A 48786-nucleotide genomic window follows, 5' to 3' on the forward strand; every position below is an offset into this window, starting at 1 on the left:
AGACTTGAAGAGAAGAAACAAAAACAATCTGCATAAGAAATGCGGCCAACAATGTGGTCGCATCATCTTAGATTTTTTAATTATTTTGCCTGTCTACTTGACAGGGGTCAGTTCACTTTGGGCTTCCCTTAATTTACATTTTATGAATATTATAAACTAATAATCTAAAATTTCACCTTTCAAATAACATTCCTTTAGATATCCTAAAACACTATAATATAATGATGAATTAAAGTTTGTTATATCATCTACTAACCATGAACTTAGTACTTCTATTGTTTTATTCATTAAATCTACTTCATCTTCTAATAAGGATAATATTAATCTACTATATAATTTCCCTATTGATAGTGCTCTTGGTGGTTTCTCTTTGCAATATATTTCAATATCATAATTACCATCTTCGATATTGCATTTTTCTATAAATTCGAAACAAACTGAGTCTATTGATTCACAATGCATAACCTCTGCATTTTTATATATGAACTCAATATTGCCTCTTCCTAACACATCAACAATTGTTTTTCTTCTATTTTTAGTATTTCTACCTAAAGTTTCAATAACATAGCATAAATAATATAAATCATCTTTTTCCTTATTACTTATTTGCATTATCATCAACCCCTATAATAAATTCATGACCAGCGTATTTTAAGCATTGAAGTGCTCTTGGAGTATGAAAACTTATTTGATGAGTTGGGTGTCTAAATTTAACCAATTCCCAAAAAGCCGTTCTACTTACTGTTCCATCTAAAACTTCCTTTTCATGAATTTATGTAATTGATATTATTATACATCAACTACATACAAACATCAAAGAAATCCATAAAGCTATCTCACAATATCTTTATCTTTAGAATCAACACAGTAGTACGAGCATACCTTTTTAAATGTTCGAATCTATAATAGCAGCCCCTATTTTTAACTATAGGAGATAGCGCTTATAAAAAAATAAGAATACCAATCTCTGGTACCCTTATTTTTGAGATTTTCCTATAACGGTGGATATAACTGCTGTTAAATCCGTGATAGATTTATTGAGATCTTCAATTTTCTTCTCAAATCTAACCAGCAAATATATACTCACACCTATAGGGAAGCCAACTGTATTAACCAGCTTAACAAATGCATCAAACATGACGCATCACCTCCCTCACCGCTATGTATAATATATATGCTTATTCCAATTGTTTTCTATAAGTTTTTAAATATGTTTTTCAAGCTTTTTTAAAGCCTTATCTTTACTCTTTCTATGGTGAGAATAACTATTATCACCATAACAGGCTATTTCACCAAGACTTATGGATTATCAGTGCAATCCACTTTAACGTAAACATTTATCTTTTGTTGGATAAAAAATCTTCTGCCATGTCAGCAATTACTTCCGACTGTGTCCATTGTAAATAGTGCTCCCCATTCAAATAAACTATCTTTTGAATATCAGGATTTGAAATTACTTCTTCATGTAATCCATCCCAGGTTGCTACAAACCCTTTTTTTGCTACCTGCTCCTTGTATACCTTACACGAATTATTACTTAACATGAACAATATAGGTATATTATTAGGATATTTAACATCATAAAGCATTTCGCTGTTCTCTCTAAAAAGCTTATTTTCACTAAGCTGCGCTTTCGAAATGGATTTTCTATTAAATAAAGCAGAGCTATTTTTCATATCTTCTTTAGAATAGCTACCACTCGCTTCCATATCCTCTAGGTACTCATTTCCTGAAAGATATGATAGTCTTGTAAGGCCTGTTACATCCATAAATCTTGCTAAATAATACAATCCGTTTGAAATTGAAAAGTCATCTTCATACTTTGCTTGATTTGGTACAGACGAATCTAAACCAATCATGGCTTCAACTTCTTTTGGATAAGTCTTCATATATTGCATGCAGTATATCCCAGAAATTGAATGAGGAATTAAAATGTAAGGAGGTTCAATTTTCAATTGATGTAATGTACCTCTTATTTCCTCTACAATAGTTTCATTCGATCGTTTTTTAGTTGAATCTTTACTTAATCCATATCCTGCATATTCCAACGTTACCACTTTATACTGCTTACTTAATTTTTTAGCAAGTGGATTAAAATCAATAATTGGACTGGCTGTTCCCATTCCGCTAAGCAATACAATAGTTTTATTCCCTGTCCCAGTAACTGACACCCTAATATTTGTGCCATTAACATTCACATTTGTGCCCACATGGCTTAATGCTTTATCCTCTTGTATGCAAACAACCTTATTCCAAATTGTAGTACCAAGCAAAAATATTAACATAAGTCCTAGTAAAACTAACAATACTTTCTTTAATATTCTAAATATTTTTTTAAATTTATCTTTCATCTTATTTTCGGAAAAGTAATCAGTAATTTATTTGTTATTCTTTATTTAGGGGAATCTGAATGATTATCTTGGCTCCACCGATCAATTCATCATTTGCAAGCCGCATTGTTCCATTATGTTGTTTTATAATTGAATCTGCAATGTATAATCCTAAACCATGATGATTCTTTCTGCCTCTGCTAGTATCATCCATGTAGAATTGTTCCCTTCCATGCTTTAATGCCTTTAGGCTGAAACCGCAACCAGAATCTGTAATACAAATAACTGCTTTACTGCCTTCAGTAGTAGTAATAATCTTTATATTACCTTTTAGTGGCGTAAAATCCAGTGCATTCGATATCAGGTTATTAAATACTCGTTCTAATAAATTTAAGTCTGCTGAAATAAAAATTTCCTCTTTTGCCTTTTCAGTGAAAATAGTAATTTCTTTTTCATCCGCTAATCGTATTAGCACTGAAACCGTTTTATCAAGCATTTCATTAAGATTAATTTTCTGCTTATTTACCACATAACCTCTATCAGCATTGGTCATCTCCACAAGCTGAGTCAGATACAGCTCTATCTGTTTCAGACTAACCTTGGCATCTTCAACATACTCTTTACTAGCATTGTCTATATTACTAACCTGTAGTAAATCAATGTTGCCTTTCAAGACTGTAATTGGTGTCTTAATATCATGTGCAAGAGCCGAAATCTGATCTTTACGATTTTGTTCTAATCGCCACTGCGTTTTCAATGCATCCTTCAAAGCCAATCGCATTTCATCTATGCTATCTAGCACCTGATCAATTTCTTTAACACCACTTAAGTTGATATCAAACTCTAAATCATGAGCCTTTATTTTTTCTGTTGCCTCTAATATTGATTGACCTCTTTGTCTTAATTTCTTAGATGTCAAAAATGCAATTAAAAATATGAGAGCTATTACAATGCAGATGAATCCAATCACAATTACTAACTCAATAATAACAAATACATCACTTGCAAAAGGCTGTCTATGCGCAACTACAGACAGAAATATAATTATGCCTAGTGTTAGTGCCAAAATACCAAATCCAATACTATACACTGCTTTCATTACAATAGCCATAAACGTTGTCTGTTGTCTCTTTCTTCTCTTTACAATTCCCATTTATATCCAATTCCCCAAACTGTCAGAATTGGCGAAACTCCTGCATCATCTAACTTACTTCTAATATTCATGACATGAGTTGCAATTGTATTGTCATTACTCTCTCCATCATATCCGAATACAGCTTCATAGATCTGCTCTCTCGAAAACACCTGTCCTCTGTATCTTGCAAGAAATTCGCATATCTGGTATTCACCCTTCGTCAGATTTATACTGCCATTTCTGACCATTAGAGTCATCCCCTGTAAATCAAACTGAATATCTCCTAATTGCAGCACTACACGATGCTCACGACTTTCTCTTCTTAAATGGGCGTTTACCCTTGCTTTGAGTTCTTCCATACCAAACGGCTTTTTGATATAGTCATCTGCACCTAGCCCAAATCCATATACTGTGTCTTCTTCCTCTGTCTTGGCAGTAATAAACAGAATTGGACAATCCACCTTATCACGAATTCTCCTACAAGCCTCAAAGCCATCTATTCCAGGCATCATTACATCCAGCAAAATCATACTAAACAACGGAAGTTCATCCTCTTCAAGCTCATCAAACCTCAAATATGACGTAACCGAATGACCATCTTGAATCAGGATGTTTCTTATTAATTTTAGAATTCTTTCTTCATCATCGACAACAAGTATCTTGGCCATACATTCTTGATCCCCCCTATGTTACTTTTCCTTCGCTCCTTTCAAAGAGCATCTTATAATAGCTTTTTAAAGATTCTATAAAGATTTCATATTGCTATGAGTAATCTGCACTTACTTAACCCACCTATAAATACAAATGTTATACCCGTAGTAGCAATAGCTATAACAATCTTTGTTTTTAATGAACCTTTTCTAAATTCTGTTAAGGTTTAAATATTTTTCAATGTTAATCTTCTTTTAATCATATATTACCCACACCATTCTACCTTATTTTAGTATAAAAATAGTACTTATTCTAAATTTAACATTTTATACATTTTTGATTAGTAAATATAATAAAAAAAATAAGAATACCTATATCATGTACCCCTATTTTTGAGATTTTCCTATAACGGTGGATATAACTTGGGTTAAACCCGCCATAGATTTATTAAGATTTTCAATTAAAATTGATTTCAAATATATTTTTTAAGCTTTTTTAAAGCCTTATCTTTAATCATTCTATAGTGAGAATAACTATTATCACCATCACAGGCTATTTCTGAAAGGCTATCTGAAAGAAGGTAGAATCTCTCCACAACGTCCCTTTCAACTGGATCTAATTTCTCTAAGGCAGCATAGAGCCTCTTAACTTCATCATAAGCTATCACTTCATCCTCTAATGTAAAACTATATTCTGTAGCTGTATTTATGCTTATAGGCTCCGCATTCGGAACCTCCCTATAGTGTTTTACCTTTCCCTTTAAAAGAGCTTTGAAATTAGTTTTAATAGAATTTATGCAGTATCCACTAAAACTGTTGCTACCTAGCTTGTACATACTAATGGCTTTTATAACAGAAAGATACCCTTGCTGCACTAGGTCCTCAAACTCATAGCTTGGTATGTGGTATTTTGAAGCTTCTTTTAAAATCAAATATTTATACTTATTTATAACCTCACCTACAGCTTCTTCATCTCCAGTTTTAGCTTTTCTAACTAACTCTTCCATAATATACACCACCCTTTCTATACTGTAAATTTACTTTTTATAATAATAATAATAATAATAATAATAATAATAATTAAATTAGTTAATCACCTTCCTGCTCCGGTAGGCTCCACCCGAGTAGCTTCTTCTCAAGCTCATCAAAGTCATATTGCCTTTGGTCATAATCACAGAAAGTACCCTTTTTTATATTTCTATTTGAAGATGAGTTCTTTTTATTATCCCATTCCCTTTGGTAATTGCGTACACCATCCGCAGTTTTAATGCCTCTGCTTATCCAACTATCCAATATCTTAGTTATATACTTAATAGTTCTAGCGTTATAATTTACGGCCTCTTCAATTGCCATTATAATAACTTCGCAGTTTACATCACGTGTAAAGTCCATTAACTTTTTATGTTCTAGGGGTGTCATTGGATGAATATTTTTTTCAAAAACCACAATTACACTTTTAATGTCTGGCGTACAATTATTTTTAGTACTTACTACTTCTTCTTTATTATTTATTTCTTTTTGCTTATTACTTATTATTTCTTCTTTATTACTTATTACTCTATTACTTGGTAGTCCCTTATAAGCCCCTTCATAGCACCTTTCCTCACTACTCTGCATCGGTTGAAATGATTGATTTTCCTCATGTTTCTGATTATCACATGATATTTCATCACATACTGATTTAACATTTAGAGTATCCGTAGTAGCCCCTTGCACGCCCCTATAAAGTCCCTCAAATATTTTCTCCACCTCTAACTCATGCACTATGCACTGCTGATAAAGTATCTCTATGAACTTAGATTTTTTTACTTTACTTAATTCTTTATTTACACATTTAATTGCATTGATGTTGTTTGGCTCATTAAATTTTATCCAGTTTAAAATTATGATTTCTTTTGTTTCATCACAATAAATTATCTTACCGTACTCAGAGAACCTAGTAAGAAGCTTGTCTATAGTTTCTCTATTATATCCAGTTTCAGTAACTATGATTTGTTTTGGAAGTTCATAAATGCCACACTGGCTGGTTTTCGAATTAGTCATTAAATAAAGATAGAAAAACTTTTCTTCAGGCGTCAAATCCATTACAAACCCATCACTCCAGAACTCAGTATATAGCTGTCTATATTTAGCCATTGTTTAACCCTGGTTTCCTAAATCTAAACAAATCTGAACAAGTCAGAATATTCTAGATTTAGACACCTTCTCCTTTCATTAAAATAAATTTAATTTTTGAAGATAGATGCGAGCTTTTTACAGGTTTTTGCTCAGCTCCTAAATTTCCGAAGAAACTTAAGCAATTCCAGCGTGCCTTTAACTTTGATAAAATTAAAGTTCAGCAAAATTGGGGCAGTAAGCCCAGCTTAGTAACTTGCACAAGCCTTTCTCTACGTGTACTTGTGCAAGGTTCTAGTTTAAACATAAAATTGTATCAAGCTAGAATCATATCTTTTATATTCTTACGATTCTCTATAAAGAATCTTGGATAACAATCCTTTTGCAAAATCATTTTCATTCTTTTTGAAACATTAGACCAATTACTCCATTCATTAGAATAATTAATATTTTCGTAAATCAGCTCTTCTTTTTTAATAATTGGTATTGGTTTAAATAGGTTTCTATATAATTTAGGCACTTTTTCTTTAAATCCATAACTTCTTCTCGCTATAACCATAGCAGCACCATTGTGAACATCCATACCAAATTGATGACAATACTTATACAAACCTATCTTACTTGTATACTGTGGTTCAACTTTAATAAATTCAACTCCATTTTTGTAACAAGCAGATTCTAATGTGCTGAGCAAAACTCTGTAACAAAATTGTGCTGTTTTTCTAGCTATTTTAGAATGAACATCTCTATCTTTAATAAATTTTAAATCCTCTACAGCTATTGCGCAGCAATATGTTTGTGCTGTTAAAATTGCCTCTTTAACTAACTCACCACATAAATTAGTTCTTCTATTACCACTTGCTGTCAAAAGTTCTGAGTTTTTCAAATAATGATGCCATTTATAATTGCCCTTATTATCTATCATAGTTAACGCCAACCCATCTGGATTAGTATCAATTCCTATAGTAAAGCTATGCCCAGTACAAATTAAATCGGTTTTAGCTAAATTAAAAGTAACATGTGCGTATATTTTACCTTCTTTAAGTAGCAATTCAACTTGATAAGGTTCTTCCTTAGCTACTTGAGTTAATAGTGCAGACTTATAATCAAATCCATTTATTTTACCAGTTTTCACAGATAATTTTTGTGGTATATATATGGGAGTTAAAATCTTTTTATAAATTGGTTTTAACTTTGTATACGTTCCATCAGTTTTTAATCTAGGTTCTTTAACAGTACATTCTAGCGTTGTTATTTCAAGAAAAGATTCTCCATTTTTAATAACAATTCTAAGATTAGGATTACCTTTTTTTGTTTTGTCCCCACGAGAAACAAAGTGATTATTTCGTCTAAGCTGATATTCTTCTTTAGATATTTTACCTTTGCAACGGCTATAAAAATTATCCTTGCTTCCAAATATAACTTTTGGTAATGTGTTATTTCTTTTATAATTCAAGTAAGTACAAAGCTTTCTTAGTCGTTTATCTAGTTTAGAGATGAGCCCTTGTCTTTTATCTGCTTTAACGCCTTTATCAAATTTTTTGAGAATAGCTTCTACCTTACCTTCATATTCTGTGATGTTCAATTCTAATAATTTTTCTTGTGAAATCAGAGTTTGCCTAGCTTGTTCTATAGCATCTTTAGATTGTCTTGAATTTAATTTATATTTTTTAGATATAATGTTATCTAAATTATGAATCTTAAATTCTGCATTAAACCTATTTTCTTCAAGACGTTTATATGCATAATGTTTTGCTGGGCAAAAATGTTCCATCATATTAACAATTATTTGAAAATGTTCAATACTTGGATTATAAAGTAAGCATGCATTCCTTGACCTAATGCTCTTACTTTCAGATTATTAAGTCTTGTTTTAAGCTTGCATTTAGCCCTTTCCTCCAGTGCATTGTATATATCATCTTTAGGAGTTCTATAATTATTCAGCCCTCTGCATATCTTAGATATTATTAAGTTAGTTTTCTTCCTCCACTCTGCCCCTGGGTTAATTTCAATTGCTTCTCTATAATATGTTTCTTCTAGCATCTCATAAACTTCCCATGCCTTATCTGTATCAAGTATTTTCGCATGTCTTAATGCTCCTCTTTCTGTCCAAAGATACAGTGACGGAGCACGCTTACCAACTACACCGATATTATCGGTATAGTTCTTAAAGCATCTAAGTTTATCTCCCTGCAACAAAAAATAGTGTTTGCCTTCAATGAATCTGTCCTTATGATTATTAAAATTATCATTAATATTTCTTTCGCTAGCACCATATCCTAAAGCTAATTGTTCCGTAGTCAGTACCCTTTGATTTTTGTGTTCGACTTTTAATAAATTCACTTAATATTCCCCCCTATCACTAGAATTATTGAATCAAAATATCACTTAATGGCTATGTTTTTCAATTTTAGTTGAACTGCCATCTATTCACCTCAGTTTCTATAATCCTTAAGTTACCAGTATCTTTATATTTTTTATCCACAAAATAATAAGATATAATAGTTAGTCACTAACTCACCATCTTACGAAAACATATTTTTCCAATTGGTAACTTAATTATATTATCCATATGGTAACAAGTCAATAGATTATTCAATAATTTTTGTGTCATTGGTAACTTTTATTTTAAAATCTTATATTTCTTGTATAATATTTCCTCATAATTAACTAATTTATATTAAATATTGTATTTTTTTATTTTTTCAATTTTAATTTAATTCTTGAAAATTTTACTATATCCGTTTATAATTAGTTAGAACATACGTTCTTTTTATGGCAATTATTATATAGTTTGGGGGAGATGAAAATGTATAAACTAGAAGGAATAATTAAGGTAGAGATCAACAATAAGGTTATATACTGCAATAATTTGAACTATAATCATATCGGTGTACTAAGCAAAAATGAAATTACTAGCCCAAAATCTATTGATAATGATATATCCTATACTTATATACAGCCACAGGAAGACGATGCTCATAGCAAGTAGTTATATAAGAAAAAGAAATAAGAAATATAGTGCAATTCTAGAAGTAGGACGAGATGTAAATGATAGAAGCTGTACTTATTACCGATAACCTAAGTATTTGTTCTATGCTTTGAAATGGATTCTAAATACTATGGATTTTTAAATCAAGAAGACGCAGATAGATTTACAATATTTGATAATAAAAATAATTATGTTAAGGCAAAAACTCCAATTCAGCGAATGGAAGATATTAAAAGCTGTTGGATCTTAATCTAACAAAAGACAATGCATCCGAATACTACTATACTAAAGATAAATATCCTGGATATTTTATAATCGTCACAAGTAAAAACGCCACAAACTTTTATTGTTTGTGACGTCTAATATGAATGTTATGACTATATAGTGTTATCTTTAAAACTTATTATCAATCCTATGCCACCTAGCATGGTAATGACACCTCCTAATATTTGAAACTTACTAATATTTTTGTCCTTAACCAACATTACTACATCTGTATCAAGAGACACGCTTGTTCCAACCGGTAAGTCCTTTGACATTTCTTGTACCTTCATAGAGAGCTTTTGTTCTCTTTTTTCACCAAAATAAATACCTAGATTAATGCTGTTTAATATTAATAATATGCCGCCTATAACAAGCAAAAGAAAAGCAAGTTTTTTAAAGTGAATTCTCATTAAATTCATAACTCCCCCATATTACTCTTTTTACAAGACAAATTTTTCCTAATTATACCACAAGGCAACTCAGTTTTGTTAATTTAAATTACGACATATTTTTTAGCAACATATACAGTTGGTTTCACTTATGTAAGGGTTCAGACCCTTTACATAAACTGGAACAGTTTTTGTTACTTTTTAAAACATAATAAAGTTAATGGCATTCCTTTTTAAATGTTATAATCTCTAATGACAGCCCCTATTTTTAACTATATGAGATAGCGCTTACAAAAAGAGTAAACGGCCTTAGTCCTACGAAATTTAGGACTTTAGCCGCTTAAGTAATTTTTATTATTACCCCTGTCTACTTGACTGGGGTCAGTTCAGATTTATGTTTGCTACCAATTTTTGTTGAATTTATAATCGCAGATATCTCATTTTAATTCCGGGAAATAGCCTTTATTTACTTCTATATAATCATCCAGTATTTTCTTTGCAATATGAACTGAAGGTACAATTGGGTTTAATGTTAATGCCTTCAATGCTTTTTGGTATGAACCCTCTATAGCCGCATCCACTGTGAGTTTTTCATATGCATTTACAACTTCCATTAACCCCTTCTGGAAGATTGGAATTTCTCCAATTGAAATGGGCTCATAGCCTGTAGCATTTACTATTGCAGTACATTCCACTATTGAATCACTGGAAAAATTAGAAATAACCCCGTGATTTGGAACATTAATTATAAATTTTTCATTTGTATTATTAGCTATTGCTGTAGCAATATTAATAATAAAATCTCCATGAATTGTGTCGCAAAGATCATTTCCTTTGGCAGTGCCTTTTTTTACCCCATCTCTACATAAATCAAAGGTTTCTTTTTCTCTGTGATCTATACAATAATCTGCCCTCGTATAACTTGCATCTTCTTCTGCAAACATTTCATCTGCATAATAGTAATATTGTAAGTAGCTAGTAGGCAATGCATCATCAAAGTGTCCAACAAATTGCTTTAACCTCTCAGCTGTCTTCTTCCAATAAGGATCAGTATATTCAGCTGCTTTTAATCCTGTTTCTTTTATCATATTGATAAGTTCAGGCAATCTATCCCTTCCATGTTTATCATACATATGAGTAAACCATCCCAAGTGATTTAATCCAAAATAAGTGAATTGAAACTCCTCTGGCTTGCCACCTAACATATGTGCCATGTCCTTTTGCTGCCATGGTGGTACATCACAGATGCAAATATTTTTCACCTCTGGAACCTCTTTCCTTAGTGCACCCGCAACAATAGCCGTAGGATTGCTATAGTTTATTATCCATGCATTTGGAGCATATTTTACCACATCCTTTGCTATTGAAACCATTTCTGGTATTTCTCGCATAGCAAATGCAAATCCTCCAGGGCCACAGGTTTCTTGTCCCACAATGCCATATTTCATAGGAATTTTTTCATCAATGCTTCTCATTTTTAAACATCCTGAACGAATTTGTGCTAGCAGAAAGTCCATGCCTTGAAAGGCTGTCCTTCTGTCTGTTGTTAATACTACTTCTACTTCTGGTGCTCGTTCTTTTACTAAAATCTCCATAAAGTCTCCTACAATGTGAAGTCTTTCTAAATCATTGTCTATAAGTGTTATTCTATTCAAGGGTAACTTGTCTCTTTTTTCCAACAAACTATTTACAACACCAGGAGTATATCCACTTCCAGCTCCAATGATGGTAACGTTATACTTTTTCATAATTTGCCTCCTTTATAACTCTTTTCTTTTATCTATTACTTCAAATATATCTATTAACTCACTACCTAGAGAATGAGCAAAGGATGCATTGGAAAAATGATCCTCAGCATGTACCAATAGAAAAGATACTGATAGGTCTTCATTTTTCATAAATGAAGATAAAATTTTAATATGCATTTCTGATGCATTTCGAATTTTACCTGAGGCTTCTTTAAGTAATTCTCTAGCAGAATCATAATTACCCCTTTTTACTTTTTTTAATGCATACATTACATCACTTTTTGCATCCCCTGCTTGTGATATTATTTCAAATACTTGTTCTTCCAATTTTTTATTAGTCATATCCTTTTCTCCTCCTAATCACCTTTGAATTTTAAAAATCGAAACTCTCATCGTTTAATTGTTCAATATTTTCATTTTCTTTTTTTATCTCTTCTCTCTCCATTGTCTTAAAGAATGGATAGTAAATTAAAGTCATGAAAACTATACTGCCTAAACATAATACAACAGCTTTCCAATCTAAAGTAAGCAAAAATGCTCCTACTCCTGGTGGCATAAATCCTGGTGGTTCTAACATAGGCTTATGTATTAATCCAGAAGCAAATATCTGAAAATCAATTGCCCCTACCAATACTGGTCCAAATACGAAAGGTATAAACATATATGGATTCATGACTAGTGGTGTTCCAAAAATAACAGGTTCATTTATTCCAAATAGTGATGGCACAATTGAAACCTTACCCATACTTTTCAAACTCTTAGATTTACTAAACATCATAAGTATAACTAAACCTAAGGTTATGCCTGAACCTGATACTTGTAAAAAGCTGTAATAAAAACCAATGGTGAAAATGTGTGTTGGTAATTGACCAGCCGCTATACTACTTGAGTTTTCTGCAATGTACTTTGCGGCTATTGGCATCCATATACTTGAAGTTATTGCTGGTCCATGTAATCCAAAGAACCATAATAATTGAGTAACTAATATAATTATTATTACAGCTGCAACACTATCTAAACTGTTTATTGCAGGTGCAAGAATAGTCATTATTAATTTAGGAACTGGTTGTCCCATTGTATTATTAACTAACACTGATAATCCAGTAAATAGTATTATACAAACTATCATAGGCATTAGATTATTAAAACTTTTGATTACAATATTGGGTACTTCCTTTGGCAATTTAAATACTAACCCTTTTTTATTCATGAATCTTGTAATTTCTACTACTAATAATGCTACAAATATACTTACAAACAATCCCTGTGCATCTAGATATCCTGTTTTAATACCTCCATCAACCACTTCAGCACATAATATAAATTGTACAATTACCGCTGTCATAGCAACCTCAATGGAATTCAAATCGTATTTTCTTGCTAAAGACTGAGCTATAAAAAAGGCTGAATATAATGAAATTATTCCCATAGTAAAGTTAAAAGGTAACATAAATGAACTTAAATTGTTACCTATAAAATCTTTTGCAGCTCCACTCGGTAACATGTTTTTTAGTGCTATTGATAAAAGACATAAAGATCCAACAATTATTATTGGAACTATGCTCATCATTCCTTCCTTAACAGCTTGAAGATGAACTTGTTTATCTATCTTTTCCGCTATTGGCACCAAATATTTTTTTAGAGTTTCCTGGAATCTAATATTCTTATTATCCATACTGCCTTTCCCCCTCATTATTTACTTTTAAATAACTCTATTGCCATTTTTAAAACAGCGGGTGCATTCATTCTTCCATAATCTTGTGTATTTATTACTGCGACTTTTATAGAATATGGCATGCAGGTATCTGCTATTTCTTCTTCTTTAAACCTAATTTGTGGTCCTATAAGTGCCACATCTACATCATTATGTTTAAGATATTTTTGTAAGTTTTCGCAGGAGGTTGCTTGTATATTTATTTCTTTTGTCTTTAGTTTTTCATGTCCCTTTATAAAATCCTTCATTTTTTCTACTAATACTCCTGTGGATGCACCATTTGCACATAATAAAAGTATATTCATATCAGTTACTCCCTCCGTATTATAAAGATTAATATAGTATATGAATTATTCTTAGCCTTAATATTGCCATGGATCATACTTAAAAGCGGAATCCACAATTTTGTCCTTATCGTATTTATTTAAAATGATTTCATAACGTTCTTTATAGTCGTTATCAACCTTTTTCTGTGGAACTACAATACTTGCTTCATTTAAAAAATGTAGGGAACCACGTCCCATAGCTGCTCCTCTCACAGTATGCTTATCTAAAGCAATGTCTGGAATTTCAGGAACATATCCCATGGCAAAACCCTTAATTACAATATTTTTCAATAAATCGCTGGAACGATCTTTTTCACCTTGACATAGATAACGTATAGCATGAATAAAATATATTGGACGGTCTCCATCTGTATAAGAAAATTCTTTACGCATTTGATTTAAGCTATTTAGTAAAATTGCTGCATTAGGGTTTCCCATTCCTATATCTTCTACAGAAATAGTAATAAGTCTTCTCCATAACTTTTCTTCCATCTGTGGAGACGTTATATAAAGCTCATAGGCAAACTCACATGCCTGTTCAACTAAACCACGTCTAATTGATTTTTGCAAAGCCGAAATTGCTTCATCTGCATTTAATCCATTTCGTGTTTTAATTCTTGCCCATGGATCTTGTATAAATTTATTTTCCATAATCTTAACACCCCTTTATGATATTTTAAATTTAAAAGCTAAAATCATATTTTCATTAGCTGCACTTTCTAATAATATACATAGCAATTGTTATGCCAAAATAGTATCAGCATTTAAAACTACCATCTAGAGCCAATAGTCAAACAACTATAAGGTGAATTTAAACACAAATATATGTGTTTAATATAATCCACTATCTGTTTAAACACATTTTACTAAGTATATAAAATTAAAAACCTCCTAAGTTTGAATTAAAAATCATAACTTAGGAGGTTTTATTCAGAGAAATAAGCCTATATCTTCTATTACTTATAAATCATCGTATAAAATACAAAGTAGCCCATAGCATTCATTATCATCAATGATTATGTTATATTTTCTTTCTAACATAATCATCTCTTTTTTTATCAACTGGAGTTTATCTTTATGTTTTCCTAGCTTTTCATCATCAAATTTTTCACTTTTCCTAGTCTTGCCTACTAATGTATCCGTCATAAAAGCAAGATGCATTGCGAGACCTATGATTGTGTCGTACTCTTTATTTCTCCTTAGTACTACTAATATAGAATCTATAGTTGTTTTTATATCCTCAAAGATGTTTAAATAATTTGTATACTTTAATGAACTTTTTAAACCCTCAATTATATCATAGTATGATTGGTTAATTTTAATTAGGTTTTTTAATCTAACAATGGTTTCTTCACTTCCCAATGTGTTTTTTTCAATATATTCAATTCCTTTTATTTCAAGTGAAAAATCATTTATCAGTGCAATAATATTATTACCATGTATAAGTTTATTAAAAGTATCACCAAAGTCTTGCTCATCTTCATATGGAAGAAGCAATATCTCAATATTTTTAATATACCCACTTAAATTTCTTTTAATATTTTTTTTACTTTCTTTGTCTACTCCATCATTTATGCAATAACCAATAATTATTATACTGTCCCTTTTATTGTTAGTAGCATCAATCTTACTGTTAAAATTATAATTTATCATATCATTTACTGAGTTATAAACTTCTATAAGAGAAAATCCTATATTTATTTTTTGCAGTGCCTCCAGAACCATTAGTGTTGTAACCATAGGTATAGTTTTCACCTGTACACATAGATTTTTTTTAATTATGCTTTCAAAAGAATTCAGTGAACCCATATCAGTAAATAATAATATGCTATCCTTAACATTGATGGTTTTTATTGTTTCACTAAATTCATCAACAACTTCATTATAGCTTTTATCTAATTTCATATCAAAATAGTAAATATTGCCTTGTCCTAAGATATCCTTCACTGCTTTAACCATACTGGATGCTGTACTATCACCATGCATTGCTACAATAACAGCAACATTATTCGTAAAACACTTTTCTTCTTCTTCCTCCTGCTTCTTCGCAATAAACAATGTAATATCTGCCGCATCTTCTATGGGTAAAAATACACTATATTCACTTTCAATTACATTAATAATCTTTAGTGCTACCTTAAACTCTTCTTTATTCTTTTGCCTTACTTCATTTATATCTGGTTTATTTCTTTTGTTTTTATAAGAATTATTGTCTATAACTGAATAAATATATATTGCCATTGAATAGAATTTACCTTCACTTAATACCCTAGCTAACTCACTTTCTATTATCTGCTTTATATTTTCACAAAGTTTGAAAAACTTTGTGTCCATGAAAAGATTTTCAATAAGCAAGTTATTTCTTATGCCCTCCCGTATCAGTGATAATTCACTCCTTCCTTCATCATTACATTCATTCTTTACTTCCTTGAAAGTAAAATTTTCTTCTTTCCCAGAAGGATAAAAAACATAGTAATCCATATCTTTGGGCACCAAAATTTCTACTTCATAGGTTTTCCCTCTAGAACTATTTTTTCTTTCGTTTAAAGATTGATTAAAATGACTTAAATGGACGTCCAACATTTCACCATCATTTCTAATGAAATTCAGATATGAATTTGCCACAGAAAGTTTAATATCACTCTGTAACTGCCCTACATTATTTTTACATTCGTAAAGTAATAAGGATTTCATTATTTGTGTATGTATTTTTATAGGTTTATTAATCTTTTTAGCTTCAGATTTAAAGAAATGTTTAACCAACTCTATCCTTTCAACAAGGCTTCTATCCCTAAGTGGTGGAATTTCAATAGTCATTGGAATTCTTCTGTTAAATGTATCCAAAAGAGTAGATTCCGGATTTTTAGTAGTTGCTCCTATTATTAATACTTCTGATTTTATTTCAATAGTAGATTGTCCCATTCTTTTAAATGTACCCTTATCTATAAAGGTAAATAGCATTTCTTGTCCTTCTGGAGGCAATCTATGTATTTCATCTAAAAATAAAATGCCACCATCTGCACCTTCTAATATTCCTATCTTAGAACTTTGTGCTCCTGTATATGCTCCTTTTTCAGCGCCAAAAATATGACCCATTAAAAGCTGAGGATTATTTGCATAATCAGCACAATTAAATGTAATAAAAGGAGAACCTTTTTTTCGTGTACCAGCTTCTATTGAAAACTCATACATATATTTTGCCAACATACTTTTACCTACACCAGTTTCACCATAAACTATGGAATGTAGACCATAGGGTGGATATAATATTGATGCTTTAGCCTTCTCAACAACATTTTTCAAGCTATGATTCTTACCAATTAGTGTTGAAAAACTTGTTTCTTTAAAAGTGCTGTCACCTTTAATAAAATTATTTTTATCTATTGGAATAAAATATACAGGTCTTGATTTATTTTTTACTACCAATCCATCCTTACACAATTGATTTAAATAACTACTTATATTAGACCTGTTAATTTTAAATTTATTAGCAATATCTTCTGCAGTTATTCCTTTCTTATTATCCACATATAATTGTTTTAAAATATTGAACACTTTTTCTTTATTATTCATTAGAATCACACCTTTATGAAGATATTTAGTATTTATTAATAACGCATTGAAATTATTTATATTAATTTTATCAAATTAAGTGAATTATACACTAAATACTAAGGAAAATCGAGTAGATGGTAGATAATGGTTACATAATAACCTCAACTGGTTCTTGATTTGCAGCATGTAGAAAATGACTATGAAAATTAGTTGTCTTAGAAACTTCAAGGAGTAAATCTGGTATACCTTTACGTAGGTTTATTTGTTTTAATTTAAAACTATTACATATCTGAGTTGTCGGATTTGTTGACTGCACCCCATACGGACAAATATCTAATAGTAAAAGGTTAAATTAATACAAAGTTAGTATATTAGTACATCTAAGGAAAATTTAATTGACTTTGTAAAATATAGTTAGTATACTGTATATGTATTAATTTATATTTCTGATTATGAAAGGAGAGGTTTTTATGAAAAAAATACTCGTTGCATGTACAAGAGGTGCTCGCTTATAACTGAATATAGGACAAACGGTTAACTGTTGAAAACAAACATCATTTTTGTTTGTCTGTTTGCTGACGCCTTTTGTTAGATTAATGTATTAACCCCAAACTTTTGATTAATATTGTCATAGAAAGTACACGGTTAGGTTACGTGTTTTTTTTATGCTCAAAATCAGATCCCATAGGAGGTTATTCTTCTATGGGATTTTTCTATACTTTTTTAAAAAAGGAGATTATATGAATTTAAATAAATTAGGATTTGATGACTTTTTTATCGCACATTTTAATAACTACAAAAATAAGGGATATAGCCCTGCCAGGGTAATATCCCAACAGAAAAACAACTATCTTATTTGCTATGAAAATGGAATTGTAAATGCAAAAATTTCTGGTAAATTTCTCTATACAGCAAGTGTAAAAAAGAACTTCCCTACTGTTGGAGATTGGGTTGCAATAAAACTATCTGGAAATGATACTCAAGTGATAATACATGCTGTGTTGCCAAGAAAAACCGCCTTTGTCCGTAAGCTGGCAATTTCCGGTGGCAGGAAAATGAAAAATGGTATTATTGTAGGTGGCTCCACTGAGGAACAGGTTATAGCATCAAATGTAGATATTGTTTTCATTGTAAGTGGTCTTGATGAGAACTTTAACCTGCAAAGAATAGAAAGATATATCACACTGACCTATAATAGCGGCGCAATTCCTGTTATTATCCTAAATAAAATGGATTGTTGTAACTGCGTTGATGAATATATAAGTAAAGTGCGTGATATTGCATTCGGAATAGAAATCCATGCGGTAAGTGTTTTAAAAAATATTGGCATGGATGTATTTAACCAGTATTTATTGCCGGGGAAAACAGTAGTATTTCTTGGTTCTTCAGGTGTTGGTAAATCAACTATAATTAACTACCTAATTGGTGAAGAAAGGCAAAAAACCAATGAAGTAAGTGAATTTAATAACAAAGGAAGACACACAACTAGTAGCTCACAGCTTATAATGCATACCACCGGTGGCATGCTAATTGATACACCCGGTTTAAGAGAGCTACAGCTCTGGGGAGAGCAAACTGCCCTTAACCAAAATTTTGATGATATTATCAGCATAATAGCTCAGTGCAAATATAGGGACTGCAAGCATGATAAAGAACCTGGATGTGCCATTAAATCTGCATTTGAGGAAGGGCGAATAAGCTATGATAGATTTTATAGCTATATAAAACAAGCTGAGGAGCTGGAAAGATTAAGTGGCCGAATTAAAGAAACTGAAATATATCTAAGTGGAAAAGCAAAGCTTAAGGCTAGAATACTTTCAGATAACCGAAGAGGTAATTTTCAATATTAAAAAAATTTTAGATTAGAGGGAGAGATAAATTATGGTACAAAATGAAATATTAAAAGGTATTGATTCTGAAATGCTTAAATCAATTGTGGTTAAAGTTGTAGAGGATGACTCTATTGAAATTATTAATTGGAGCTCAGAGATTTTAAGTGGAGGAACAATAGGTGATGTTTTTTTAATAAAGGGAACCTGCATAAAGAATACTATGAGTGAATTAAATTCAGAGACATCCAGTTGTATTGAGTGGTCTGTAATTCTTAAAATATTGAAAGAGCGTACTAGATTTGGAGATCCGGAGAGTTGGAGTAGAGAAGTTAAAATGTATCAATCTGATATTTTTAATAATTTATCATCTAATATTAGAGTTCCTAAGTGTCTAAGCATTTCTAAGAATGAGAATAATGAAATCTGGTTATGGATGGAGCATGTTAATGGGAAAACAGGAAATGAATTGTCTTTGGAGGATTATGGTTTAGTATCACGTCATCTTGGAGAACTTCAAGGAAGGTACATGCAGGGAGATAAGCTTCCTAAACAATCTTGGTTAAGCACAGAGTTTTTAGCAACTTCACAGGTAGTGATGTGGGGAACACCTGCAATTTCCTGGTTATTGAGCAATGAATTCAATCCGGAAGAATGCGGACTTAATAGTGAAATTTTACAAAAGGTAATAAAACTATGGAGTGAACGAGATATATTTATTAATGTGTTAAATAAATTACCTAAAACTTTATGCCACAGAGATTTTAATCCCGGAAATATCGTAGTAGAAAAAGGCATCAACGATATAGAAAAAGTAGTACTATTTGATTGGGATTGTACTGGAATTGGAGTAATAGGTGAAGATGTAGCAGACTTATTTATGGAAACCTTAGTATTCTATGATTATGATATAGATAAAGCCTACGAGCTGCGAGAAACAATTCTTAAAAGCTATTTATCAGGACTAGAGAGTGTAGGGTGGGAAGGTAATAGAGAAGTAATAAGAATTGCATTTGATTTAGTTATAGCTCTTCATTGGACTTTTAGAATAATTTGCCGAACTGAAGATACTGACGATTCAAATGCAATAAATAGGTACTCTAAAATATTGAGTTTTATACTGGAGAGAATTGAGGAAGTAGGAGAATTGATAGGTTAAGGGTGGGATTAATATTATGAATTTTGACTCGATTTTATTTTTCATTCTTACCTAATTTGTGTAATGCCAGGGTTGCGGGAGCTACCCTGGCATTACACATAAACAAAGATATATTGAAATCATAAAAAGCAGACACGGTTATAGCTACCAACTAGATTCACGAGGGATGATTTTCATAAGACATATATCATCACCCATTTTTATACTTTTTAATAATTCTACAACAACTTCACAGCCAAATGCTTTTTCGAAAAGAATTTTACTATACCCTGCAGTGCATTGACACCATGTATCCGTATCTAATTTATCCACATCGGCAAGCATCGGACAAGGGCAAAACGGAAATTGTAGATAGAGTTCCCCATTTGTATAAGATAGTCCAGCTGCCTTTGCTTTATCTTGGTTTGCAAATTCTTCTAAATTAGAGGATGATGCAATCAGTTCTTGCACTAACGCTAATTTTCCATCCATCCCATATCCACATTGACAGTTCATTCTAATCTTCTTAACGGTAGCCCTATCAAAATTGCTTTCTAGTCTTTTCAAAGTGGATTTTACCCATGTCGCATTATCTTCTGATGAAGATAGCTTGTGTTCTCCACATACAATTTTTGATGCCATTTTATCGTCACTCGCATTTTTCACTGCATCAAAAATTACTTGCTCTTGGATTTTTCTAATATCAAACATGATAAACCCTCCCTTTAATATATCAACCTCTTAAATATTATACTAATTTGCATTTATGTTTTCTACCTTATTTTCTATTCATAAATGAACATGAGCCTGAATCAAATTATTTGATTCAGGCTCATGTTATATGATTTTTCTATTTAATTATAAAGGATAAAACCCCTAAAATTATGACTAAAATTCAACTTAATAATTGTCTAAAGTTATAATTCACAAATCTTTGTTTCAATATTTTCAGAAAATTTATTATCATGTTCTACAAATAGAATAGTTGGTGAATATTCAAGAAGCAATTCTTCTATTTGCATACGAGAGATAACATCTATAAAATTAAGTGGTTCATCCCAGATATGCAAGTGCGCTTTCTGGCAAAGGCTTTTTGCAATTAACACTTTTTTCTTTTGACCACCACTAAAAGTTGACATATCTTTTTCAAATTGAACTCTGGAAAAATCAAGCTTTCTTAAAATAGATTTAAAAAGGCTTTCATCAATCTCGTTATTTGTAGCGTATTCAGTTAAATTCCCCTTAAGCTGCGATGTGTCCTGTGAAACATAGGATATCTTAAGCTGACTTTCTTTCCTGAAAGTGCCAGTATAGCCTATATTCTCACCACAAATAAGTTTGATAATGCTTGATTTCCCAGAGCCATTTTTACCTATAAGCGCAATTCGATCACCTTGCTCAATAGTAAAGCCGACATCTTTGCAAACCATCTTGTCACCGTAAAAAATTGATATGTTTTCAAGTTCTACAAGTCGGCTTTTATGATAAGCTAGTTGAGAAATCTTCAGATTATCGGAGTTTTCAATGTTTTTGAGTAGTTTAGACTTTTCATCAATAGCAGCATACTGTCTGTTTTCGATTACTTTAGAACGTTTCATCATTTTGGCGGCCATATGTCCAACATGACCTTTATCTAGCTTGGAACCTGAGTTTGTTGTTCCATTCTTTGTTTTTTCCACTTTGTGTGACCAACTGCTGGATTGTTTGGCAGATTCCGATAAGCGATTAATGTCTTTTTTAAGCTTTTCGTTTTCTGCAAGTTCAAAGCTATCCTGCCTTTTTTTATTTTCCCACCAACAGGAAAAATTCCCCTTTTGAATTTCTACATTGGTCTTATTGATTGAAAGAATATGGTCAACACAGTTATCAAGAAATGATCTGTCGTGAGATACCAAAATAAACCCACTTTTGGTATCGAGATATTTACTGACAAGTTTTCTTGCATTCATATCAAGGTGATTGGTTGGCTCATCAATCAATAGAAAACTATTTTCTTTAAGAAACAAAGTAGCAAGCAACACTTTAGTTTGCTCTCCATTTGATAATGAATCAAAAGGACGATATAAAATATCCTCAGAAACTTCTAAAAATGAAAGTTCACGCATCAATTTCCAGTGGAGATAGTCTGGGAAAATATCATTGATTACATCAAGGGTATTACTTTCCTTGTTTACTACATTAAAAGGAAAATATTCAAAGTTAACATTTGCAGAAATATTACCCTTGTATTCATATTTGCCAAGTAACAAATTGAAAAATGTTGTTTTACCTCTACCATTTCTTCCCGTAAATCCTAATTTCCAATCAGTATCTATTTGAAAACTTACATTTTCAAATATGTCGTCGTAACTACCGTCATATCCAAATGTAAGGTTTGTAACGTTTATTAAAGACATAAATTTATCCTCCTGTATAAAAATTATGAGCTGCAAGAAAGTTAATTCTTACAGCTCATAAATACAGAAAAGCCAAACCCTTTTTAGGCATGACAAAATATATTGTTTGAGGTAAAATAATTAATAACTTTCTTGCATAGGCACAATAAAAAAAGCGACATTTTTCGCTTCTATAAAATTATTATGCTTTAAAAAAACTAGCAAGAAAAATTATTCATCTTTTTACCTCCAATCGTTTTATTTAATAGTAGTATATCATACTGATTTTAAAAATTCAACAAAGAACCTCTTTAAAAAAATTGAAATTAAATCATTCGGTACTCTGTTAGAAGCATTAAGTTTCCAGATAATAAATCCTTCTTACTAACATATACGGTAGTATTTATCATCAAATTGCCTCACCAACTTGTAAAAGCATATCTTGAAAGCATTATATCTTCTATTTCTACAATTCTGCATTATTATCAACTTTATTTATAAATATTAAAAAGCAATTGAAAAATCTCTATACTTCATATGGATACATTCACCTTTACGTATTTATTAATAAGGAATGCTTTTAAAGCATAATGTTAATATTTACATAAAACACAAATTATGTTATTGTTTAATGATAAATACAGCATTTTGTAATTATAAGGTGAACTTAAAATGAAAATAATTAAATCAGCTAACAATCTTGCTAAAAAAGATGGTGCTGGACAATTAATATGCCAATTTGCCCACACTTAGAGCAAATTTATAATTGAGACGGCCCCCCAAATATCCCGGAAAATGTGTTATGAATGCTAATAAAGTAATAGATATTTGTGATGAGTTTATAAATATTACTATATAATTCATATAAATGAATATTAAAAAGGAGATTTACTATGAAAAAAAAATTTAGGGTGTTAATTATAATATTAAGTTTATTGATGATAGCTTCAGGCTGTACCAAAAAAAAAGTTTCTAGACAAACCTTGCAACCCAATAATAGAATAAAAAATTCTTCTAGTTATTTAGACAAGAATGTTATAGCAATAAATTTGGAAGATAATAATAATTATTCTACATTTAAATTGTTGGAACAAGATACTTTAGACAATGAAATCTTTTTAATAGGTGAAAACCACAATATAAAAGATAACTATAAAGTAAAAATTAAATTTCTCAAGTATTTTAAAGAAAAAGCAAATTTTAAATACCTATTAATGGAAGAGTCTTATATTAGCTCAATTTTATATAACAAATATTTAGAAACAGGTAATGAAGAATTTTTAAATAAGAATTTTATTCCTAATAAAGATGATTATGAATTTTGGAAAAACTTATATGCATATAATCTTAAATTAAATACTAAGGATAAGATCAAAATTATTGGTATAGATATTAGTAACAATAAACAGTGTCTAGAATATATACTCGAAATGTTAGCTAATAAGGCTTTAGAGAGCTATATGAAACAAGATGTTGTATTATTGCAAAATTATCTTAAGTTAATATCAAATTTTGGTAATAATATGAATAATTTTAGTAAGCAAGAATTAAAAAACAAGACAAAAGAACTTGAGGAAACTATTGATGTTATGTATAACAAAATATATAGTAAAGAAAATGCTTATAAGAAACTTTTAGGATCAGAGTATATTGATTTTTGTATAATTCTAGATAGCTTAAAAAGTTTATCAGAGTTAAGTTATCCTGCTTCAACTAATGATTATAAGTCTGTACAGAAGATTAGAGATTTAGCTATGTATAAAAATTTCAAAAAATTGTATGATTATTTACCAAAAGAAAAATATTTCGGACAGTTTGGGTTAGATCATGCTTTCCAAAAGAGTATAGAACATTCTTATTTTGCATCATACGCAAATAATGAAGAACCCTTAAAGGGTAAAATAACTACTATAGCTATATTTTATGATCAATGTATGATACCTAGAGATGATAATTTACAAGATATACTAACAACTTATAATTCAAAATCAGATATTGAGAAATACATTAAATCTAAACATACTCTAATTAAGTTAAATAATGAAAAATCTCCTTTTAACCAGGAACTAAAATGGGATTTTGCAAAAAATATAATAACAAGTCCCAAAGAGGGAGTAACAACTAATTATTTTCAATATATCATTGTAATAAAAGATTCTTATGCTGCAATACTAAATTAGCTATATACGGGTAGCCACATAACTGTCCACCTTCATCACTGATTATGATTCTATCTGTAGTATTACAGATTTTACATAGTCTGAGACCACGGAGTCTACTGAAAAATTTTCATCAATATATTTTATAATGTTTTCACACATAGGTTTAGTTAAAATATCTTTATTAATTGAACGAAAATAAATTAATTTAATAAGATCATCGTTAGGATTTATTTTAAATGCTTTTTTTAACATTTCCATTCCGTTCTTTAACGATTCCGTGTAATTGTAAGAACGATTGTTAGGGTAATCACAAGAAAAATATTCAGGAAAAACAGATACCATATATCCAAATGCCAATAAAAATTTATCATTTTCGCTAAAATTTTCAATTCCGAAGTCATAAACTTCATTGATTATATCTATAAGTTCATCTGAATCAATATTAAGGTATTTAGTTCTTTCCCATTCAACGCTAAGATACCAGCTTAAAAAACCAGTCCTTATTAAAATTTTTAAATCATAGGGATTTTCATGCCATTTTTTTACAAGGCTATCTTTAGCCTCAACAAATTTTTCTACCTTTTCATAATTATCAATCTCGCTATTAATCAAGATTATCGCCTCCTTTGTATTTATGTTACACTTTAAGGAGTATAAAGAACATAACTGTGCCTTACTGAAAACTCAATCCCTTATATTAGTGAATTTTCACTTAGTTTCAGCTACAGAACCAATACGGATACTGAAGATTCTAATGATAAAATTTTTATACTGATTTTGTCTTTTCTCTAACATATTTTTTTAAAGCATTAATATGCATAGGGTAAAATATGCTTTCATCTTTTTCTAATAGCATTTTTAAATTTTGCACTGAAATCCATCTAATATTCACTGATTCATTAGACTGTTTTAACAATTCACCTTTTGCTTTACAAATAAACGTCTGCAACATAATAGAATAAACACCACTTAAATTTTGTGAAGAATAAAATGGATTAAAGCTTACAACCTTATACCCATTACATTCACATGTTACAGTTTCTTTTTCTCCTTGTATTTCAATTAACTCTAATCCTGTTTCTTCCCATACTTCTCTACGCAAGCCATCAAAAATATTTTCATATTCTCTTATTTTCCCCGCAGGAATTTCAATAAAACCATCTTCTTCTCCATCGCTTGGCTTACATCTTTCTTGAACTAAAATATAATTAACATCATTTTCCACTTTCTCTATTATTGCACCAACTGCTGGTTTAGCAAATATTTCTACCATACTGTCATCATCCTTTCTGTTTTTATCATTTACTAACTACGTCCTAGACCTATATGTAATATTATCATAATTTACTATACTTTGGAACATTATTCCCATTAATGGAGACCCTACATTGTTTATATATATATAACATAAACTTAATTTATCAGTACCAAAATTTTTTTTTAGCATAATATATTGTAATACTATATTTTTTGGAGGGTTTATATGTATATCAGGTATCCTTATTTTTATAACATGCTGAAATTAAATAAATATATGCAGATTAACAATGATATGATGTTTGCCGATATGATAGGATCTTGTGATAAAAACATATCTGGGAGAGAAATAAAAAATGGAATAAACCCGGCTTCTGAAGTACCATTAAATAACAACAATGCAAATCTTGTTTCAGATTCTCAAAATTACAATGACATGCCAAAACATTTTCGTAAATCTTCTGATTTAATAAATACACAAAGCTATAAAGAATTAAATCTTAGCGGATTAAACACATTAAACATTTCTGGTAGTCAACAATTTTCCCAGTTAAATTTACCTCTTATAATAGATAGTATAGGAGCTTCCTTACCTATAGCAGTTATTGACTTAAGACAAGAATCACACGGATTTATTAATGGCACCCCCGTTAGTTGGGCTAATGCAAGAAATGATGCTAACATAGGTTTAACAATGGGTCAAGTTTTATTAAATGAATGTATTAAACTGAGTAGTATTAAATTAGGCGTGCCTATTACTTATTATAATCACCCCAATATAACTATAGTTCCAACAAAAGTTGAAGATGAAGATTATCTTGTTAATTCTAAATCACTATCATATATTCGCATCCCCGTTACTGACGGGAAGGTGCCATCAGATGACATGGTGGATTACTTTGTAGAACTTGTAAAACTACAACCTAAAAATACCTGGCTTCATTTTCACTGCAAACAAGGAATAGGAAGGACTACTACCTTCATGATTATGTATGATATGCTTAAAAACTCCCACCAGGTTACAGCTGATGATATTATAAATAGACAACTACTATTAGCGAATTTTGATGAGAGTCATATTAACTCTTTTAAGAATAATGAAAGAATTAATTTTTTGCAAAACTTTTATAAATACTGCAGGAAGAATAGTGATGATTAATATTACATGGAGTGACTTTAAAAAAACTCTGGGTACTAATCATTATATAAAAAATCCTACACTTCCCACTTATTTATATGTTATTTCTCAAAACTCAATGACACCTAGTGAAAAAACAATGATAGCTACTCTTCAAGGGCTAGTTAATAGTCATTCCTCGTCTCAAATATATACACTTAATTCCTCACAACCAGATTATCAAATATGGCTAGATGATTTAAAAAGCAGATATGGAATTTCATATGAAAATGTCTCAGAGCCATGGAGATTATTAGATATATTTAAAGATTATATAGATGGATATGTACTTTATAATAATAAATCTCTGAAAGACCCTTCAATAAATAATGCTTGTTCACTTGCCTCATTAAATAATTGCATTGCAGTTGATGAAGTTATTCAAGATAAGGTAAGACTCTATGGTATCACAAAGATTAGAGGGGACTGTAGGAACACGGATGAAAACTGGGCGTGCGATAATTTATGGAATTCTGGACTCAACCATTCCATAGTAATTCAACTATCTCCAGGTAAATCTTCCGCATTAAGAGATTATGGCATAATGACCAAATCACTAGTATTTTATGAGGATAAAATTAGCGATACATCTCTTCGCGATAAAATATTTTCATCCATGGAAAATGACTCCATTTGCCTCGGTTGGGGACCAGATGAATTTATTAATGTCAGTACAACCTCAAAATATGGTATTAGTATGGTTGCTGCAGATTGGTCTTATAATTTAACTGTTTTAAGTTCATTTCCTTCATTACCAATGACTCAAAAAAAGTTAATGAACACTCTAAGTAAAGAAAATGTTCATAACGTAACATTTATTATGTCTGATGGGGATAATCAACAGTGGAACCTTGGAACTAATTATGGTTCTCACAAATGGTATGGTTCCCCAGATAAAGGTAAATTCAATTTGGGTTGGTCCTTAAGTCCATCTTTATATTACCTAGCACCTACTGTATTTAACTTATATTATGAGAGTGCAGCTCATGGATCTACTAATGATTATTTTATAGTCCCACCATCTGGAAATGGCTATATGTACCCAAGTAAATTTGATAAGAATACGCTTGGAATATATATTAATAGATTAAACGATTATATGGAAAAGGTAGATGAGAACTATATAGCAATTATTGATGACTCCTCTTTTCACAATAATGAGCTTTGGAGTAAATTTACTGTTAAGCCTAATATTCGCGGACTGTTTTATCTTGATTATCATAGGCATGACAACTATCATGGAGAAATTATTTGGTCAAATAATAAACCTATAGTGTCCTGTAGAGATTTACTTTGGGATAGTCTGGAAAGCGAAAATGAGTTAGTTAAAAATATTAGTAATCGAATTGACTCTGGGCAGATAGATATTAATAATGCTAATAGTTATACCTTTGTTTATGTTCATGCTTGGAAGCAAAAGCCTTAGTAATATTGAAAGGGTTGTAAATAAGCTAAAGGAAAATTCTAAAGTGAGAGTAGTCACACCTGAAACATTTATGGAACTTATAAAGAAGAATGTTAAGCCATAGTATATGAAAATAATATATACAAACTCATAGAATCTTCTTCTGAAACTGTTATGATAGATCAAATATCAATAAATGCTTTGGAGTGACTCTCCAAAGCATTCTTTATTCTTCATAACAAATAATTGGAGTCCCCTCTTCTATATTATCAAAAATTGTTTTAGCTAAATATATTGGAGCATTTATGCATTTCTATAGAAAATACGTATTTTCAATAAATACATTTTCCATGGTAATTCACCATATATAGTACCTAGCTTTGGACTCATACTATTAGTTGTGCGCAAAGAGGCTTTGACGTACCTTATATAAATGTTTTCTAGAAGATTCTTTAGCTAAGGCATCTTCAATTTCTATATCCGACATAGGTTTATAGTAATAATATCCTTGAACCTCATCACATTTTATACTCCTTAAATACTCCAATTGCTCAATTGTTTCAATTCCTTCAGCAATTACTTTAACCTTCAAATCATGAGATAGTTTGATAATGGAATTTATAATTGCAGCATCTTTGTTGTTTTTACATATTCCCTGCACAAATTCCATTGCTATTTTTATTTTGTCAACTGATATCATCTTAATATTCATAAATGAAGAATATTCAGTTCCAAAATCATCTATAGAAATTTTGATCCCCATATCTTTTAGTTCTTCTATAACCCTTATATTTTCTTCGATTCCTTTTAGCATAATTCTTTCTGTAATCTCAAATTCTAAAAAAGAGGGTTCTAATTCAACCTCCTTTAAAATATTCGCAACTGTATTTGTAAAATTCTTTGCACTCAACTGATTACAAGAAAGATTTATTGCCATACTTAAATTATCGAACCCGCTATTATGCCATTTTTTTAATTTTTGACATGCTGTTTTGATAACCCAATATCCTATTCGTACTATTAACCCCGTCTCTTCAGCTAAAGGAATAAATTCAGCAGGTGAAACAAAAGAACCCTTATTAGGTTTCCATCTCAACAAAGCTTCAAATCCTACAATTTTATTTAAATTAAGATCTACCTGTGGCTGATAATAAATAAATAATTCTTTTTTCTCAAGAGCCCTATATAAATTATTTCTAAGTTTTGCTCGTTCAATTACTTTGACTTTCATTTCTGGTGTACAAATTTGAATATTATTTTTCCCCATTTGTTTGGCTTCATATAAAGCAATATCTGCATTTCTAATAAGTGTTTCCGTATCTCGTCCATCATTAGGATAAAACACTACTCCCATACTAACTGACATAAAATTTTCTTTATCACTAATTAAAAATGGTTCTTTAAAAACGCTCATGACTTTATTAGATAGTAGTTCTATTTTTTCTAAGTCTATTGATTTATCAAGATCCTCTATTAGGAGCAAAAAATCATCTCCACTTACTCTTGCAAACATACTATCTTCATGTATAACATTTTTTATTCGCAAGCAAAATTCCTGTAGTAACGCATCCCCCTTTTGATGTCCATATGTATAATTAATTAACTTAAAATTATCAAGATTTAAAAACATAATAGCAAAGTATTTATTTTTACCATTAACAGCATTAATGTGCCTTGTTATAAAATCATTAAAATATCGACGATTTGGCAATCCTGTTAATTCATCATTATAAATCAATTTTACAGTTTTTTCTTCTGCTGTTTTTCTTTCAACTATCTCTTTTTCAAGCAAATAATTGATTTTTAGTAAGTTATTTAAATTCATCAGTTTCTCTCACTCTCTTATTAATTTATTAGTTTTGTACATATATACAAATTCAAAATGCCCTTAAACCTAGAGTATATTGTACCAAAACTTTATTTAATGTACTCTCCATATAATAAAACCCCATGATTAAATAATCATCTTCCATGCTGAAATACTAACGACTTCAACATGAGATAAAATATGATTTTTATGGTTCTGTTTTTAAACTCATTACTACTTGTTCTGTTAAATTTTTAGAAGTAACTTCAAAAATAACTATATCTAATTCTTCACTTACATTTAAAATTTCACTATAGCTTGCTTTTTCATCAATTAGCAAGTGTAATTTTTCTCGTAACCTGTCTATTTTTTCTTCAAACACAATACCACTCCTTATTACATCCATATATTAAAATCATTATATTAATTAACATTATTTTAAAATCTCTTTAAAATGTTAGGAATATAATACTAACTTGTTGCATATCCCCAAAATCTTTCCCATTGATTCTTCATTCGTAATGGATCAATTTCCTTATAGTAAAAAAAATGATGCATAATGTTAGTATTAATAAATGCATTATATTCACTTATAAATTCATTCAAGTTATCTTTAGTTATCAATTTTCCTTCTACTATTTCAATAAAAACAAAACTATAACATTTATTAATTGTATTACCCATTTCTAAATAACAATTTAATATTTTCTCCTCAAATTCTTCTGGATAAAAAACCATATATCTATAAAGGAGCTTATATTCTTTCTTATAATTTTGATAAAAATTCATTCTACGCATATATATCAAAAATAATTTTTTTCCTGGTTCCATTTTAGTATCTACAATACTTTTGAAAAAATCGGAATCAGTATTGTAGTTTATAAACATTTCAATTGTTTCATTAAGAATACTAAAAAACAACTTTTCTTTTGATTCAAAATAATAATATAATGTAGGCATTTTAATTCCAGCTTTATTACATATATCTCTTATATTAGTACCTTCATAGCCTTTGTTAGCGAAGCTTTCAAAAGCAATTTGTTTTATTTTCATTTCACTTGGGTTTATTTTCATATTTAAACATCCTTTTTAAAAATATACTTTATATAACTAACGTTATATAAAGTATATAACATTAATTATATTAAGTATATACTTTTGCACCAAAGCACAAACCCTTAATTATTTCTATATTGAGTCAGAAAGAGCATAAAATCGATAACGGCACTAATATTACAAGCTTTATTCTTCATAACAAATAATTGGAGTCCCCTCTTCTATATTATCAAAAATTGTTTTAGCTAAATATATTGGAACATTTATGCATCCATGACTTCCTCTTGTCTTATATATCTCTCCTCCAAAAGAATATTGCCAACTTGCATCATGTATTCCCATATTCCCGAAAAAAGGCATCCAATAAGTTACTGGAGCTTCATAACCAGGTCCAGTTAATGTTGCCCCCTTTTGTTTATAATTAAGCATATAAGTTCCAAGGACAGTAGAACGTCCTCTATTGGGATTCCCTGTGACGATAGAACCTTGTGTTATAAGCTTTCCATTTTTATAAAACCATAACCGCTGCCTTGTTATATTAACTTCTACATAAGTATTGCCTATTTCATTTTCCACCCTATATAAAGCCTTCTGAGCATATATAGGTTCTTTTTCTAATACATTACCAAGTTTTATATCTTCTAATAATGCTTTTGTTTCAGCCTCACGATTAATTTTCCATCCATAAAGCCCACCGCTAACTTCTACTATTTTCCCCATAGAGGTTTTAAAATTTCTTGCTATTCCAACGGTATCATATTTTCTACTCAATTGCTTAACATATTTCATAACTGCTATTTCGCTTATGACCGTTTCTAAATTTTTATCAACACTAAGCCATTCACTTATTATATTTCCATCTAATATTTCCTTTTCACTCCCAAATTTATAAGTTATTTTTGCTTTCACATACTCATTTAATAAATTCTTAGTAACAAGCGCTTTATCAGAACTTAAAGTGTACCCTGGATTTTCATAACAGTGGTTTTCATTTAAATCCAATTTTCTTACTCCTTTTAATATGCTCATTTCTATATCTTCATATAATTCATCTTTAATTATCTTATTTCCGTATACTTCTTCAATGACTTTATAGGAACCAAATGCATACTTAAAACTTACATTTTGAGGTTCTATAATATCTGTATTTAAACATTCTAATCCATTTATCTTATTTTCTAAATTATCTTTATTGTAAACAAATAAATCCGGAGCATAATATTTTTGCTCCTTTAATAAGGAAATTATCCATTTAAAAGAATTTTTCCTAGGATAAACTTTATCAATACTATTTTTTCCATTGTACTCCATTCCTATATCTCGTCCTATTATTTCTTCTATTTCACCATTTCTTTCTACTAACTGCAGCTTATAATCTTTAACATAATCCCTAATTATATCCTCCACATTTTCATGTGCTTTTAATGACACATCTACCCCATTTATTACTGTATTAAAAAAGGAATGCTTAGAAAAGTATAAGGAAATGAGTAAATATATTAGTAAAATTGAAGCTATGAAAATAATGACATTTCCTGTACCCTTACTTTTAAAAAGCTTTTTTATATCAACATTCTTCATACCATTTATACCTCTCGTCAAAAATTTAAACATATTAACTAGTTTATAATATGTTTGTATTTTTGATTTTAAAACTAAATATATAGATAGCAAGCCTGAAATTTCTTAAATATAAAGTGCATTGAACTTATAACTAGATTATACAATGAGATAAGTATTATCCAGTAATATGGGCAAAATAAAACTGGATGATAAGCATGCCCTAGGAAATTTCATATGTGGATACAAGAAGCTCTTCAATTTGATAATGAAGCGTCTAATTAAAAGATATTAAACCTTGGAGGGGATAAAATGAGTTTTAAAATTATTGCAGACTATCACACGCATACTAATATTGCAAAGGGACACATTCCCTTATTTAATACTATTTTTGGGGAACATGCAAAAGGAAGTATTGAATCAAATGTTAAAGCTGGAATAAAAAGAGGATTAAAAGAAATTGCCATAACAGACCATGGTTATAAACATATTACCTTCGGGATGAAACTAAATCAATATGAAAAATTACGCAAATTAATTGATGACCTTAATAAGAGTTCATTATTGAAGGAGAATGACTTTAAGATTCTTCTTGGCGTAGAATGTAATATTGTTACTAAAAAAGGGGATATAGATATTAAAGATGAAATAATTGATTACCTAGACATAATTTGTGTTGGTTATCATCCTGGAGCAGTACAAAATCCATTTTTGTTGAGAAATTATACAGAAGCTGCAATTAATGCTATTAAAAAATATGAAATCACAATATTAAATCATCCTTTAGAGCATGTTAATCCAGATATTATCGAAATCGGAAAGGTTGCGGCTGAAAGAAATACTGCTTTGGAAATTAACAGAAGTCATAGGAATTTAGATATTGAAACAATAAAAAAGTTAAAGAATATGGGTGTTAAATTTTCATTGGGAAGCGATGCACACAAATCGGAGGATGTAGGGGATTTCGGTAAAGCTTATAATATTGCAGTTGAGGCCGGCCTTACAGATGATGATATTGTTAATGCTGATGGAAGTGCACATAGATCAATGAAATTATTAAAGCAAAACCCAAAAATAAGAAATCAGGTGATTTAAATGATATACATATATAATTGTTATGGAGGAACCCACTCGTCTATTTTAGCAACTTCCTATCACTTAAAAATGCTGGATGAAACCCGAGAACCCACTAAGAATGAAATATTGGAATTACCTAACTTTAATAAATTAGTATATGGAAATTGTGGAGAACTTTTTTATTATGGAAGTGATGAAGATGGAAACAAAGTCTATGCAGTAGGTAGGGGACGTTCAAAGGTTTTAATTCCAGGATTATACAATTTAGCTTCTATGCTTCATAAACAAAATCTATTAAATGAGAAAATTATATTTTCCAATACGTCGCCAACTGTTCCATTACCAATGACCTTTGGTGGATTTTTTTCTAGATGGCTAAAAATTGATTTTATAGGAGTTCCCTTACTTGTAAAGGGTGCAAAACAATCATACAAGGACGTTATAGAACTTGTAAGTAACACAAAGAAGGTCGCAAAGGAAGATAAGTCTGGGGTTATTATTTTAGATAATAAGGAATTTAAGAAAAAATGATTATCAACTATAGGTTTTGATTTTTCCAACAGATTTTCTTCTTTGTGAGTTTGCTTTTATGAATAGTATTTGGTATCATATGGTTTGTAACAACATTATAAAAAGCTATTAAAAAAGGTGGAGAAACAATGGATAATCAAGAGCCAAAACATGAGCGACGTGTTCGATATAAAGGCACTAACCCTAGATCTTTTAAAGAAAAATATAAGGAACTGCAACCTGAGAAATATGCTGATACTGTGGCAAAAGTTATTCAAAAGGGCAGTACTCCTGCTGGTATGCATCGTTCAATTTGCGTAAAAGAAATATTAGAATTCTTACAAATTACTCCTGGGCAAACAGGCCTGGATGTAACACTAGGTTATGGTGGTCATACTTTAGAGATGCTTAAATGTTTAAATTCAAAGGGGCACTTGTATGCACTTGATGTAGACTCTGTTGAATTACCGCGCACCCAAGCACGTTTAGAGAGCTTAGGTTATGGCTCCGAAATTTTAACTATCAAGCAAATGAACTTTTCCGATATAGATCAAGTTGCAATGGAATCAGGGCCATTGAATTTTGTATTGGCAGATCTGGGTGTATCTTCAATGCAAATAGACAATCCTGAAAGAGGATTTTCATTTAAGAGTGAAGGTCCACTGGACTTACGGCTGAATCCTAATAGAGGTCAATCTGCCGCAGCTCGTTTAAAAACTGTTTCGCTAGATGAATTAGAAGGAATGCTTATAGAAAACGCAGATGAGCCTAATGCTGCAGCAATCGCTCGCGCTATTATTTCCCAAATTAAAAAAGGAATAGACATATCAACAACAACGCAGCTTCAACAAATTATCAAAGATGCTCTGAAATTTATTCCGGGAAGTAATAGTAACGATGCGATTAAAAAAACCTGTCAACGATGCTTTCAAGCATTGCGAATTGATGTCAATAATGAATTTGAAGTGTTATATGAATTTTTGGAAAAGCTTCCTACTACCCTTGCTGAGGGTGGGCGCGTTGCTATACTATCATTTCATTCAGGAGAAGATCGTCTGGTTAAAAAATCTTTTCAACGCCTTTTTCGTGAAGGCGTCTATCGTGAAATAGCTCCCGATGCTATTCGGCCATCATCACAAGAATGTAATACCAATGGTCGTGCTCGCTGTGCTAAATTGCGTTGGGCTATAAAAGCATAATTTTTAATTTTAGGCACTTTATTTGCCTAAAAGGACAGCAATCTAGTCTTTTTTATAATTCTAAATGACTTTATCAAAATAGCCTATTATAATCAATCTTCTTGATTATAATAGGCTATTACTTTTAAAAATAGACTTCCCATACCTATTGCGTCATTATATTATGAATATCAATACTTTAGCAACCTAATAATAATTGCAGGAGGTATAATCTCATTCTTGTTTATGAGGAAATAGAGAGCTAGACACAACGTCTTTTCACAAACCCTAGGCTTCTTTAGTTATTATTTTAATTATACCTTCTATTTGTCCTTTTGAAGTTTATGTAGGATTCCCATAGCAACATCTGTTCCAGAACCTATAGCTATACCAATATCCGCTTGCGCCAGTGCTGGAGCATCGTTTATACCATCACCAACCATAGTAACCTTATAAGATATGTCAATCTCTTTTTCAAAGAAATTTTCATTTAAAAGAAGACAGTCAACCTCAAGTAAAACAATAAAATAAGCTATAAGCCTTATATATTAAGACTTATAGCTTTTATAATTATTTTAGTGCTATTTAAAAAGACTCAACTATTAATCCATGATTCATCCACATACCATACCTTCATCTTCAGCTATGGTTCCTGCAGATTTTAATTTTATGTTAATGGCTTAAATCCTTTTAACCTTAAAGCATTTGTTAATACAGAAACTGAACTAAAACTCATTGCCAATGCTGCAATTATAGGATTTAGAAGCGGGCCTCCAAATAGGTGTAGTATTCCCATTGCAACTGGTATTCCCAGTATATTGTAACCAAAAGCCCAAAATAGATTTTGTTTTATATTTGTTATTGTTTTCTTACTTAACTGTAACGCAGTAGGTACATCCATTAAATCGCTTCTCATAAGTACTATGTCTGCAGATTCCATTGCTACATCTGTACCTGATCCTATAGCTATACCAATATCAGCTTGCGCAAGTGCAGGTGCATCATTAATTCCATCTCCAACCATAGCAACTTTTTCACCTTCTGCTTGAAGCTTTTTAACGACCTTTGCTTTATCCTCAGGCAGAACTTCGGCGTATATTCTATCTATACCAACTTGCGCTGCAATAGCTGCTGCAGTTCTTTTATTATCACCAGTTATCATTGCAACTTCTATTCCCATAGAATGAAGTCTTTCTATGGCTTTTTTACTATTTTGCTTAACAGTGTCTGCAACTGCAATGATTCCACTTATCTTGTTATCTATAGCGATATACATTGGAGTCTTACCTTCTTGCGCAAGCTTGTTTGAAATATCCTCTAACTTCTCTAAGGAAATTTTACTTTCTACCATGAGTTTCATATTTCCAAGCAGAACTTTATTACCTTCTATACTAACTTCTATTCCATAACCAGGTATAGCTTCAAATTTATCCACCTTTTTAAGTTCTAAAGATCTTTCCTGTGCACCTTTAACTATAGCCTCACCTAATGGATGTTCAGATCCTTTTTCAGCAGAAGCTGCTATTTGAAGTAAGTATGTCTGGGAAGTACCCTCTACAGTAACAATATCTGTTACCTTTGGTTTTCCCTCCGTAAGTGTTCCAGTCTTATCAAATACTATAGTTTGGATTTTATGTGCAGTCTCCAATGCTACACCGCTTTTTATAAGTACACCATATTCTGCACCTTTTCCTGTTCCAACCATTATCGCTGTAGGAGTTGCAAGGCCAAGAGCACAAGGGCAAGCTATTACAAGGACTGATATGAATATAGTTAATGAAAACACTATGGTCTCGCCAGATATAAGCCAAGCTAATGAAGAAATTAATGCTAGCCCTATAACCACTGGAACAAAATAACTTGATATAATATCTGCCATCTTAGCTATAGGAGCTTTTGAGCCCTGGGCATTTTCAACCAAAGTTATAATTTGTGCTAGTGCCGTATCTTTACCCACTCTAGTTGCTTTATACTTAATCGATCCATTCTTATTTATACTTGCACCAATTATCTTATGTCCAATAGCTTTTTCTACCGGCATACTTTCACCAGTTAGCATCGACTCATCTACAAGCGTTGTTCCTTCCACAACCTCGCCATCTACAGGCATTTTTTCACCTGGCTTTACAACTACTACATCACCCACTTCAACTTCATCAATTGAAATTTCAATTTCCATATTATCTCTTATGATAATAGCTGTTTTAGGCGCAAGGCCCATAAGTTTTTTAATTGCCTCGGAAGTCTTTCCTTTTGTGACTGATTCTAAATACTTTCCTAAAGTAATAAGTGTCAAAATAACTCCTGCTGATTCAAAATACATTTCATAATCCACATTTCCATTAAAAATTATTTCATATACAGCATATAAACTATACAAAAATGCCGCAGAAGTTCCAATTGATATTAATGAATCCATATTGGGACTTAATCTAAATAATGATTTAAATCCAACTGTAAAATATTTTTTACCTGTATACATTATTGGTATAACAAGTACTAATTGTAGAATAGCATAACCACTTGGATGTATCATTGGATTAATAAGATTGGGTAAATGAATATTAAGCTTCATAGCAATCATAGGTACCATGGCAATTAATAATAACGGACCTCCAAAAATTGCAGATAATAAAAATCTATTCCATAAGGCTTTTATTTCTTTTTCTTTTTTTTCTCGATCCATGTCCACGTTACTTTCATCTTCTGAAGCTTTATATCCTGCCTTTTCAATTGCTTTCTTTATATCAGAAGTTCTTACCCTGGTCGGTTCAAAGCTTATATTCAATTTTTCAGTAGCAAAATTTACATTTGTTTCAACCACTCCAGGGAGTTTTTTTGTAACCCTCTCGATGGTCTTTGCACATGCAGCACAGGTCATTCCCCCTATTTTCAAGGTTTTATTACTAGTTTCAACTAAAGCCTTATAACCACCTTTTTCTACAGCATTTTGTATATCTACTAAATTAACCTTTGTTTCATCATAAGATATATTTAATTTTTCAGTAGCAAAGTTCACATTTGCTTCCACCACGCCTGGTAACTTCTTTGAAATCCTTTCAACACTTTTTGCACAAGCAGCGCAGGTCATTCCTTCTATTTTTAATGATTTTGTTTCCACCTTATATTGCCTCCTTAATACCTTATTATTTATTCATAATCTTTGAGAGCAAGTCAATTATCTCATCAATCTTCTCTTCACCATTATCACTAAGTACCGCGTCTTTAACACAATGACTTAGATGCTGTTTTAATATTAACAAGTTAGCTTTCTTTAAAAGAGATTGCGCTGCAATTATCTGATTAGATACATCTACACAATATCTTCCCTCTTCTATCATCTTTATAATTCCTTCTATTTGTCCTTTTGAAGTTTTTAAGGATTGCAACGCCTTAATTTTTTCTTGATTCATTTAAGCATCTCCTTCCCCCTACGAGGGGTGTCTATAATATACACTATACACCTTAAATGCATAGTATATATTTATAACTGACTAATTTATTTTAATTTATAACCCTTAACTAATTGATCATCTTTACTGTCCATATTATCTTTACCAGCTACTTCTAATTTAAATCCAGTACCCTGAAGTTTTGTAACATCTAAGCCTGCTTTAATTAGTGGCTCTGCCTTAAATACAAATTCCATGTCCTCATCAGATGCCCCTAAGTTCTCTGTAAAGTGCACTGAATTACCCTCTCCAAGCATTAAAGCATAATGTTTTTCATCTGCCATATATTTGATTAGCTTTGGATCTTGCTCTAAGATTCTTCTAAAAGCATCCTCTGAGCCATTTGAAGTTTCTTTTTTATCACTTACGTTAAAAGGAAAAATTATTCTATTTGATAGCTGAACTCCACCTTCTATCTCAGCAGCTTTATATACCCACTTATTTGGGTCTAGCTTTTTAACATCCAGACCAGCTTTAATTAATGGATCCGCATCTATTACCATAGCAAAGTCTATTTTATTTGCAGAGATATCTTTAGTCCATTCGAACTTATCATTTGCAGGAAGCTTAAATCCCCAATGCTTAAGAGCACTGTGATAGCCCTTGCTCTTAGGATTCGCCTTTACAATAGCATTAAAAGCTTTAAGCGCACCATCAGAGTCTTTACTTATAGTTTGAGATTTACTACTACAGCCCACAAATGATAGAGTAAGAATAGCTGAAGTTAACAATATCATAATTTTTTTATTATTTTTCATATTTAAAACAACTCCTTCTAATATTTATAGTTATATAAGTTTTTAAGGTTCTGTGGAATCTCCTCCACCCATGTTGCAACCAGGCATTCCACTTGATGAAGCTGGTATTGAAGCATCTGGCTTTGAGGTGTCCACAGCTTTCACATTGTCAACCACCTTAAATACACCCCTAATCATGCCCATTCCACAGCTGAAGTTTATATCTTGATCCTTTGGTGTAAATTCAATAACATTCTCGCCTGGCTCTAAATTCTTCTCAATGTTTAAAGAAGGAATTATAATTTGGCTGTTACAGGAGTTTAATGCCTTACCATCAATTATCCATTTTACAGGCATATTTTTCTGTATATATAGACCATTTGGCGTATAACCAGCACCATCTGCCGTCATCCGAACTATCTGAACACCATTCTCTATAATTGGTTTAGCAGCAGGTGTTGCTGAAGCCGATGTTTTATTACCAGATAAAGTAGTAGCTAATGAAGCTGTAGAAGGCACATTAACACCAGCCAGAGCTAGTCCTCTAGTTCCCATTACCATACCCAAAACTACAACCAGTATTCCACTAAATTTTAAAAGAGTTTTTGTATATCCTTTACTTATAAGACCTGATAGTGCGCCAAAGGTAAGCATTAATGGTACTGTACCTAAAGAAAATATTAGCATAGCTAATGCACCCTTGTAAGCACTTCCAGTTCCTAATGCATATAGTTGCATTGTCTGAAGTGGTCCACAGGGCATAAGTCCATTAAGAACACCAACTAAAAAAGGAGTTTTTGGTTTTTTCTTAATGCTGCAAGCAGACCAGGGGAGCCTTATATTAAACTTTCTAAATAAGCTATAGCCACTCATATTAAGTCCCATCATTATCATAAACACACCAGCAAATATTTGAAGTCCAGCCTTCACTGGTAATGAGAGTGAAAGCACAGAACCTAGAGAACCAACTATCCCCCCAAGAATAGTGTAGGAAACAATTCTACCTGCGTTGTATAGAATGGCAGGTTTCATGGAATCAAATTTACTTTTACTATCTTTATTTATACTTTGTGATAGCATTATTCCTCCACACATACCTACGCAATGGATTGAGGTAAGGACTCCAACAATGAATAGAACAAAATATGTAGCACCGTTTAGCCTTGAGGTCATATCAATTCCACCTGTTGAATTTCCAATTAATATAATTGCTGCTACAATTATAAATATACCCACTATTTTATGGTTATTTGAATTCTCTGTACTATAACCAGCTGCTTTTATAGTAGTTTTAATCTTTTCGTTGTTGCAGAAATCTGTATCATACTCTATAGTTAAAGATTGGTCGCTGAAACTAGCCTTAGCGGTTTTTACACCATCTAATTTTGTAACTGCTCTTTCCACTCTTGCCTCGCAAGATGTACATGTCATGTCAAATACTTTGATTTTTTCTTTTTTAACGCTCACTTTTTTACCTCCTAAAAGTTCTTACTTTAATATTTAATGTTATATTAAATGGATCTTTCTCTTGCAAGGTTCATGAATATTAAGCTGTACCTTTAATGCTATGAATATAAATCTTAATTTTAATTATACAAAAAAGATGTGTAGATTTTATAAAGAAATGTATTTTAGGTACTCATTTCTTATATCTTCCTGCGCGTATATTATTTATGAGATGATCCCAACATTCTATTAAAATACACGGTAACAACGCATCCCTTTCCCTCTTTACTCTTCACATCTATGCTTGCCTTATGAAGTGTCAATATATTCTTTACAATGGTGAGTCCTATTCCTGTGCCTTCTATTTCATGTCTACTTTTGTCTCCCCTATATAGCCTCTCAAATATATAAGGTAAATCCTCATTATTAATTCCAATGCCTGTATCTTTTATTTTTAATATTACCTTTTCATCAGTTTCTTTCAAGGTAATATTAATTTTTCCTAACCCTTCTGTAAATTTGACTGCATTAGAAAGTAAATTAATAATAACCTGTTTTATCTTATCACGGTCTCCTAAAATGTTACATGGGTTACTAGTGCTACATTCTAAGGATATGTTAAGATTCTTATTTTCCGCTATTACTTCAAAATCATTTACCACTGAGGAAAGAATATCCTTCAAATCTATTTTTTCCATACACAGCGATATTTCCTCCGCTTCAACCTCTTTTAAGGTATTTAAATTGTCTAAAAGCTTTCCAAATCTAATAACCTCTTCATTAAGATAAGTTAATCTTTCATTATCTACTGGAAAAAGACCATCTATCATAGCTTCAAAATTATTTTGGAGAATATTAAGAGGCGTTCTAATTTCATGGGATATATCTGATATTAATCTTTTTCTAAGCACATCCTGATGCTGAAGCTTTTCTCCAAGCATATTTATGCTATTTCTTAAATCTTCAAGCTCTAAAATATTACTCTTATTATGTGACCTTTCTCCATAATTTCCGTTTGAAAGATAAACTGAAATCTTTGAAATTTGGCTAAGAGGGGTGGAAAATTGCTTTGAAATAAATATACTTATTAATATTGTTATTAAGATTGAAAGTACAACACTTAGAATAATACTCTCATTTATTGAAATTTTGAAATCTACATCTTCTTTGGATAATAGTACTGGAGCATATTGTCCTATTTCTACATATCCTACAATTTTGTTATTAGATCTTATTTCAAAGGTGCTTGTAGTATAAACCCCTTCATTTTTAATGTGCATATGAACGTTAGGATTATGAATCATATCACTCGGGTTCATTCCCCAAATGATTTTTTTATTTTCCTCCTTAAGAGTAAGACAATAGTTACTCATATAGGCTTCATGCATAATTTCTATTCCTGAATTTTCACTCCACTTACCACTTTTTTTATATACCTCCTCTAAATATTTAACTATTCTTATATTCCTCTTATTTTGTATCTCAACTAAGTAATTGTCAAAGGTTCTTGATATTGTTATATTTACAAAAAGCGTAGATAATAAAAGTGCTAATATAGCGGTACATACCAAAATAATACTTAATCTTCTTCTTATGCTTTGCATAAATTAATCACCACCAAATTTGTAACCAATTTTAGTTACAGTTAATATATATTTAGGATTTCTGGTGTCCTCTTCTATCTTTTTACGTATATTCTTAATGTGTACATCTATTGTTCTATCAAAACCTTGAAAATCTATTCCCATAATTCTTTCAATCAGTTTCTCTCTTGTAAATATTTCCCCCTCATTAGATGAAAGAATATGTACTATGTCAAATTCATTGGGTGTAAGATATATTTCCTCGCCACGCGCTTTAACTATTCTTTTCTCATAATTAATTTCTAAATCACCATTATTATAAATTTTTGTTTCACATTCATTTACATTCAGCCTTCTAAATAAAGAATTTACTCTTGCAGTTAGTTCTCGTGGGCTGAACGGCTTAACGAGATACTCATCTGCTCCTAGATTTAATCCTTCTATTCTATTCTCTAAAGTGCTCTTTGCTGTAAGCATAAATATATGCACCTCAGAAATTTTTCTTAGTACATTACAAACCTCTTCACCAGATATGTCAGGCAGCATTAGGTCTAATATAACTAAGTTAAATTCAATTTTTTCGAAAAGTTTTATACCTTCTATACCCTTTGTAGTACAATAAACAATATAGCCTGCTTTTTCAAGATATGCTTTTAGTATTTCTGAAATCTTTTCTTCGTCTTCAATAATCAATATATTATTCACGTTTAATTAACCCCTTTTTAATTTAGTAGTTGACATATTTGAATTCTGGTCATTATTATCATTACCTAATATTTATAATAATATATAAAAATATGCTATTTAAGGAGTTAATAGTGTGAAAGTAAAATCCCGTGAAAAAATAAATGGAAAGATTCTCTCATTTTTATGATATCTTGACTCCTCAAAATATAATTATGTCTACAGAAAAATGTCTTGAAAACGCTATAAATGTAGTATTAGTCCTATAACCATGTTAGATAAAAAAGTGAATATATATTGTGCAAAGTTCATTAAAAAAACTTCAAAACTGTACTTTGCACAATATATGTACCTTTTACTTAACTCGTCTACCTGTTACATAATCTTTTCTTACCATAGCTGAAACTTTAATAACATCTCCAGTACGAGGAGCATGAATATAATTATTATCCCCAACGTAAATACCCATGTGGTGAGGATTAGCAAATGTTCCAAAGAACACCAAATCTCCTGGTTGAAGATTGTCTCTTGATACTTGTACACCATCATTTATCTGATCAAAGGTGGTTCTTCCTACTGATATTCCAAAATGCGCGTATACGTATTGTGTAAATCCCGAGCAATCAAAGCCCGAAGGCGATGTTCCACCCCATAAATATGGTGTGCCAAGGAAGTTAGAAGCGTAGGCTACTATAGCATTATTTGATATAGCAGCTGATCCTCTTGATGGTGTATATTTAGGTGCTGATTTTCTTATTTCATTTATTTTTGTTATGCTTTTACTTGCTGACACTTCAGACTCACTTATTTGTGCTACAAGAATATTTTCCTTGCTGTTTTTTAGTTCTGTTATCAATTTATTATGTAACTCTTTAGAGACAATTTCCTTGCTCTTTAGTTCAGCTATCAATTTATTTTGCGACTCTTTAGTAATAATTATCTTATCAAGCTTCTGCTTATTTTGTACTTGCAAATTCAGCAATACTTCCTTTGTATTATTTAAACTTTGCTGCTTTTCAATTAATTCTTTTTTGGCGACTTTAAACTCCGCCACTACTTTATTATCAAATTCAATAATGGTTTTTATGTTTTCTACTCTAGATACAAAATCTCCAAAGCTCTCTGCCTCAAGTATTACACTCAAATAACCATCAAATCCATTCATGTACAAGATTCTCATTCTAACATTAAATAATTCTTGTTCCTTTTGGGTTTCCTTTTCAACCTGTTTAGCCTTCGCAGCGGCACTTTCAATCGCCTTTTTAGTTTTGAGTATTTTCACTTTATTTTCTTCTGTCTTAGTCATGATTTCTTCAATTTCATTATCAAACTCTTCTAGTCTAGTTTCAATTGCTCCCCTCTCATCTTGAATTTTCGTTAGTAAATCCTTCTGCTGTTGTACCTTCTCATTTGTTGGAATCGCAAGTGTTGTTACATTTGAAGTGAAAATCAAGGTAATTATAACTGCGATACTTCTCAGGGCATTCTTCATTAGTACATCTCCTTCACTCTCTTAAAATTTATAAGATACAGAGAGAATTTATCATAAACTTATGTAGTTCTTATGAAGATTGTCCACATTAAAAACCAGTTAATCCTTCTAATTATCAGCTTTATTCATATCTTTATGACTAATTAAAAATGGTTTAAAAACGGAGTATTCTTTAGAGGTAAAGGGAGATTCCAGATTTGTGGTAAAGATTTAACTTCTCTAATTACTATGATAGTGTAATAGATGTGCTCAATAATGCTATGAATGTTTCAAGGCATGTTTACGTTCAAGCAAGGAAAAACTGTATAAGTATTATTGTTAACTGTGCACAAGAATGCGAAATGACTTTATCAAAATAGCCTGTTATAATCAATCTTCTTGATTATAACAGGCTATTACTAAAAAAATAGACTTCCCTACCTATTATGCATATGTCTTTTTCTCAACAGGAATCCATATTTCACAAAAGCAATCTGCCTTAATGTCTTCTGAATACAATTCAAAGTCAGTATCATCAATCATGCTATAATCTGAACCGGGAAGAAATTCTGAAAATATTTTCCCCCATGTTTGGCCTATACAATCCCCAGTCTCACCAATACATTTAAATACGGCCCATAATGTAGGTTTTACCTCCCATATGGTATACCCCTCCGGTACATTACCACCACTAAATTCCATACCAATGCCATAATCAAAATGTGTACTTTCTTTTGAAATTGGTGCACAAGCTCCATAAATATCATGCTTGCTAGTGTTTTGTTTTAGAACATTAAATGTGCCGTTGTCACCACATTCTTTCCAAAAGTCCGGAATTTCAGTATTTCCATCTTCTGAAATTGTTTCATTTCTAAACTTTGCAACCTTAGCCAATAATTTAAATACTTCTCGTTTTTCGATTCTGTAGTCCATAACAGTACCACCTTCCAATTTTATTTTAATGAGAAGGCGATTAAAAGATTTTAATTTCATACCTGCACGCCTTGCCACATTCGGCGTAGTACCATGGAATCTGGTAAATGCCTTTGTAAAACTTTCGGGCGAGTCATAACCATATTTTAAAGCAATATCAATTACCTTTGCATCAGATATAGAGAGTTCCTGCCCCGCCATGGACAATCTTCTATTCCTAATATACTCATTTGCTGTAATACCAGTCACTAAACTAAATGTCCTATGAAAATGATAGCTTGACATGAAAACATGCCTTGCAACATCTTCATAGGTAATAGGTTCTAATATATGTTCTTCCATATAGTCGATTGCCCTCTGCAAGTTTTGAATAAAATTCATTTTTCTCACCCCCATGTACAAATTGTACTAAAATATAACTGTTATTTCCTATCCTATCTTGCTTTCATTTGTCCAAATAAAATATAAATTATTATTGTTCATTATTACTCTTTATCTCTATTTTCTATTTCAATAATAGTCATAATAGAGTAATTGGCTAAATCTAATAGCGTATCTATAATGCTCTCGTCTTTTACTTCAGCATTCTGCTTAATTAATTGTTTATATCTTCGTAATTTATCTTCTAATCTAATTGCAGGCATAATAAGACCATACTCTTGAAATCCCTCACTAAAACTATCTCCATAATCTTTATTCTTTGCGGTATATATCTTATTTAATTTTTCACATATTTCCTTATGTCGTTCAATTTTTTCCATATAAAATACTCCTTTCGTTTGATTCGTCATTTTTTACGATTTTGAATCATTACATTTTAAGCTATACTCCAATTGACAATCACATGGTTCCTTAGCAAATAATTTAGAATTATATTCCTCAGCTTCCACACATCCCATCGCTTTATAAAAAGCCTGTGACTCTTGTGATGAATGGCCCGATATATATAGCTTTTTAGCACCTATCTCTTTTGCTTTTTTACACACAAGAGCAAATAAGTTTTTCCCTATTGCCATGCCACGACTCTCATAAGATGTATGAATGTATGAAAGTTCCACATATTCCTTTTGTAAACCAAATAACTGACTTTCCACAGAGGCAAATCCAACAAGCACATTATTATGAAAAGCACCAAATACTGTTCCACCCGTTCTTATAGTATTACACAGATATTTAACCAATGATTCATATTTATCTGGACCCCACTGTTCAATAAAAGAGATTTCTTTTAATATCCATTCTCCACTTTCCTTACGCCAACATTTCTTTACCTCTTGATAACGATTAAATCCTGTAAATAATGGCACATCTATTTCAGTTTTTTTTAATTCTTTATAACTAATTGATTCCAATACAGCTACCTCCGATTACATAAATTATATTTGTTACGCAATATTTCCCTAAGTCTCACAAGTAAAAACGCCACAAACTTTTATTGTATGTGACGCCTAATATGAACAGATTATGATATAAAAATCTTTTTAGAAAAGTATTTTCTTGTTGATAAAATAAATACTAATTCTATAAATGTCATTATAACGTTTTGAGAAAGAAATAGTTGTTTATTTTGTTGACACCAAATAATATATACTACTAAATAAAATATACTATATATTATCATTAGCCAATAACCCCATCTTTTAAGTCTCAAAAATCCATAAGAAGCTATTAGGAGAATTATAGGCAGTAACACCTGCATTATACCCGCTGAAAAAAGAGGTAATGGTATAATAGAAATTCCAAATCGTTCTGAAAAACTTGGAAATAATGATATTACTATTGATAATAAAGCACCTAAAAAAGATATATCTCCAATTAATGTTATAATAAAAGGTCTATTTTTATTCATGCATTCTCACTCCTATAAATTCCTTATATTATACTGTTGTAATTATGAACTATCTTATACATTTTAAACCCGCTGAAACTGCCCATGCCTGATGTTCTAAAAACAAAGATCCAATACATTCATTAGGCTCAAGCCATATCAATGTATTCTATATCTTTGATTTTTTCACCAAATGTTTTTTCATCATTATCTAAATTATTCTCCATGATTTTTACCTCCCGTGTTTAAAAAAGCGTATTAACTCAATTACAGATATTCCTCATTTCCTACTCTAAACAGGATTTTACATAATCAACAGGTACATCCATACGGACAGCAGTTTCTCCAATAGAAAGACCACTATTCAAAAATCGTTTAACAACCATAACCATATTTTCGCCAACTTCAATGATGTGCTTATCCAAATCATAGAAACGCACCACTCTCTGTCCCCATGAATGTTTAATCAGTGGATGCACATAGTCAATATTTTTTATATCCTTCAACTTTTCGACAAACCCATCCATATCATCTTCTTCAAAATACAGTTCACTCGCATTGTTGCAGAAAACAATTTCACTATCCTGTTTATGGATAAAATCATTCCAAGTGTCAACAATCTGTAATCCAATACCACCTGTCAAAGTCACATTTGCTCCGAAGTCGGCAATAACATCTAAGCCTAATACATCATGATAAAATTGCTTGGCTCTTTCCATATCTTTCACCACAATCAATGTACTTGTATATTTCATCTTTCTTATCCTCCTCATAGGGATTAGTCACGGTAGACGCACTGGTTACCCAGTGCACCCCGTACAGATCCCGGCGTGCGGAACTACCGCACCGGGCTCTTCAAATATATTCGCTTCCGTAATCAATCAAAACAGATTTTAAATCTCA

At 31.0% G+C, this 48786-nt stretch carries 43 protein-coding genes and 2 pseudogenes; 9 read left to right on the forward strand and 36 right to left on the reverse strand.

Annotation, left to right across the window (positions count from 1 at the left end):
* Nucleotides 1-156: 156 nt before the first annotated feature.
* From ACREV6_RS00240 to ACREV6_RS00280, 9 genes are all read right to left on the reverse strand, one after another.
* On the reverse strand, nt 157-612 hold the full coding sequence (locus ACREV6_RS00240) for a hypothetical protein (RefSeq protein WP_431576041.1): 456 nt from the start codon (nt 610-612) through the stop codon (nt 157-159).
* A 364-nt stretch (nt 613-976) separates the two neighbouring features.
* Nucleotides 977-1138, reverse strand: coding sequence for a YvrJ family protein (locus ACREV6_RS00245; protein WP_431576042.1), 162 nt, complete (start codon nt 1136-1138; stop codon nt 977-979).
* A 199-nt stretch (nt 1139-1337) separates the two neighbouring features.
* Nucleotides 1338-2351 carry an alpha/beta fold hydrolase gene (locus ACREV6_RS00250; RefSeq protein WP_431576043.1) on the reverse strand — a complete coding sequence of 338 codons (1014 nt, stop codon included), beginning with the start codon at nt 2349-2351 and terminating at the stop codon, nt 1338-1340.
* A gap of 34 nt (nt 2352-2385) precedes the next feature.
* A complete protein-coding gene (locus ACREV6_RS00255) occupies nt 2386-3441 on the reverse strand; it encodes a sensor histidine kinase (protein ID WP_431576044.1) in 1056 nt (351 codons plus the stop codon).
* Nucleotides 3442-3470: 29 nt separating this feature from the next.
* Entirely contained in the window at nt 3471-4133 is a 663-nt protein-coding gene (locus ACREV6_RS00260; RefSeq protein ID WP_431576045.1) for a response regulator transcription factor, read from the reverse strand.
* 455 nt (nt 4134-4588) lie between these two features.
* Entirely contained in the window at nt 4589-5122 is a 534-nt protein-coding gene (locus tag ACREV6_RS00265) for a sigma-70 family RNA polymerase sigma factor (RefSeq protein ID WP_431576046.1), read from the reverse strand.
* An 82-nt stretch (nt 5123-5204) separates the two neighbouring features.
* The gene (locus ACREV6_RS00270; protein WP_431576047.1) at nt 5205-6251 is read right to left on the reverse strand and encodes a DnaD domain-containing protein; all 1047 of its coding nucleotides are present in this window, start codon (nt 6249-6251) and stop codon (nt 5205-5207) included.
* A 295-nt stretch (nt 6252-6546) separates the two neighbouring features.
* Nucleotides 6547-8007: an SSO2105 N-terminal domain-containing protein gene (locus ACREV6_RS00275; protein ID WP_431576048.1), complete on the reverse strand. Its 1461-nt coding sequence runs from the start codon at nt 8005-8007 to the stop codon at nt 6547-6549.
* Between the two features lie 8 nt (nt 8008-8015).
* Nucleotides 8016-8573: an ORF6N domain-containing protein gene (locus ACREV6_RS00280; protein ID WP_431576049.1), complete on the reverse strand. Its 558-nt coding sequence runs from the start codon at nt 8571-8573 to the stop codon at nt 8016-8018.
* A 466-nt stretch (nt 8574-9039) separates the two neighbouring features.
* On the opposite strand from ACREV6_RS00280, the gene ACREV6_RS00285 reads away from it, so the two are divergent.
* Both ACREV6_RS00285 and ACREV6_RS00290 read left to right on the forward strand, forming a co-directional pair.
* Nucleotides 9040-9222: a hypothetical protein gene (locus tag ACREV6_RS00285; protein WP_431576050.1), complete on the forward strand. Its 183-nt coding sequence runs from the start codon at nt 9040-9042 to the stop codon at nt 9220-9222.
* 114 nt (nt 9223-9336) lie between these two features.
* Complete coding sequence (locus ACREV6_RS00290; RefSeq protein ID WP_431576051.1) at nt 9337-9477, forward strand: hypothetical protein; 141 nt, start codon at nt 9337-9339, stop codon at nt 9475-9477.
* A 122-nt stretch (nt 9478-9599) separates the two neighbouring features.
* On the opposite strand, the gene ACREV6_RS00295 is transcribed toward ACREV6_RS00290, so the two are convergent.
* The 7 genes from ACREV6_RS00295 to ACREV6_RS00325 all read right to left on the reverse strand — a co-directional run bounded on the left by ACREV6_RS00295 (nt 9600) and on the right by ACREV6_RS00325 (nt 17236).
* Nucleotides 9600-9905 (reverse strand): hypothetical protein, encoded by a 306-nt coding sequence (locus ACREV6_RS00295; RefSeq protein ID WP_431576052.1) that lies wholly within the window; start codon nt 9903-9905, stop codon nt 9600-9602.
* Between the two features lie 407 nt (nt 9906-10312).
* Nucleotides 10313-11623, reverse strand: coding sequence for a family 4 glycosyl hydrolase (locus ACREV6_RS00300; RefSeq protein ID WP_431576053.1), 1311 nt, complete (start codon nt 11621-11623; stop codon nt 10313-10315).
* Between the two features lie 12 nt (nt 11624-11635).
* Nucleotides 11636-11965 carry a PTS lactose/cellobiose transporter subunit IIA gene (locus ACREV6_RS00305; protein WP_431576054.1) on the reverse strand — a complete coding sequence of 110 codons (330 nt, stop codon included), beginning with the start codon at nt 11963-11965 and terminating at the stop codon, nt 11636-11638.
* A gap of 31 nt (nt 11966-11996) precedes the next feature.
* Complete coding sequence (locus ACREV6_RS00310; protein ID WP_431576055.1) at nt 11997-13298, reverse strand: PTS sugar transporter subunit IIC; 1302 nt, start codon at nt 13296-13298, stop codon at nt 11997-11999.
* A gap of 17 nt (nt 13299-13315) precedes the next feature.
* On the reverse strand, nt 13316-13642 hold the full coding sequence (locus ACREV6_RS00315; protein WP_431576056.1) for a PTS sugar transporter subunit IIB: 327 nt from the start codon (nt 13640-13642) through the stop codon (nt 13316-13318).
* Nucleotides 13643-13699: 57 nt separating this feature from the next.
* The gene (locus tag ACREV6_RS00320) at nt 13700-14314 is read right to left on the reverse strand and encodes an AAA family ATPase (protein WP_431576057.1); all 615 of its coding nucleotides are present in this window, start codon (nt 14312-14314) and stop codon (nt 13700-13702) included.
* Nucleotides 14315-14623: 309 nt separating this feature from the next.
* The gene (locus ACREV6_RS00325; RefSeq protein WP_431576058.1) at nt 14624-17236 is read right to left on the reverse strand and encodes a sigma-54-dependent transcriptional regulator; all 2613 of its coding nucleotides are present in this window, start codon (nt 17234-17236) and stop codon (nt 14624-14626) included.
* 722 nt (nt 17237-17958) lie between these two features.
* Between ACREV6_RS00325 and rsgA the strand changes: the two genes are divergently transcribed.
* Nucleotides 17959-19068, forward strand: a complete 1110-nt coding sequence (gene rsgA / locus ACREV6_RS00330) for a ribosome small subunit-dependent GTPase A (protein ID WP_431576059.1) — start codon at nt 17959-17961, stop codon at nt 19066-19068.
* 31 nt (nt 19069-19099) lie between these two features.
* Complete coding sequence (locus ACREV6_RS00335; RefSeq protein WP_431576060.1) at nt 19100-20206, forward strand: phosphotransferase; 1107 nt, start codon at nt 19100-19102, stop codon at nt 20204-20206.
* Nucleotides 20207-20350: 144 nt separating this feature from the next.
* Here ACREV6_RS00335 and ACREV6_RS00340 read toward each other — a convergent pair whose 3' ends face one another.
* Together ACREV6_RS00340 and ACREV6_RS00345 are read right to left on the reverse strand one after the other, a co-directional pair.
* A complete protein-coding gene (locus tag ACREV6_RS00340) occupies nt 20351-20896 on the reverse strand; it encodes a DUF6144 family protein (RefSeq protein ID WP_431576061.1) in 546 nt (181 codons plus the stop codon).
* 206 nt (nt 20897-21102) lie between these two features.
* Complete coding sequence (locus tag ACREV6_RS00345) at nt 21103-22581, reverse strand: Lsa family ABC-F type ribosomal protection protein (protein WP_431576062.1); 1479 nt, start codon at nt 22579-22581, stop codon at nt 21103-21105.
* A gap of 872 nt (nt 22582-23453) precedes the next feature.
* On the opposite strand from ACREV6_RS00345, the gene ACREV6_RS00350 reads away from it, so the two are divergent.
* Complete coding sequence (locus ACREV6_RS00350; protein WP_431576063.1) at nt 23454-24740, forward strand: TraB/GumN family protein; 1287 nt, start codon at nt 23454-23456, stop codon at nt 24738-24740.
* A gap of 42 nt (nt 24741-24782) precedes the next feature.
* On the opposite strand, the gene ACREV6_RS00355 is transcribed toward ACREV6_RS00350, so the two are convergent.
* Nucleotides 24783-25334 (reverse strand): hypothetical protein, encoded by a 552-nt coding sequence (locus tag ACREV6_RS00355; RefSeq protein ID WP_431576064.1) that lies wholly within the window; start codon nt 25332-25334, stop codon nt 24783-24785.
* Between the two features lie 154 nt (nt 25335-25488).
* A complete protein-coding gene (locus tag ACREV6_RS00360) occupies nt 25489-25995 on the reverse strand; it encodes an NUDIX hydrolase (protein ID WP_431576065.1) in 507 nt (168 codons plus the stop codon).
* Nucleotides 25996-26289: 294 nt separating this feature from the next.
* Here ACREV6_RS00360 and ACREV6_RS00365 point away from each other — a divergent pair.
* Nucleotides 26290-28685 (forward strand): annotated as a pseudogene (locus ACREV6_RS00365) (GxGYxYP domain-containing protein).
* Between the two features lie 270 nt (nt 28686-28955).
* On the opposite strand, the gene ACREV6_RS00370 reads toward ACREV6_RS00365, so the two are convergent.
* The 4 genes from ACREV6_RS00370 to ACREV6_RS00385 all read right to left on the reverse strand — a co-directional run bounded on the left by ACREV6_RS00370 (nt 28956) and on the right by ACREV6_RS00385 (nt 33005).
* Nucleotides 28956-30386: a putative bifunctional diguanylate cyclase/phosphodiesterase gene (locus ACREV6_RS00370; RefSeq protein ID WP_431576066.1), complete on the reverse strand. Its 1431-nt coding sequence runs from the start codon at nt 30384-30386 to the stop codon at nt 28956-28958.
* 190 nt (nt 30387-30576) lie between these two features.
* Nucleotides 30577-30750: a Spo0E family sporulation regulatory protein-aspartic acid phosphatase gene (locus ACREV6_RS00375; protein WP_431576067.1), complete on the reverse strand. Its 174-nt coding sequence runs from the start codon at nt 30748-30750 to the stop codon at nt 30577-30579.
* 89 nt (nt 30751-30839) lie between these two features.
* The gene (locus tag ACREV6_RS00380) at nt 30840-31442 is read right to left on the reverse strand and encodes a TetR/AcrR family transcriptional regulator (protein WP_431576068.1); all 603 of its coding nucleotides are present in this window, start codon (nt 31440-31442) and stop codon (nt 30840-30842) included.
* 168 nt (nt 31443-31610) lie between these two features.
* The gene (locus tag ACREV6_RS00385; protein ID WP_431576069.1) at nt 31611-33005 is read right to left on the reverse strand and encodes a L,D-transpeptidase family protein; all 1395 of its coding nucleotides are present in this window, start codon (nt 33003-33005) and stop codon (nt 31611-31613) included.
* A 291-nt stretch (nt 33006-33296) separates the two neighbouring features.
* Between ACREV6_RS00385 and ACREV6_RS00390 the strand changes: the two genes are divergently transcribed.
* The 3 genes from ACREV6_RS00390 (at nt 33297) to rsmH (ending at nt 35770) form a co-directional block, all read left to right on the forward strand.
* The gene (locus tag ACREV6_RS00390; RefSeq protein WP_431576070.1) at nt 33297-34079 is read left to right on the forward strand and encodes a PHP domain-containing protein; all 783 of its coding nucleotides are present in this window, start codon (nt 33297-33299) and stop codon (nt 34077-34079) included.
* Nucleotides 34080-34592, forward strand: a complete 513-nt coding sequence (locus tag ACREV6_RS00395; RefSeq protein WP_431576071.1) for a DUF3189 family protein — start codon at nt 34080-34082, stop codon at nt 34590-34592. It abuts the gene before it with no gap.
* 128 nt (nt 34593-34720) lie between these two features.
* Nucleotides 34721-35770 (forward strand): 16S rRNA (cytosine(1402)-N(4))-methyltransferase RsmH, encoded by a 1050-nt coding sequence (gene rsmH / locus ACREV6_RS00400; protein ID WP_431576072.1) that lies wholly within the window; start codon nt 34721-34723, stop codon nt 35768-35770.
* A 646-nt stretch (nt 35771-36416) separates the two neighbouring features.
* On the opposite strand, the gene ACREV6_RS00405 is transcribed toward rsmH, so the two are convergent.
* The 12 genes and pseudogenes from ACREV6_RS00405 to ACREV6_RS00460 form a co-directional block, all read right to left on the reverse strand.
* Nucleotides 36417-38870, reverse strand: a complete 2454-nt coding sequence (locus tag ACREV6_RS00405; protein WP_431576073.1) for a heavy metal translocating P-type ATPase — start codon at nt 38868-38870, stop codon at nt 36417-36419.
* Between the two features lie 25 nt (nt 38871-38895).
* The gene (locus ACREV6_RS00410) at nt 38896-39162 is read right to left on the reverse strand and encodes a metal-sensing transcriptional repressor (RefSeq protein ID WP_431576074.1); all 267 of its coding nucleotides are present in this window, start codon (nt 39160-39162) and stop codon (nt 38896-38898) included.
* Between the two features lie 86 nt (nt 39163-39248).
* A complete protein-coding gene (locus ACREV6_RS00415) occupies nt 39249-39959 on the reverse strand; it encodes a hypothetical protein (protein ID WP_431576075.1) in 711 nt (236 codons plus the stop codon).
* Between the two features lie 54 nt (nt 39960-40013).
* Nucleotides 40014-41405, reverse strand: a pseudogene (locus tag ACREV6_RS00420) (urease accessory protein UreH domain-containing protein); the annotation flags it as partial.
* A 200-nt stretch (nt 41406-41605) separates the two neighbouring features.
* A complete protein-coding gene (locus ACREV6_RS00425) occupies nt 41606-42988 on the reverse strand; it encodes a sensor histidine kinase (RefSeq protein WP_431576076.1) in 1383 nt (460 codons plus the stop codon).
* 3 nt (nt 42989-42991) lie between these two features.
* The gene (locus ACREV6_RS00430) at nt 42992-43672 is read right to left on the reverse strand and encodes a response regulator transcription factor (protein WP_431576077.1); all 681 of its coding nucleotides are present in this window, start codon (nt 43670-43672) and stop codon (nt 42992-42994) included.
* Between the two features lie 334 nt (nt 43673-44006).
* Entirely contained in the window at nt 44007-45143 is a 1137-nt protein-coding gene (locus tag ACREV6_RS00435) for a C40 family peptidase (protein ID WP_431576078.1), read from the reverse strand.
* 423 nt (nt 45144-45566) lie between these two features.
* Nucleotides 45567-46436 (reverse strand): AraC family transcriptional regulator, encoded by an 870-nt coding sequence (locus tag ACREV6_RS00440; protein WP_431576079.1) that lies wholly within the window; start codon nt 46434-46436, stop codon nt 45567-45569.
* Nucleotides 46437-46540: 104 nt separating this feature from the next.
* Entirely contained in the window at nt 46541-46816 is a 276-nt protein-coding gene (locus ACREV6_RS00445; RefSeq protein ID WP_431576080.1) for a nucleotide modification associated domain-containing protein, read from the reverse strand.
* Between the two features lie 33 nt (nt 46817-46849).
* Nucleotides 46850-47407: a GNAT family N-acetyltransferase gene (locus ACREV6_RS00450; RefSeq protein WP_431576081.1), complete on the reverse strand. Its 558-nt coding sequence runs from the start codon at nt 47405-47407 to the stop codon at nt 46850-46852.
* Nucleotides 47408-47517: 110 nt separating this feature from the next.
* Complete coding sequence (locus ACREV6_RS00455) at nt 47518-47904, reverse strand: hypothetical protein (RefSeq protein WP_431576082.1); 387 nt, start codon at nt 47902-47904, stop codon at nt 47518-47520.
* Nucleotides 47905-48170: 266 nt separating this feature from the next.
* Nucleotides 48171-48638, reverse strand: coding sequence for a VOC family protein (locus tag ACREV6_RS00460; RefSeq protein WP_431576083.1), 468 nt, complete (start codon nt 48636-48638; stop codon nt 48171-48173).
* Nucleotides 48639-48786: the final 148 nt, after the last annotated feature.

The organism is Clostridium sp., assembly GCF_050717515.1.
Classification (GTDB): domain Bacteria; phylum Bacillota; class Clostridia; order Clostridiales; family Clostridiaceae; genus Clostridium_AD.

Coding starts and splice junctions, on each gene's coding strand:
- ACREV6_RS00240 (WP_431576041.1), bottom strand. CDS start 612: ATGCAAATAAGTAATAAGGAAAAAGATGATTTATATTATTTATGCTAT.
- ACREV6_RS00245 (WP_431576042.1), bottom strand. CDS start 1,138: ATGTTTGATGCATTTGTTAAGCTGGTTAATACAGTTGGCTTCCCTATA.
- ACREV6_RS00250 (WP_431576043.1), bottom strand. CDS start 2,351: ATGAAAGATAAATTTAAAAAAATATTTAGAATATTAAAGAAAGTATTG.
- ACREV6_RS00255 (WP_431576044.1), bottom strand. CDS start 3,441: ATGGCTATTGTAATGAAAGCAGTGTATAGTATTGGATTTGGTATTTTG.
- ACREV6_RS00260 (WP_431576045.1), bottom strand. CDS start 4,133: ATGGCCAAGATACTTGTTGTCGATGATGAAGAAAGAATTCTAAAATTA.
- ACREV6_RS00265 (WP_431576046.1), bottom strand. CDS start 5,122: ATGGAAGAGTTAGTTAGAAAAGCTAAAACTGGAGATGAAGAAGCTGTA.
- ACREV6_RS00270 (WP_431576047.1), bottom strand. CDS start 6,251: ATGGCTAAATATAGACAGCTATATACTGAGTTCTGGAGTGATGGGTTT.
- ACREV6_RS00275 (WP_431576048.1), bottom strand. CDS start 8,007: ATGATGGAACATTTTTGCCCAGCAAAACATTATGCATATAAACGTCTT.
- ACREV6_RS00285 (WP_431576050.1), top strand. CDS start 9,040: ATGTATAAACTAGAAGGAATAATTAAGGTAGAGATCAACAATAAGGTT.
- ACREV6_RS00290 (WP_431576051.1), top strand. CDS start 9,337: ATGGATTCTAAATACTATGGATTTTTAAATCAAGAAGACGCAGATAGA.
- ACREV6_RS00295 (WP_431576052.1), bottom strand. CDS start 9,905: ATGAATTTAATGAGAATTCACTTTAAAAAACTTGCTTTTCTTTTGCTT.
- ACREV6_RS00300 (WP_431576053.1), bottom strand. CDS start 11,623: ATGAAAAAGTATAACGTTACCATCATTGGAGCTGGAAGTGGATATACT.
- ACREV6_RS00305 (WP_431576054.1), bottom strand. CDS start 11,965: ATGACTAATAAAAAATTGGAAGAACAAGTATTTGAAATAATATCACAA.
- ACREV6_RS00310 (WP_431576055.1), bottom strand. CDS start 13,298: ATGGATAATAAGAATATTAGATTCCAGGAAACTCTAAAAAAATATTTG.
- ACREV6_RS00315 (WP_431576056.1), bottom strand. CDS start 13,642: ATGAATATACTTTTATTATGTGCAAATGGTGCATCCACAGGAGTATTA.
- ACREV6_RS00320 (WP_431576057.1), bottom strand. CDS start 14,314: ATGGAAAATAAATTTATACAAGATCCATGGGCAAGAATTAAAACACGA.
- ACREV6_RS00325 (WP_431576058.1), bottom strand. CDS start 17,236: ATGAATAATAAAGAAAAAGTGTTCAATATTTTAAAACAATTATATGTG.
- rsgA (WP_431576059.1), top strand. CDS start 17,959: ATGAATTTAAATAAATTAGGATTTGATGACTTTTTTATCGCACATTTT.
- ACREV6_RS00335 (WP_431576060.1), top strand. CDS start 19,100: ATGGTACAAAATGAAATATTAAAAGGTATTGATTCTGAAATGCTTAAA.
- ACREV6_RS00340 (WP_431576061.1), bottom strand. CDS start 20,896: ATGTTTGATATTAGAAAAATCCAAGAGCAAGTAATTTTTGATGCAGTG.
- ACREV6_RS00345 (WP_431576062.1), bottom strand. CDS start 22,581: ATGTCTTTAATAAACGTTACAAACCTTACATTTGGATATGACGGTAGT.
- ACREV6_RS00350 (WP_431576063.1), top strand. CDS start 23,454: ATGAAAAAAAAATTTAGGGTGTTAATTATAATATTAAGTTTATTGATG.
- ACREV6_RS00360 (WP_431576065.1), bottom strand. CDS start 25,995: ATGGTAGAAATATTTGCTAAACCAGCAGTTGGTGCAATAATAGAGAAA.
- ACREV6_RS00370 (WP_431576066.1), bottom strand. CDS start 30,386: ATGAATTTAAATAACTTACTAAAAATCAATTATTTGCTTGAAAAAGAG.
- ACREV6_RS00380 (WP_431576068.1), bottom strand. CDS start 31,442: ATGAAAATAAACCCAAGTGAAATGAAAATAAAACAAATTGCTTTTGAA.
- ACREV6_RS00385 (WP_431576069.1), bottom strand. CDS start 33,005: ATGAAGAATGTTGATATAAAAAAGCTTTTTAAAAGTAAGGGTACAGGA.
- ACREV6_RS00390 (WP_431576070.1), top strand. CDS start 33,297: ATGAGTTTTAAAATTATTGCAGACTATCACACGCATACTAATATTGCA.
- ACREV6_RS00395 (WP_431576071.1), top strand. CDS start 34,080: ATGATATACATATATAATTGTTATGGAGGAACCCACTCGTCTATTTTA.
- rsmH (WP_431576072.1), top strand. CDS start 34,721: ATGGATAATCAAGAGCCAAAACATGAGCGACGTGTTCGATATAAAGGC.
- ACREV6_RS00410 (WP_431576074.1), bottom strand. CDS start 39,162: ATGAATCAAGAAAAAATTAAGGCGTTGCAATCCTTAAAAACTTCAAAA.
- ACREV6_RS00415 (WP_431576075.1), bottom strand. CDS start 39,959: ATGAAAAATAATAAAAAAATTATGATATTGTTAACTTCAGCTATTCTT.
- ACREV6_RS00425 (WP_431576076.1), bottom strand. CDS start 42,988: ATGCAAAGCATAAGAAGAAGATTAAGTATTATTTTGGTATGTACCGCT.
- ACREV6_RS00435 (WP_431576078.1), bottom strand. CDS start 45,143: ATGAAGAATGCCCTGAGAAGTATCGCAGTTATAATTACCTTGATTTTC.
- ACREV6_RS00440 (WP_431576079.1), bottom strand. CDS start 46,436: ATGAATTTTATTCAAAACTTGCAGAGGGCAATCGACTATATGGAAGAA.
- ACREV6_RS00445 (WP_431576080.1), bottom strand. CDS start 46,816: ATGGAAAAAATTGAACGACATAAGGAAATATGTGAAAAATTAAATAAG.
- ACREV6_RS00455 (WP_431576082.1), bottom strand. CDS start 47,904: ATGAATAAAAATAGACCTTTTATTATAACATTAATTGGAGATATATCT.
- ACREV6_RS00460 (WP_431576083.1), bottom strand. CDS start 48,638: ATGAAATATACAAGTACATTGATTGTGGTGAAAGATATGGAAAGAGCC.